At 63.2% G+C, this 55,749-nt stretch carries 52 protein-coding genes and 1 pseudogene (1 of these 53 running past the window's edge); 13 read left to right on the forward strand and 40 right to left on the reverse strand.

Translation table 11 applies throughout. The features are described from left to right. Positions 1-1,029, reverse strand: the 5' portion of a protein-coding gene (locus ACJ8HN_RS19000; RefSeq protein ID WP_058201253.1) for an MFS transporter. It extends 423 nt beyond the left edge of the window; only the first 1,029 of its 1,452 coding nucleotides appear in the window; the start codon lies at positions 1,027-1,029; its stop codon lies off the left edge, out of view. A 98-nt stretch (positions 1,030-1,127) separates the two neighbouring features. On the opposite strand from ACJ8HN_RS19000, the gene ACJ8HN_RS19005 reads away from it, so the two are divergent. Continuing rightward, positions 1,128-1,931, forward strand: coding sequence for a helix-turn-helix transcriptional regulator (locus ACJ8HN_RS19005; protein ID WP_058201254.1), 804 nt, complete (start codon positions 1,128-1,130; stop codon positions 1,929-1,931). Between the two features lie 77 nt (positions 1,932-2,008). On the opposite strand, the gene ACJ8HN_RS19010 is transcribed toward ACJ8HN_RS19005, so the two are convergent. Further along, entirely contained in the window at positions 2,009-3,370 is a 1,362-nt protein-coding gene (locus ACJ8HN_RS19010) for a pyridoxal phosphate-dependent decarboxylase family protein (RefSeq protein ID WP_058201255.1), read from the reverse strand. Between the two features lie 22 nt (positions 3,371-3,392). Continuing rightward, entirely contained in the window at positions 3,393-4,631 is a 1,239-nt protein-coding gene (locus tag ACJ8HN_RS19015; protein WP_058201256.1) for an MFS transporter, read from the reverse strand. Between the two features lie 111 nt (positions 4,632-4,742). Between ACJ8HN_RS19015 and ACJ8HN_RS19020 the strand changes: the two genes are divergently transcribed. Further along, positions 4,743-5,189: a winged helix-turn-helix transcriptional regulator gene (locus ACJ8HN_RS19020; protein WP_058201257.1), complete on the forward strand. Its 447-nt coding sequence runs from the start codon at positions 4,743-4,745 to the stop codon at positions 5,187-5,189. Between the two features lie 114 nt (positions 5,190-5,303). On the opposite strand, the pseudogene ACJ8HN_RS19025 reads toward ACJ8HN_RS19020, so the two are convergent. The 6 genes and pseudogenes from ACJ8HN_RS19025 to ACJ8HN_RS19050 form a co-directional block, all read right to left on the reverse strand. Beyond that, positions 5,304-5,471: pseudogene (locus ACJ8HN_RS19025) on the reverse strand (LysR family transcriptional regulator); the annotation flags it as partial. Positions 5,472-5,490: 19 nt separating this feature from the next. Further along, positions 5,491-5,946: an NIPSNAP family protein gene (locus tag ACJ8HN_RS19030; protein ID WP_267694381.1), complete on the reverse strand. Its 456-nt coding sequence runs from the start codon at positions 5,944-5,946 to the stop codon at positions 5,491-5,493. Between the two features lie 57 nt (positions 5,947-6,003). Further along, positions 6,004-6,882, reverse strand: coding sequence for an SMP-30/gluconolactonase/LRE family protein (locus ACJ8HN_RS19035; protein ID WP_442523820.1), 879 nt, complete (start codon positions 6,880-6,882; stop codon positions 6,004-6,006). Beyond that, positions 6,875-7,747 (reverse strand): SDR family NAD(P)-dependent oxidoreductase, encoded by an 873-nt coding sequence (locus ACJ8HN_RS19040; RefSeq protein WP_058201259.1) that lies wholly within the window; start codon positions 7,745-7,747, stop codon positions 6,875-6,877. The genes ACJ8HN_RS19035 and ACJ8HN_RS19040 overlap by 8 nt, the downstream gene beginning before the upstream one ends. Positions 7,748-7,831: 84 nt before the next feature. Then, complete coding sequence (locus ACJ8HN_RS19045; protein WP_058201260.1) at positions 7,832-8,755, reverse strand: LysR family transcriptional regulator; 924 nt, start codon at positions 8,753-8,755, stop codon at positions 7,832-7,834. Positions 8,756-8,805: 50 nt separating this feature from the next. Beyond that, positions 8,806-9,129: a DUF3363 domain-containing protein gene (locus ACJ8HN_RS19050; protein ID WP_442523847.1), complete on the reverse strand. Its 324-nt coding sequence runs from the start codon at positions 9,127-9,129 to the stop codon at positions 8,806-8,808. Between the two features lie 628 nt (positions 9,130-9,757). Here ACJ8HN_RS19050 and ACJ8HN_RS19055 point away from each other — a divergent pair. After that, the gene (locus ACJ8HN_RS19055) at positions 9,758-10,630 is read left to right on the forward strand and encodes a DMT family transporter (protein WP_058201262.1); all 873 of its coding nucleotides are present in this window, start codon (positions 9,758-9,760) and stop codon (positions 10,628-10,630) included. A gap of 101 nt (positions 10,631-10,731) precedes the next feature. On the opposite strand, the gene ACJ8HN_RS19060 is transcribed toward ACJ8HN_RS19055, so the two are convergent. From ACJ8HN_RS19060 to ACJ8HN_RS19100, 9 genes are all read right to left on the reverse strand, one after another. Beyond that, positions 10,732-12,735, reverse strand: a complete 2,004-nt coding sequence (locus ACJ8HN_RS19060) for a relaxase/mobilization nuclease and DUF3363 domain-containing protein (protein ID WP_267694380.1) — start codon at positions 12,733-12,735, stop codon at positions 10,732-10,734. 448 nt (positions 12,736-13,183) lie between these two features. Next, the gene (locus ACJ8HN_RS19065; RefSeq protein WP_058201264.1) at positions 13,184-13,771 is read right to left on the reverse strand and encodes a S26 family signal peptidase; all 588 of its coding nucleotides are present in this window, start codon (positions 13,769-13,771) and stop codon (positions 13,184-13,186) included. Further along, a complete protein-coding gene (locus ACJ8HN_RS19070) occupies positions 13,768-14,325 on the reverse strand; it encodes a DUF2840 domain-containing protein (protein ID WP_058201265.1) in 558 nt (185 codons plus the stop codon). Before ACJ8HN_RS19070 ends, ACJ8HN_RS19065 begins: the two co-directional genes overlap by 4 nt. Beyond that, positions 14,322-14,585: a hypothetical protein gene (locus ACJ8HN_RS19075; protein WP_023094609.1), complete on the reverse strand. Its 264-nt coding sequence runs from the start codon at positions 14,583-14,585 to the stop codon at positions 14,322-14,324. Before ACJ8HN_RS19075 ends, ACJ8HN_RS19070 begins: the two co-directional genes overlap by 4 nt. After that, positions 14,582-15,220 carry a ParA family partition ATPase gene (gene parA / locus ACJ8HN_RS19080; RefSeq protein ID WP_042933700.1) on the reverse strand — a complete coding sequence of 213 codons (639 nt, stop codon included), beginning with the start codon at positions 15,218-15,220 and terminating at the stop codon, positions 14,582-14,584. The genes ACJ8HN_RS19075 and parA overlap by 4 nt, the downstream gene beginning before the upstream one ends. A gap of 265 nt (positions 15,221-15,485) precedes the next feature. Continuing rightward, positions 15,486-16,319: a replication initiator protein A gene (locus tag ACJ8HN_RS19085; RefSeq protein WP_033938358.1), complete on the reverse strand. Its 834-nt coding sequence runs from the start codon at positions 16,317-16,319 to the stop codon at positions 15,486-15,488. A gap of 26 nt (positions 16,320-16,345) precedes the next feature. Continuing rightward, on the reverse strand, positions 16,346-16,630 hold the full coding sequence (locus ACJ8HN_RS19090; RefSeq protein WP_033938359.1) for a helix-turn-helix transcriptional regulator: 285 nt from the start codon (positions 16,628-16,630) through the stop codon (positions 16,346-16,348). Between the two features lie 83 nt (positions 16,631-16,713). Beyond that, the gene (locus ACJ8HN_RS19095) at positions 16,714-17,511 is read right to left on the reverse strand and encodes a DUF2285 domain-containing protein (RefSeq protein WP_033938360.1); all 798 of its coding nucleotides are present in this window, start codon (positions 17,509-17,511) and stop codon (positions 16,714-16,716) included. Positions 17,512-17,848: 337 nt separating this feature from the next. Further along, positions 17,849-18,199 (reverse strand): DUF2958 domain-containing protein, encoded by a 351-nt coding sequence (locus ACJ8HN_RS19100; RefSeq protein ID WP_033938361.1) that lies wholly within the window; start codon positions 18,197-18,199, stop codon positions 17,849-17,851. Positions 18,200-18,503: 304 nt separating this feature from the next. Here ACJ8HN_RS19100 and ACJ8HN_RS19105 point away from each other — a divergent pair, with 304 nt between their 5' ends. Genes ACJ8HN_RS19105 through ACJ8HN_RS19115 form a run of 3 tightly spaced genes read left to right on the forward strand, consistent with a single transcriptional unit; the run spans position 18,504 to position 19,994 of the window. Continuing rightward, positions 18,504-18,797, forward strand: a complete 294-nt coding sequence (locus tag ACJ8HN_RS19105) for a helix-turn-helix domain-containing protein (protein ID WP_071556405.1) — start codon at positions 18,504-18,506, stop codon at positions 18,795-18,797. A gap of 13 nt (positions 18,798-18,810) precedes the next feature. Continuing rightward, positions 18,811-19,098 (forward strand): hypothetical protein, encoded by a 288-nt coding sequence (locus ACJ8HN_RS19110; protein ID WP_033938362.1) that lies wholly within the window; start codon positions 18,811-18,813, stop codon positions 19,096-19,098. Next, a complete protein-coding gene (locus ACJ8HN_RS19115; protein ID WP_033938363.1) occupies positions 19,098-19,994 on the forward strand; it encodes a TIR domain-containing protein in 897 nt (298 codons plus the stop codon). Before ACJ8HN_RS19110 ends, ACJ8HN_RS19115 begins: the two co-directional genes overlap by 1 nt. Positions 19,995-20,036: 42 nt before the next feature. Here the strand turns inward: ACJ8HN_RS19115 and ACJ8HN_RS19120 are convergent, their stop codons facing one another. Continuing rightward, the gene (locus ACJ8HN_RS19120) at positions 20,037-20,351 is read right to left on the reverse strand and encodes a DUF736 domain-containing protein (protein ID WP_033938364.1); all 315 of its coding nucleotides are present in this window, start codon (positions 20,349-20,351) and stop codon (positions 20,037-20,039) included. 1,150 nt (positions 20,352-21,501) lie between these two features. On the opposite strand from ACJ8HN_RS19120, the gene ACJ8HN_RS19125 reads away from it, so the two are divergent. The 3 genes from ACJ8HN_RS19125 to ACJ8HN_RS19135 all read left to right on the forward strand — a co-directional run bounded on the left by ACJ8HN_RS19125 (position 21,502) and on the right by ACJ8HN_RS19135 (position 24,306). Continuing rightward, on the forward strand, positions 21,502-22,122 hold the full coding sequence (locus tag ACJ8HN_RS19125; RefSeq protein WP_014819627.1) for a LysE family translocator: 621 nt from the start codon (positions 21,502-21,504) through the stop codon (positions 22,120-22,122). A gap of 50 nt (positions 22,123-22,172) precedes the next feature. Continuing rightward, on the forward strand, positions 22,173-23,462 hold the full coding sequence (locus ACJ8HN_RS19130) for an ISL3-like element ISPst9 family transposase (RefSeq protein WP_033939138.1): 1,290 nt from the start codon (positions 22,173-22,175) through the stop codon (positions 23,460-23,462). A gap of 127 nt (positions 23,463-23,589) precedes the next feature. Further along, entirely contained in the window at positions 23,590-24,306 is a 717-nt protein-coding gene (locus tag ACJ8HN_RS19135; RefSeq protein ID WP_079388463.1) for a hypothetical protein, read from the forward strand. 171 nt (positions 24,307-24,477) lie between these two features. Here the strand turns inward: ACJ8HN_RS19135 and ACJ8HN_RS19140 are convergent, their stop codons facing one another. Both ACJ8HN_RS19140 and ACJ8HN_RS19145 read right to left on the reverse strand, forming a co-directional pair. After that, on the reverse strand, positions 24,478-26,520 hold the full coding sequence (locus ACJ8HN_RS19140) for a ParB/RepB/Spo0J family partition protein (protein WP_042933701.1): 2,043 nt from the start codon (positions 26,518-26,520) through the stop codon (positions 24,478-24,480). A gap of 85 nt (positions 26,521-26,605) precedes the next feature. Then, positions 26,606-27,433 carry a DUF932 domain-containing protein gene (locus ACJ8HN_RS19145; RefSeq protein WP_042933702.1) on the reverse strand — a complete coding sequence of 276 codons (828 nt, stop codon included), beginning with the start codon at positions 27,431-27,433 and terminating at the stop codon, positions 26,606-26,608. 592 nt (positions 27,434-28,025) lie between these two features. Here ACJ8HN_RS19145 and ACJ8HN_RS19150 point away from each other — a divergent pair. Continuing rightward, entirely contained in the window at positions 28,026-28,886 is an 861-nt protein-coding gene (locus tag ACJ8HN_RS19150) for an AraC family transcriptional regulator (RefSeq protein WP_230201525.1), read from the forward strand. Positions 28,887-28,974: 88 nt separating this feature from the next. Beyond that, on the forward strand, positions 28,975-29,610 hold the full coding sequence (locus ACJ8HN_RS19155) for a LysE family translocator (RefSeq protein ID WP_042933703.1): 636 nt from the start codon (positions 28,975-28,977) through the stop codon (positions 29,608-29,610). A 107-nt stretch (positions 29,611-29,717) separates the two neighbouring features. Here ACJ8HN_RS19155 and ACJ8HN_RS19160 read toward each other — a convergent pair whose 3' ends face one another. Then, positions 29,718-30,335 (reverse strand): LysE family translocator, encoded by a 618-nt coding sequence (locus ACJ8HN_RS19160; protein ID WP_033939129.1) that lies wholly within the window; start codon positions 30,333-30,335, stop codon positions 29,718-29,720. 66 nt (positions 30,336-30,401) lie between these two features. Between ACJ8HN_RS19160 and ACJ8HN_RS19165 the strand changes: the two genes are divergently transcribed. Next, positions 30,402-31,325, forward strand: coding sequence for a LysR family transcriptional regulator (locus tag ACJ8HN_RS19165; RefSeq protein ID WP_042933704.1), 924 nt, complete (start codon positions 30,402-30,404; stop codon positions 31,323-31,325). A 40-nt stretch (positions 31,326-31,365) separates the two neighbouring features. On the opposite strand, the gene radC is transcribed toward ACJ8HN_RS19165, so the two are convergent. The 4 genes from radC to glyA all read right to left on the reverse strand — a co-directional run bounded on the left by radC (position 31,366) and on the right by glyA (position 36,014). Beyond that, positions 31,366-31,875, reverse strand: coding sequence for a RadC family protein (gene radC / locus ACJ8HN_RS19170; RefSeq protein ID WP_033939127.1), 510 nt, complete (start codon positions 31,873-31,875; stop codon positions 31,366-31,368). A 325-nt stretch (positions 31,876-32,200) separates the two neighbouring features. After that, on the reverse strand, positions 32,201-33,346 hold the full coding sequence (locus ACJ8HN_RS19175; protein ID WP_042933705.1) for a PDDEXK nuclease domain-containing protein: 1,146 nt from the start codon (positions 33,344-33,346) through the stop codon (positions 32,201-32,203). Further along, complete coding sequence (locus ACJ8HN_RS19180; protein ID WP_042933706.1) at positions 33,343-34,542, reverse strand: tyrosine-type recombinase/integrase; 1,200 nt, start codon at positions 34,540-34,542, stop codon at positions 33,343-33,345. Before ACJ8HN_RS19180 ends, ACJ8HN_RS19175 begins: the two co-directional genes overlap by 4 nt. Before the next feature lie 218 nt (positions 34,543-34,760). Further along, complete coding sequence (gene glyA, locus ACJ8HN_RS19185) at positions 34,761-36,014, reverse strand: serine hydroxymethyltransferase (protein WP_004941389.1); 1,254 nt, start codon at positions 36,012-36,014, stop codon at positions 34,761-34,763. A gap of 357 nt (positions 36,015-36,371) precedes the next feature. On the opposite strand from glyA, the gene hmpA reads away from it, so the two are divergent. Continuing rightward, positions 36,372-37,562, forward strand: coding sequence for an NO-inducible flavohemoprotein (gene hmpA / locus ACJ8HN_RS19190; RefSeq protein WP_049194931.1), 1,191 nt, complete (start codon positions 36,372-36,374; stop codon positions 37,560-37,562). A gap of 37 nt (positions 37,563-37,599) precedes the next feature. Here hmpA and ACJ8HN_RS19195 read toward each other — a convergent pair whose 3' ends face one another. The 14 genes from ACJ8HN_RS19195 to ACJ8HN_RS19260 form a co-directional block, all read right to left on the reverse strand. Then, the gene (locus tag ACJ8HN_RS19195; protein ID WP_442523821.1) at positions 37,600-38,784 is read right to left on the reverse strand and encodes a c-type cytochrome; all 1,185 of its coding nucleotides are present in this window, start codon (positions 38,782-38,784) and stop codon (positions 37,600-37,602) included. Further along, the gene (locus ACJ8HN_RS19200) at positions 38,781-40,691 is read right to left on the reverse strand and encodes an NAD(P)/FAD-dependent oxidoreductase (protein WP_033654291.1); all 1,911 of its coding nucleotides are present in this window, start codon (positions 40,689-40,691) and stop codon (positions 38,781-38,783) included. Before ACJ8HN_RS19200 ends, ACJ8HN_RS19195 begins: the two co-directional genes overlap by 4 nt. Before the next feature lie 85 nt (positions 40,692-40,776). Continuing rightward, entirely contained in the window at positions 40,777-42,201 is a 1,425-nt protein-coding gene (patD, locus tag ACJ8HN_RS19205; RefSeq protein WP_334282934.1) for an aminobutyraldehyde dehydrogenase, read from the reverse strand. 35 nt (positions 42,202-42,236) lie between these two features. Next, on the reverse strand, positions 42,237-43,043 hold the full coding sequence (locus tag ACJ8HN_RS19210) for an ABC transporter permease (RefSeq protein ID WP_033648928.1): 807 nt from the start codon (positions 43,041-43,043) through the stop codon (positions 42,237-42,239). Next, entirely contained in the window at positions 43,033-43,977 is a 945-nt protein-coding gene (locus tag ACJ8HN_RS19215; protein WP_442523822.1) for an ABC transporter permease, read from the reverse strand. Before ACJ8HN_RS19215 ends, ACJ8HN_RS19210 begins: the two co-directional genes overlap by 11 nt. Position 43,978: 1 nt before the next feature. After that, a complete protein-coding gene (locus tag ACJ8HN_RS19220; RefSeq protein WP_033635610.1) occupies positions 43,979-45,007 on the reverse strand; it encodes an ABC transporter ATP-binding protein in 1,029 nt (342 codons plus the stop codon). A gap of 53 nt (positions 45,008-45,060) precedes the next feature. Continuing rightward, entirely contained in the window at positions 45,061-46,215 is a 1,155-nt protein-coding gene (gene ydcS / locus ACJ8HN_RS19225) for a putative ABC transporter substrate-binding protein YdcS (protein ID WP_033648931.1), read from the reverse strand. Positions 46,216-46,288: 73 nt separating this feature from the next. Next, positions 46,289-47,752 (reverse strand): gamma-aminobutyraldehyde dehydrogenase, encoded by a 1,464-nt coding sequence (locus tag ACJ8HN_RS19230; protein WP_442523823.1) that lies wholly within the window; start codon positions 47,750-47,752, stop codon positions 46,289-46,291. A 115-nt stretch (positions 47,753-47,867) separates the two neighbouring features. Then, complete coding sequence (locus ACJ8HN_RS19235; protein WP_004941365.1) at positions 47,868-48,791, reverse strand: LysR substrate-binding domain-containing protein; 924 nt, start codon at positions 48,789-48,791, stop codon at positions 47,868-47,870. 401 nt (positions 48,792-49,192) lie between these two features. Next, positions 49,193-49,531, reverse strand: a complete 339-nt coding sequence (gene glnB / locus ACJ8HN_RS19240) for a nitrogen regulatory protein P-II (protein WP_004847623.1) — start codon at positions 49,529-49,531, stop codon at positions 49,193-49,195. Positions 49,532-49,542: 11 nt separating this feature from the next. Then, positions 49,543-51,165 carry an NAD+ synthase gene (locus ACJ8HN_RS19245; RefSeq protein ID WP_025303930.1) on the reverse strand — a complete coding sequence of 541 codons (1,623 nt, stop codon included), beginning with the start codon at positions 51,163-51,165 and terminating at the stop codon, positions 49,543-49,545. A gap of 129 nt (positions 51,166-51,294) precedes the next feature. After that, the gene (glrR, locus tag ACJ8HN_RS19250) at positions 51,295-52,635 is read right to left on the reverse strand and encodes a two-component system response regulator GlrR (RefSeq protein WP_033635613.1); all 1,341 of its coding nucleotides are present in this window, start codon (positions 52,633-52,635) and stop codon (positions 51,295-51,297) included. After that, positions 52,632-53,504, reverse strand: a complete 873-nt coding sequence (gene qseG, locus ACJ8HN_RS19255; RefSeq protein ID WP_319877514.1) for a two-component system QseEF-associated lipoprotein QseG — start codon at positions 53,502-53,504, stop codon at positions 52,632-52,634. Before qseG ends, glrR begins: the two co-directional genes overlap by 4 nt. 3 nt (positions 53,505-53,507) lie before the next feature. Further along, positions 53,508-54,944: a sensor histidine kinase gene (locus ACJ8HN_RS19260; RefSeq protein WP_033635614.1), complete on the reverse strand. Its 1,437-nt coding sequence runs from the start codon at positions 54,942-54,944 to the stop codon at positions 53,508-53,510. Positions 54,945-55,749 lie beyond the last annotated feature (805 nt).

Consider the following 55,749-nt stretch of genomic DNA (forward strand, 5'->3'; position numbering starts at 1 on the left):
TCCCCAGCGCGCCACCAGCCGCGGCGCAGCCAGCGATGCCAGGACGAAGCCCACGCTGCATGGCGCGAAGATGCTGCCCGCGACGAAGGGGTCGAGGCCCAGTCCGGTCTGCACCAGCAAGGCGAAGCACAGGAAGAACGAGCTGGACGTGGAATAGACCAGCAGCACCAGCAACGCGCCCAGCGCGAAACGGCGCTGGGCCAGCAAGCGCATGTCCACCAGGGGCAATCCGCCAGCCATGCGCCGCTGCTCTTGCTGACGATGGAACATCGCAAGCAATACCACCGCCGCGCCCAGTGACCAGAGGCTCCAGGCCGGCCAGCCTTGCCCCGGCCCCTCGATCAGCGGCACCAGCAGCAGCGCCAGCCCGGCGCTGACCAGCGCCACGCCCGTCCAGTCCAGGGCCGGGCGCTGCGGTGCGCTAGATTCGGGGATGTGGCGTGCCGCCGCGATGGCGAGCAGGCCGATAGGGACGTTGATGAGAAAGATGCTGCGCCAGCCCAGCCCGAACAGGTCGGCATGCACCAGCCATCCGCCCAGCACCTGCCCGGCGATGGCGGCCAGGCCCAGCGTCATCCCCAGCAGGCCGAAGGCGCGGCGGCCGTCGTCGCCGCCGAAGTTGACACGGATGGAGGCATAGACCTGCGGGAACAGCAAGGCGGCCGCCAGCCCCTGCAACACCCGCGCACCGATCAGGAAGCCAGCGCTGGGCGCCAGCCCGCACAAGGCCGAAGCCACAGTGAAGCCCGCCATGCCGACGACGAACAGGCGGCGGCGCCCGAACAGGTCGCCCAGCCGCCCGCCGGTAATCAGCAGCACGCCGAAGGCCAGCTCGTAGCCGGCCACGATAAAGCCGATCTGCGCGAAGCTCGCACCCAGCCCGGCCTGCATGCTGGGGATGGCGACATTCACCACGAACAGGTCGAAGATCGTGACGAAACCGGCCAGCAGCAACACGGACAAGCCGAGCCAGCGCGGGCCGCTGACGGCGCGCGCAGGCGGCATCGAAAGGCAGGAATTTGAGGTCATCTTGCGTATCCAGGGTAAAGACGCGATCATTCTCAAGTCCTTTTTAAGCAATTACAATTTAACTATTTATGCTATTACTCAAAGCAACGAGATAAGCGATGCGAACCCTGGAACGAACCCGCTCCGATCTGGCGGCCTTCCTGCTGGCACGCCGTGAACGGTTGACGCCTGCCGATGTGGGCTTGCCCAGCGGTGGCCGGCGCCGCACGCCGGGGCTTCGGCGCGAGGAGGTCGCCGCACTCGCCGGCGTCGGCCTGACCTGGTACACATGGCTGGAACAGGGGCGGGAGATAGGCGTGTCGGCCGCCTTTCTGGACAATCTGGCGCGGGTGCTGAAACTGGATGCTGCCGAGCGCCGCCACCTGTTCCTGCTGGCCCACGAACGGCCGCCCGCCGAGCCGGGCAAGACCTGGTGCGTGCTGCCGCCGCTGGTGCGGCGCCTGATGCACGACCTGCCGCATCCGGCCTTCGTGCTCAACCTGCGCTGGGACGTGCTGGGCTTCAATGCGGCGTCCGACCAGATGTTCGGCTTCGGGACGCATACGCCCGAGCGGCGCAACCTGCTCTGGCTGCTGTTCACCGATCCCGCCCTGCATGCCCGTTTCCACGAATGGGAAGAACAAGCCCCGCTGATGCTGTCGAGCTTCCGCCGCGACTTCGCCCGCGCTACGCAGGAAGCCGACATTCATCAACTGGTGGACGAACTGGAACGGGTGTCGCCGGAGTTCAAGTCGTGGTGGCGCAAGCACGACGTTCAAGCGCCCTGCAATGGCGTGCGCAAGCTGATGATCGACGGCCAACCGGAGCCGTTCGAGCACACTTCGCTGACCGTTGATGAAGATCGGCACCTGCGGCTGGTGGTGTATGCGCGGCAGCAGGATGGCGCCGCATCTGGTCAGTGATGGGAGGCGCGCCGACTGTGCCACGGGTATGTGCAGTCGCTCCGCTGCTTGGACGAAGTGCGATACCAGGGCAGCGGTCATGTCGCAGCCTTTTCTGGCGCGGGGCCTATCTTCACCAGCAAGGCCAGCAGCGCCTCAACATCCGCGTCCTGTGTGCGCCAGGACGACACGCTGATTCGCATCGCAGGTCGTTCCTGCCACACCGTGCCACCGAACCACGCTCGGCCGGATGCCTGTACCGCCGCGCGCACTGCCAACGTCTGCGCATCGGTCGTGCAACGGAACAGCACCTGATTGAGCGTTACCTCGTTGAGCACCTCGAAACCGGCCCGAGCCAAGCCATCGCCGATGTGGCGCGCTTGCGCACAATGCCGCTCCACCAGTTCGGCGATGCCCTCGCGCCCCAAGCTGCGCAGCGCCGCCCACACCGGTATGCCGCGCGGCCGGCGTGAGAATTCCAGTGTGAGGTTCTTCTGCGCGTTCACGCTGGCACTGGAATAGGCGGCATCGCTGTTCATGGCCTCGGCCAGCGCCCGCGCATCGCGGCAGATGGTCATGGCGCAGTCGTAGGGCGTGTTCAACCACTTGTGCGCGTCGGTCGTCCAGCTATCGGCCCGTTCGATGCCTTGGGTCAGGTGTGTCAGCGACGAAGCCCGCGCCCACAGGCCGAAAGCGCCATCCACATGCACCCATGCGCCGACCTTGCTGGCGTACGGAATGATCTGCTCGAAAGGATCGAATGCCCCGGTATTTACCTCGCCCGCTTGCAGGCAGAGGATGGTGCGTTCATCCAACGGCGGCAGTCGGGCGGCATCGACCCGGCCTTGCGCATCGACCGGGGCATGAATGATCGTGTTCATGCCGAAGCCCAGCACGCGCAATGCCTTCTTGACCGTGATGTGCGCCAGTTCGGAGATCACCACCCGGATTTCCGGCGCGCCGTTCAACCCTTGGCCGTCGAAGTCCCAACCAAGGCGTGCCAGCAGCTCGCGCCGTGCTGCTGCCAAGGCGGTCAGCGTGCAGGCGGTGGCACTGGTGCCGAAACCCACCGCGCTGTCTCGCGGAAGATCCAGCGCGTCGAGCACCCAGCGAGCGGCCACACGCTCCAGCGTGGCCGACACCGGCGAATTGTCGAAGGTCGAGGCGCATTGATCCCACGCCAGCATCAACCGCTCCGCCGCCGCTGCGGCGGGCAATGCCGCGCCGATCACGAAACCGAAGTAGCGTGGACCGTTGGACGCGGTGGTCGCGGGCGAGCCCACCTCGTCCAGCAACGCCAGTGTCTCTTCGGCGGGCGAATCGCGTTCGGGCAAGGGCTCGTCAAAGGCCGCCAAAGCGGCAATGGCTGCGTCCGATGGGAACACGCGGCGATGACCAGTGGTTTCGGTATAGCGGCGGCCGAGCGCATCGGCATGGGCCAGCAATTCCAGTTCGTCCATCGAGAATCCCTCCATTCCTGTTTCATGCCTGAGCCGGCGCCTGCAGTGCGGCACGCCGAGTCATCCACCAGAACAACAGCGCCAGCAGACTGACCGCCGCACCCAGCAGGCATACGCCCTGCCAGCCGGCGTGGGCATAAGTAACGGTGGTGCTGATCGCACCAAGCCCGCTTCCGACCGCGTAGAACAGCATGTAGAGGCCGACCAGCCGGCTATGCGCCTCGGGCCGGGTGCGGAAGATCAGGCTTTGATTGGTGACGTGCAGCGCCTGCCCGCCCAGGTCGAGTAGCACGATGCCGATCACCAATGCCCACAGCGACCATGCCATCAGCGACAGCGGCCACCAGGCCAGCAGCAGTACCGTGAGCGCGGCAACGCTGGTGCGCTGTGCATAGCCCCGATCCGCCCATTGCCCGGCACGCGCAGCGGCCAAGGCGCCCACCACGCCGACCAGGCCGAACGCACCGATGACGGTGTGCGAGAAGTTGTAGGGCGGCGCGCTCAAGGGCAGCACCAGCGCGCTCCAGAAGATGTTGAACGCGGCAAACATCAACAGCGCCAGCATGCCGCGTACTTGCAACACCTTTTCCTGGCGCAGCAGCATCAGCATGGAGGCGATCAAGCGCGGATAAGGCATTGGATTCGGTGGCGCAGGCAAAGCGGGTAGCCGCAGCCACAGCGGCAGTGCAATCGCCAGCATCAGTACGGCAGCACAGCAGTACACGCCGCGCCAACCCGCCAGGTCGCTGACGCCGCCCGCGAACACCCGCGCCAGCAGCAGGCCGATGAATACGCCGCTCTGCGCCGTGCCGACAACCCGCCCTTGTTCGTAAGACGCTGCCGCACTGGCTGCGTAGGCAATCAGCCCCTGCGCCATCGCCGTGCCCAGCAGGCCCACGGCGACCATGCCCACCAGCAGCACTGGCGCGGACTGCGCCATGCCAACCGTCGCCAGTGCCGCCACCAAGACCAGCAATTGCACTGCCATCAAGCGGCGACGATCTACACGATCGCCCAGCGGTACCAGCAACAACAGGGCCAAGGCGCACCCGGCCTGCGTGGCCGTCACCACGCCGCCCACCGCCGCATGGCTGATGCCGAAGTCGCTGGCCAGAGCGTCCAGCAACGGCTGCGCGTAGTACACGTTCGCCACACTCAATCCACTGGCAGCGGCAAAAAGCAACACCAGGCTGCGCGGCATGTCCGTAGGCCGGGCCAGGGCGCGGCCTTGGCCCGGCGGTGACGCAAGAGAAGCCTTCATGATCCTCAGTCCATCCAATCTAGTTTCAAAACAAAACCGATTGAATGCTAGACCTATTGGTTTTAAAATGCAACTAGACTGCCTGCCGCTGTCATCCTGCCAGGAGACTTCATGCCAACTCGCAAACCCATGAACGACGAACTTTGTCCCGTTGCGCGCTCTGTCGAGCTGATCGGGGACCGCTGGTCGTTGCTCATCGTGCGCGATGCCTTCGATGGCATGCGCCGCTTTGGCGATTTCCAGCGCAGTCTGGGTATGGCGCGCAACATCCTGTCCGACCGCCTGCGCAAGCTGGTCGATGCGGGCATTCTTGAAATGCAGGATGCCTCGGACGGCACGGCCTATCAGGAGTATGTGCTGACGGCCAAAGGGGAGAGCCTGTTCCCCATCGTGGTGGCATTGCGGCAATGGGGCGAACAGCATTTGTTCAAGCGCGGGGAGCGCCATTCGGTGCTGATCGACAAGCGCACCGGCAAGCCGATTCCGCGTATGGCGCCGCAAGCCAAGGATGGTTCCGCGCTGCCGCCCGCCGCCACTGAAGTGCGGAAAGTGATGTAAGGCGATGCGCGGCTGGCCATGAAAGCCATTGACCGCTGCTTTCATACTCTCCCGGTCCTGTTGCAAAGGGGCAAAGACGCGCGGCACATGCTCAAAGAACAGCTTGCCCGCACGGGTCAGCCGCATGCTGCGTGTGGTGCGTGCGAACAGCGCCCCGCCCAGGTCTTCTTCCAGTTCCTTGATAGCGCACGACAGCGGCGATTGCTCGATATGCAACTTCTCCGCTGCGCGGGCGAGTTCTTCGGCTACGGCAAGGAAACAGCGCAAGTGACGCAATTCCACTTCTTAATTGCCGTATTGTTTAACGCCCGTATTCGATTGGGTTGGAATAGGACGTCAGCAGCATCACCCTCTCTTCGATGTGACCGACCATTTTCCCGTGCTCCTGAGCGCTTTCCTTCTTAATGCGATCCCATTCTTGATCACTCATGAACTGGCTCCACTGCCGCTTCATGGTTGCTTCATCCGGCCATCTGATGACGTATACAAATTCGGGACGTCCCTGGGACTTGGCCTCCCACATCGCAACGATATGGAAGTCATACCGTTTCATGATCCGTGCGGCGTGGTCGCGGAACCTGGCATGAAAGGCATCCTTGTTCCTCTCGAAAATCTCGTAGATCCGCATCTGGTAGATTTCCTTGCTTGAAACAAAATGCGAACTTTGTTCCCCCTGTAAAACTTGAGCATGTGCGGACGTCATGATCTGCATCCCCAGCAATCCAATAATTAAGAAAAGAATTCGTTTCCTGAACATATATGCTCCAATCTCATTCAAGCCGATTCGACGCGACCTTGATCTAGCGACTCGGCGTCACTCTTTGAACAAGTGCCGTGGACTACCAGCGACCTCGGGGCGAATGGCATACAAGTCCCCAGCGTCCGGGTAGTCGGCCAGTTCCGAGGGCGTCATGGCAAAGCGTGCTGTGGTGATGAACAACGTGTCCAAACCATCCCCGCCGAAGCAGCAACTGGTGGGACGCGGCACAGGCATGGCGACACGATCGCTCAAGCGCCCGTTGCGGTCGTAGCGCAGCAGGCATCCGCCGTTGAACTGACAGACCCATAACCCTCCAGCCCGATCCAGGGCGATGCCATCGGGACGCCCCAGTTCGGCCGGCGTCTCGACGAACAGCGTCACAGCCCCAAGTACGCCATCGGCCGAATACGCAGCCAGAAAGATCGAGCGCGCCACGGAATTGACGAAGAACAGCGTGCGCCCATCTTCCGACCAGGCCAGGCCGTTGGGCAGAGCCAGGCCCCGATGGATCACTTGGGCATTCAGCGCGCTGTCGTAGCGGTAAAGCGCACCGGTCTTGCGGCTCGGCCCCTCGTCCATGAGGCCGGTGACAAAGCGTCCCAGCGGATCGCAGGCGCCATCGTTGAAGCGATAGCTCGCCCCGTCATGGGCGGCGGCAGTGTGCCTGCACACCTCGCCAGTCTTCACATCAAGCATGGCAACGCAGGCGTCTTCAGTGAAGATCAGATTGCCTTTATCGGTCAGTTCCAAGGCACCGATGCGCGCCGCCGATTTATGGACGGTTTCCACCTGTCCTTGCGGGCGCAGCACGTTGATCTTGCCCCCGGAGATATCGACGAAGTACAAAAGCCCCTCGCGCGCATCCCACACTGGACTTTCGCCAAGATCGGCGCGAACGTGGGCGATCTTGCGCAGGCCGTGATCGTCACGCATCGCCGAACTCCTTGATGCGATGCCAGTTCCGGGCGATGTCTTCCAAGCTGGCACATTCGACCCGCGCCAGGTTCGTGGGGTAAACGACGCCAGGGTTCTCGCAAAAGCGTGTCGCGGTGAACTGGCCGTTGCTGGCGCGCAGGATGACACCCGTGTCCTGGCACAGCGGGCTGGCCAGGTACAGCACCCCGGGGGTCACCCACTCCGGCTTGAGGTTTTCGGGTGCCTGTGTGATCCCCCACATGCGGGTCTTGGCAACAGGAGAGACCGCATTGACCAGAATGCCGTGCGGTTCGCCTTCCATGCTCAAGGCATTCATGATGCCCACCTGAGCCATCTTCCCGGCGGCATAGGCCGCCAGGCCCGGCTGCGCGTACCGCTGGTACATGGCGCGGTCGGACGTATTCAGCACGACCCGCGCCGACGAAGACTGCTTGAGGTGCGCCCAGGCGTGCTTGCTCAACCAGACTGGCGCACGCACGTTGATGCCAATGGCGTGCTCAAGGAAATCTTCTTCCTGCTCCTCAATGGACTGATAACCGACCCAGCCAGCGTTGTGGATCAGAATATCCAGCGCGCCGAATTGCGCGATGGTCAGCTCCACGAGTTGCTTGCAGCCGGCCTCGTGATCCAGCCGCCCGCTGTGCGCGATCAATTGCCCGTCGTCGGCCAGCAAGGTGCGCGCCGCCTCGGCTATCAAGTCCTCATTGGCTCCCTCACCAGCCCGATCCGTGCCCAGGTCACTAGCGACTACACGCGCGCCACGGTCAAGCAGCGCCTGCGCGTAGGCCCGTCCAAGTCCCTGAGCGGCGCCGGTGACGATAGCGACCTTGCCCTTAAAAATCTCGCCTGCTTGATGTTCCATCGTGCATCTCCGTGAACCTAAATGTCACGATGATGGAACGTCCGCCGTCGTCCGTAAAATATATTATTTGTACCGAAACAAGATTCAAATCGTCTCAATTGTCGACGCTGATGCCATTGCGTCGCGCACCTCGTCGATCAGCCTGTCCCGAATCACGCAGGGTGCATGTTCGCTCCATGCCATCAGCAATTCCACATGCCGCAATGCGTCCGGCGCATCCACTTTAATTGGCCGGAACGCCACGTCTTTGCGTCCGTCCTGTACCAGTGAGGCCGGCAGCAGCGCAACGCCGAAGCCGCCGGCCACGAGGGCCACCAGCGTTTGGAGTTGCCGTGCCTGCTGGGCAATGCGCGGCACGAAACCCGCTGCCTCGCAAAGCTGGACGAGTTGGTCATGAAAGCCCTGGCCCAAATGCCGGGGTGACGAGACGAAGGCGTCATCCTGAAGTGCGGCCAGCGAGATGGTCTTGCTGCCTGCAAGTCGGTGCCTGGCAGGCAGGGCCACCACGATGGGCTCGCGCAGAATGGACGCGAATCGTAAGCCCGGCGCCGTCCTCCCCGGCGGTCTCATGAAGCCGAGGTCGGCGCGACCATGTTCCAAGGCTTCGACCTGTTCTTGAGTCGTGGCCTCCTGCATCGTGAAGGAAACCGCCGGGAATGCGGAGCGGAAGCGCCGCAGCGCACGCAGCAATGCACTATAAGGCGCGATGTTGATGAAGGTCAGGGTGAGATGGCCTTCAATGCCTTGCGCCACACGCCGGGTCTGCCCGACACTTTCGTCAAGCAGGCGCAACACCTTTCTGGCCGACTCCAGAAAGGCCGCGCCAGCAGGCGTGAGCGACACGCTGCGATTGGTGCGCTCGAATAGCGGCGCGCCGATCTCCTGCTCCAGCCGGCGAATCGCTTGGCTCAACGGTGGCTGCGCCATGTGAAGCCGTTCCGCAGCGCGGTTGAAGTGCAATTCCTCTGCGACGGCGATGAACTGGTGAAGAAGTCGAGTTTCGATCATGAGACCTAGTAAATATCATTGTTCATCCGTTGATACTAACAAAATATCACTTATAGAGCATATACAGTCGGCACGGCGCACCGGCCGGCATACTCCCTAAGCGATGACGCAACGAAAATCATGAAATAGACGCCCCCCCGCTGTCGCCCAAGCTCCCACGAAACACCGCCGCCGCGCACAGTCGCGGCGATCTGCTGCCCCAGCCGCTGTTCGATCACCGACCGCCACGGCACCAGGCTGAATCCCATGCCGTCATCGAGCATCGCGTAGCGCCCACTGGCGAGCATGACCGAGCGTCGGTAGATGCCAGCCACGTGTTGCCCGTCGGCTACCGGCTGATGCTCCAGTCCGGTGTTGGCGGCTTCGTGGCGGATCGCCTACGATCAGAACTTGGGCGGATTCTCCGGGGCCGCATAGGGCGCCTTGCCGTCACCATAGAACCGCTTGCGCGTGGCTTCGGTCACAAGCCCAACACGACAGAATATCCTCGCGTCGGCCAGACCTCACGGCCGCTGGCGAGCGTTGCAGGTTTCGGCACCGAGCAGTCGCTGGCGTTGCAGCGTAGGTTCGTTGAAGCACTCGATCTGCACCCGCTCATCGTTGTCGGCTCCGCGCAAGTTCTGCTGCGCTCAAGTTGGCGAACGCCTATATCCAGAGCACCCGAATCCAGGTGCGTCATGCGCGACGCGGTGCTATATTCCAGATTGACCGTCTGCTTTGAGCTTAGAGTTCCTTCGCATGATTTCGTTTGCACGCCATTCCAAGTCTGCCTGGGTCACAAACAATGTGGCTTGCGGCGTGCGCGCAACGAATCCTCCTCCTGTCTCATCTGTCGCGCCTCCGGCGGACATCGCAGTGGCTGGCGTGCATCCGCCACGCGCGATCGTCCTGGGCTGATCCAGCCCGCCTCGCGGCCCCTCCTGAAACCGATTGGGTTCCACTGACGCAGTTGCGTCCCGTGGATGGCCGGGGCCTGTTCTTCATTCGACAGGTGAGTACAAAATGACTTCCAAGTCCTCCACATGGACGGCCTTCGCCGCCATGTCCACATTCGTGCTGCTCTGGGGCAGCGCGGCTATCTTCACCCGTTGGGGGCTCGATCACGGCTCGGTGTTCGCGCTGCTGATCCTGCGCTTCGCCCTGGCACTGGGTGCGTTGCTGCTGATCGGCCTACCTGGCAGGCGTTGGCTACCCAGACCCGGCACGCGCTGGCAGGTCGCCGCAACGGGTTTGCTGCTGATCGGCAGCTATTCGGTCTGCTACTTCCAGGCGATGGCCCACGGCATCACACCGGGGCTGCTGGCGACACTGCTCGGCGTACAACCGATCCTGACCCTGCTGCTGACCGAACGGCGTTCCTCCGCATGGCGCTTGTGCGGCCTGCTGCTGGCACTGTCCGGCTTGACGCTGGTGGTCTACCAGAGCCTGGTGCTGACGAAGCTGTCCGGGCTGGGCACGGGCTTTGCGCTGGGCGCGCTGCTGTGCATGACGTTCGGCGCCATGTTGCAAAAGCGCATCCAGCAGGCACCCGCCGAGGTGCTGCCATTGCAGTATGCCGTTACGCTGCTGCTGTGCCTGGCCTTCGTGCCGTTCCAGCCGTTCCATTTCGAGCCGAACCTGGGGTTCCTGATCCCCTTGCTGTGGCTGGGCCTGGTGATCTCGGTCGGGGCGCAACTGCTACTGTACCGGTTGATCCGCAGCGGCAATCTGGTCAACGTCACCAGCCTGTTCTACCTGGTGCCGGTGGTCACGGTGATCCTCGACTACCTGATCCTGGGTAATGCCATGCCCGCGCTGGCTGTGGCGGGCATGGCGGCGATCCTGGTCGGGTTGGCGCTGGTGTTCAGGGCGCCGGCATCGCCATCCGGTCGCTGACCAAGCGGGGCATTGTCTCGATAGCGGCTGGCAGGTGATAGAGAAACGGAATGCCGGCTCGCGCGCGCCACCAGTCAGCGGATTTGACTGGTGACGCGCTTTCAAACCGAAGGCCCACGTTGCCGGCCGATCTCCCACGACACCCCACCGCCGCGCACCGTGGCGGCGAGCTGTTGCCCCAACCGCTGTTCGATCACCGGCCGCCACGGCACCAGGCTGAATCCCATGCCGTCATCGAGCATCGCGTAGCGCCCGCTGGCGAGCATGACCGAGCGCCGGTAGATGCCAGTCACGCGCTGGCCATTGGCCACAGGCCGATGCTCCAGACTCGTTTCGTTGGCAATGTCTTTCGCGGCCTGCGTCAGTTCCCGATTGCGCAGCGTCCCCAGCAGGTTCCGGGCGAGGATCACGCGCTGCCCGCGCCGCTCAGCTAGCCCCTGTTCGGCCAGGAAGTCGGCGCGCTGTTGCAGTGTGTTCTTGACCTCGCCACCAAAACCCAGGTCGCCCAGCCCTTTGCCTCCACCGATCAGTTGCTGGTCGAGCCAGGTCGCGCCGATCACCCGCGCCTGCCGCTCGATCGGCAGGTGCGATTTCAGTTCTACCGCCACACCGCCCAGGCGCTGTGCGTCGTACTGGCGGCCACGCTCGGCCAGGTCGTCCGGCACCTTCCATAGTCCATCCGCCACACGTTCCACGATGCCGGCCCGGCGCAGGGCTTCCAGTCGGCGGACGTGGGCCGCGACGACTTCCTGCGGGTCGCGCCCAGCCTTGGCCCGGCCTTGTTCGATCGCCAAGTGATGATCTGTGCGGTACAGGCCACCGCTCGCCAGCCCAGCGACGTTCTTGTCGGCCGCCCGCACCTCGGCGGAGCCGCGTACCTCCACCACGGCTCCGGTGGGATAGTTCGCCAACTCGTCGCGGGCGTTGAGCGCAACGTAGTGGGCCTTGCCGTCCACGCCGTCGATGACCAGATAACCCCGGTCGTGCAGCTCGTCGGCCAGCCCCTTGGCAGCCACGCGACCGACGATGCTGCGGCAGCTTCCATCTGCATTTTGGCCCGGCTCGAACACCGCCAGCTCGCGCGGCCGGCCGCTCATGGCCCGCTGCATGGTGCGGATGATGTCGCCACGCTCGCCCAGGGCGCGCAAGGTCTTCTCCGCGTCCGCATGGACGGCCCAGGTGCCGGGCTGGGTCTCGTCGGCCAGGCCCAGGAGCTGCAAGCGTTGCAGGCGGCCGATCAGCAGCAGGCGCTGGCGTTGCAGCTTCGGTTCGTTGAAGCGTTCGATCTGCACCCGGCCATCCTCGCCGGCCTCTCGTTGCAGGGTGCGGTCGAGGCTCGTCCACCGCTCTTGCTCCACCTCGCGCTGCAAGGTCTGCTGGATCTCCAGTTCGGTGCGTGGCCCCAGCCATTCCGTCGCCAGTTCGGCGGCGCGATGGCGAAAGCCGTGGGCGATGTAGTCGCCCGCGATGATGAGATCTTTGCCGGTGTCGTCGCGCCCGCGCACGATGAGGTGCGTATGCGGGTTGTCGGTGTTCCAGTGATCGACCGCCACCCAATCCAGCCGCGTCCCCAAGTCGGCTTCCATCCGGTTCACCAGATGCCGGGTATAGGTGCGCAGGTCGTCCAGCTCGGCGCCGTCTTCCGGTGAGACGATGAAGCGGAAATGATGCCGGTCGTCGGCGGCCCTCTCCTTGAAAGCGTCAAGGTCGGCTTCGTCGGTCTGGGGCCCGTAGGCCCGCCCAGGTTCGCCATCGCGGCCGGCGCCGTCGCGCTTGATGTAGCGCAGATGCTTGGCGAGCGATTGCGGGCTGGCATTGCGTTGATTGACCAGCAGGGTCTTGATCGTCACGCGCCGAGACATGGGCGTCAGCTTCGCCCCGGCGAAGCGCGCCGCCGTATGGCCGCGCCCCAGGCGCGAGCCGGGACGCTGGCCAGCGCGTGCGCCGCTGCCACCGGCTACGGAATGGCGTATCGAGGACTTGCCGCCGCTAGCCTTGCCAGCCTGCTTGAGCACCTTGGAAACGAAGCTCTGGCCCTGGCCTTTGCCCCGGTTCTTCGGGGCGCTGGGGCGCACCCGGAAATCGTCGTCGCGGCGGTCGGTCATGACTGCGCTCCCCGCAAGCTCTGGCGTGTCCTGTCGTGCGAAGCACGCGGGCATGCCTGCATTGGCGCGGGCCTCGCGCCCCACGCGGCACGACGGCGAAGCCGCTCCGTGCCGCGCCACCCCCATGTGCAGACTGGCTTTGCGGGCGGCAGAGTGCCGAACCCTTTTGTCTTGCCTTCCGCCTTTGCCCCTCGCTCTCGCTCCGGGCGTCGGCGGCCCGGCGGCGCTGTGCTGCTTGCAGCCAGCCCGCCGGCGAACGCGCCAATGGCCGCAGGCCAGGCGCGTTCGAGGCAAGACGCCTGCACGTTGGACGGCTGCGCCGGAGACGCCGCGAAGTGCGGTGCGAATGCACACGCACTGCACGCGCGACGACATGGTGGCAGCAGCCGGAACGGCATGCCCGATGGCACGATGAGATGCACGGCACCATGCAGCGAATCGGCAGCCATCATGGGCGTGTCTCCAGCCAGACCGGATGCGCGACGCCGATCACAGAAGATGCGCTGACCGGGCCGAAGTAGCGGCTGTCGAACGACGCCGGATTGGTCACGCTCAACAGGAGCAGTTCGCCAGGCGCAAGGCGGCGGCATTGCGGCCAGGATGGCAACGGCCGGCCCAGCCGGTCGGCAGGCAGCACGGCGGCCGAAGGCACGCCGTCGATGCGAACCTGACCGGCGACGATGCAGACGTGTTGCGGCGCGACCGCGCCCACACGTTTGAGCAGCGGAACGTGAGCAGGCAGGTAGCCGCGCTGCGCAGCGAGCGCGGCAGCGTTGGCAGGCAATCGGGTCAGGACGATGCTGCCGACCGGCAGCGAGGCGGCCCGATGGTCAAGCGGCTGCACGTGATACCAGCCGACCGGAACGCTGTCGGACGGGTTGTAGATCAGGCGCGGCAGCGGTTGCACGAACGCGGCCCAGGCCAGCGCAGCGAGGCCGACGGCGGCGAAGCCCGCCAGCCCGATGCGAGCGCGCAGGCGCGAGCGAGGATGCGGCGCGGCTTCGGGCGTGCATGCGGTGGTGGAATCAGCGGTCATGGCAGCGCCCTCCCGGCCAGCCAAGCGGCGTGCCGCTCGGCGGTGTATTCGGGCAGTGGCAGGCGGGCCGCCAGACGGTTGCCCAGCGTGCGCCAGTACGCGGGGGACACGTCGATGGCGGCGATGCCTTGCGCCTCGATGCCGTCGATGCGTTCCAGCACGGCACGCACCGCGTTCTCGCCTTCTGCGTGCAGCAGCAGGCGTGCGCCGGGCCGCACGCCGGGGATGCGCTGCACGGTATCGAGCGGCGTGGCGGCTTGCATCACCATGAGCTGCCAGCGGATCGTGCCGTAGTCGTTGGCCTGCCAGCGGATGCGACACAGAACCGCGTTTGGCAAGAACACCGCGCAGCGCCGCCAGCGGTCGAGCTGGAGCGTGCGCGCCGGTTCGCCGAAGCGCAGGTAGAGCTTGAAGCGCGGCTCGATGTAGGCGAGCGATACGCGAGTCAGGGGCACGCTGCCAGCTTGGCCAGCGAGCGTCGAAAGCGAAGGCGGCGGCACGGTAGCCGGTGCAGCCGTCGCCGCATGAGCGGCAGGCAAGGCGGATGCGTTCATGGCAGGTTCTCCGGGCGCTTGTCGGGAAACTCCCGCTCCAGCAGGCCGCGCAGCAGTTCGGCCACGGTCACGCCCTGGCCGAAGGCGGCGATCTTGATGCGCGCGCGCAGCGCAGGCGTCACGTCGAGGGTCAGGCGTGCGGTGTAGAGGTCGCCTTTGTTGAGCGCATCGGCATCGCCCTGGCGAATCCACGCCTCGGCGTGCGGATTCGCGGGCGGACGTGCGCCGATGCCGACGCGCTTGCTGCGCGGGCTGCTCATGTCGGCCACCGCAGCAGTTCATCGACCAGCGCAGCGATCTCGCGTGTGGCGGCGCTGTCAGGCGCCGTTTCGCGGGCGAGTCGGCCAGCGGCCACGCTGTCGGCGAAGACGATGCGCTGACGTACTTCGCTGCGCAGCGCCGGCAGCGGCTGTTCGGCCAGCGATTGCCGTGCTTCCCTGCCGATGATGGTGGTACTGACGCGCCGGTTGATGACGAAGGCCGCGCGCAGCGCAGGCCGGAACACCTGTGCCTCGCGGATCAGCGCCACCATCTCGGCGCTGGCCCAAAGGTCATACGGGCTGGGCTGCACGGGAATCAGCACGCGCTCGGCCGCCAGCAGCGCGGAGCGCGCCAGGGCGGCGATGCGCGGCGGGCCGTCGATGATGACGTGATCTGCGCGGCGGGCGAGTTCTGGCGCTTCCTGGTGCAGCGTTTCGCGGGCCAAGCCCACGGCGCTGAACAACCGTGGCAAGCCCTGCTGGCTTCTGCGCTGTGTCCAGTCCAGCGAGGAACCCTGCGGGTCGGCATCCAGCAGGATGACGTGCTGGCCGCGCATCGCCAGTTCGCCGGCGATGTGCGTGGCGAGCGTGGTCTTGCCGACGCCGCCTTTCTGGTTGAGCAAGGCGACGATCATTGCATGGCCCTCCACGCTGGAAAGCCAGGCTTTGCCTGCCGTGCGAAACGCTGTTCGCCGTGCCGTTCGGTGGTTGTCCACTGAATCGGCGCGCTTCTACCAAAAGTTAGAGATTTATAGTTAGGTAAGTTAGAGGGGACGCAAACCCGCGCCGTTATTGGCTTTCCGGCGTTTTCGTACTCCTGATAGCACGATAGGCGTACTCCTGATAGCACGATACCCGGTACTCCTGATAGCACGAGGCCGTCCACAGGCTTTACCGCAGTTATCCCCGTGCCGTATGCAGCACGGGCCGGAAGGTCAGCAGTTCCAATCCTTCGTCCGGCATCGCCTCGATGCCGAGAACGTAGCCGGGCAACGACTGCCGCGCCACCAGGACGCGCAGGTCGTAGGCGAAGTCCGAGAAGCGTGCCGCGCTGCCCGACTTGCGGTGCAGGTGCCGGAAGTCGAACTGCCAGCCGTCCGGCTGCTTGCCGCCGTGCTTGCGCACGAGGCGGTACAGCCAGCGTTCGATGCCGCCTTTGAGGCGGAAGTACGCGGGGTCGATGGTCAGCACCAGGGCGGCGTCCACCACGCCCGCGTAGAACCAGTCCGGCAGGATCAATTCGAGGCCCAGCGGCACGCCGCTGGCGTCGGCCAGTTCCTTCCACTCGTTGATCCACGAGAAGCGATGCAAGCGCCTTCCCGTGGTTTCGCGGATGGACGTGGCCACGCTGGTCGATTGCAGGCGATCCAGCGCGGCCTTCAGGCGCAGGTAGTCGTTGAGGGATGTTCCTCGTCCAATGAAGCGCAAAATCTCGTAAGGCGTGGCGCGTATCCAGCGCGACGGGCGTATGCCCGCGTCGCGCGCTTCCACGATCTGCGAGGCCGCCCATATCAACACGTCGGCATCCCATATCGTGGCGATGCCGTGCTCGGCCGTGCCTTCCACGCGGATGGTGATGTTCCCGCTGCGAAAGTCGATCGGCGCCGTGCGCCGCGACTTCGCCAGCGAGAAGAACGGAAAGGCCATCAAGTCCTGGCTGTCGCGCGGTGCTATGTCGCCGGGCAAGGCACGGAACAGATCGAGCTGTTCGCGCTCCTGCCGTGGGCTGGACATGACGGCAGCCACCGGCAAGCCAACGATCAGCGGCCATCACGGTAGTCGCCCGCGTGGCGTTCGGCGTATTCCGGGTCGGACGTGGCCTCGTAGCTGCGCTGGTCGGCCCAGGCATCGAGGTCGGCCACCGCGTACATGACACGGCGGCCGAACTTGCGGAACTTCGGGCCGCCGCCGATCACGCGCTGCTTTTCGAGCGTGCGCGGCGACAGGCGCAGATACTCGGCGGCTTCGTCGTTGGTCAGGTAGCGTTGGGGCTGCGCGGGCGCAGCGACAGCAGCGGCGGCAGGCCGCAAGGGTGCGGGTCGCATGGTGTGAACCTCCATCGGTCGGCAAAGCCCGGCCACACAACGCGGCCGGATGGAGGCAGTCTCAAGAAAGCAAGGCTTCCTGCTCAGGGACGTTTTGCAGGGGATGCAGCGCGTCCCTGTGCAACGGACGGAAGCTGTGCCAGGCGGCGATAGCCGCCGCGCATCAGCGCATCGCCCCGGCGCACCAGCCGGCGAACGCGGGCGCGCAAGGCGCTGTCCGCGTGCCAGTCGTTCGCGACCGCATCGGCGCCGAACAGCCCTTCGGCCACGTCGCGCAGGGATGCGCCCGCAAGGGTGCCATCGAGCGCCTGGAGCGTGTTCAACTCCAGCAGCGCAGCGGGTGTCGGCCGCGACCGTGCCGTTCCCGCCGGCGCTGCATCGCCGGCGGCGGCCAGCTTGTCCAGTTCGGCCGCCAGCGCCTGATAGCGTCCGCAGGATGCGGCGCAGGCGCGAATGGCATAGGCGTAAGCCATGCCGTCGGCCAGGGCGGGAGCGATCACCAGCCGCAGGCAGCACCCCGGCCAGCGTGCCAGCACCACCAGGCGCTTGCCATCGTGGATCAGATGCTTCTGGCCGGGAATGCGCCAGAACTCGAAGGCCAACGCATCGGGTGGCGGGTCGGCATCCGGGTAGAGCTGAACCACTGTGTCGGCATCGGGGAACCAGATCGGATGCGCGTCGCGCGCATCCAGGGCGGGATCTTCCAGCAGGCGCAATCCCCAGCGCGCGGCGGCCTCTGGCCGACGGCGACGGCGCAGCCAGTCGCTGCGGTAGTCGGGGTGGCGGCGCAGGTATTCCCACGCCAGCGCGGGGCCGTCGAGGTGCAGCGTGTAGAGATACGCGGCGGTCGGATACCAGTATTCGGCGCTCGGGTCAGCCATGACGCAACCTCCTGTCGTTTAGCAGGAACGTCGCCACGGATTCCGGCGTGCAAGAGCTATCGAGTCGCCATCAAGTCGTCATCAAGATCGGGGTAAGCTGTAACTGCTGGTGTCAAGACTGATTCGCTCCAGGGCATTGCGGAAATCGTCTGAATGCGACGGCTGCACCTCCGCAAAAATGGTGCGCAGCATGGAGCACCGTGCAGCAGCCCGCGCCAAAGATCATGACTGTTTCCAGCAGAAGCGCACCGCTTCGGTGCAAGAGTGTGGATTCAGACCTTCCGGGTCTTGAGTAAGACTGAAATAGTCAGAATGCGCTGTTGTTGACTGGGGTTGGTCAGTCAGTGATCGAGCCGTTTTCCTCGGCCAGCCGCAGGTACTCCGACAGCAGCCGCACCGGCTGGAAGTGGCGATCGCGCATCACCGGCTGCTTGCGCGGCCCGACGATGGACGCCAGATCGGACAGCTTCACATGGCCCAGGCCGGGCATGCCTATTCCCAGGTCGAACAGACCCCATGCCGTATCGCCATCGGCCGGGTCGAGCGCGGCCAGCAGCCAAGTGGCGTGCGCGTCAGGAGTGAACAGCCGTACCGTCGGCATCGGGTCGATGCTCCGACCAGCGGCGCGTGCCTCGCCGACGGCGAGCAGTTGCGCCCGCTGTTCAGCGGTGACGAGCGGCTGGGTCATGGCTCGAATCCCCACGCACCCGAGCATGCACGGATACGATTTTCCACCGAAGCGCGGAACCGCTGAAGCGGATGCGTGCTTTGGCGGAAAAGCACGAAGGCGCAAGCCATCGAATCCGTACATGCACAGAAACGACGAAGCGGAATTGCGCAGGCCAGGAAAGACACGGAGGCGGTTCCCCGCTTTTGAAGAAAGCCGCCGATGCGGATTTCAGTAAAGACACAAAAACACGAAATGAACACTATAGATTGTAGCCCTATAGGATGCAACAGGTTGTCATTCTGGATTTTGGGGAAAGTTCAGAATGACAGCGTTTAAGCCATCGTTGCCCGATGCACTGCGGCGGATCAGAAAGGCGCGTGGTCTGAGCCAGGAGGCGTTCTCGGATGTGTCCAGCCGAACTTACCTCAGCTCTCTGGAGCGAGGGCTGAAAAGCCCAACATTGAATAAGATTGAAGATGTTTGTGCCGTGCTGGATGTTCACCCACTCACGCTGCTGGTCCTTGCGTATGCAGGTAGTGATCCAAAAAGCGTCCACGAACTGATGGATCACATTGCTCGGGAAGTTTCATTATTTTCCGAGCCTCCGAATAAATAACAGGAGGTGAGTCGTGTTCAAAATTACCGGACTGGATAAGCTTCAGAAAAACCTGAAAGATGCGCAGCGCGCCTTGAGTGAGTTAGACGGCGAACTGGGGGTCGTAAACTTTGATCCACATGATCCCGCCAGCATTGAGGGCGCAATTCAATCGGTCAATCGAATGATCGACGAGCGCTTAGGGGAATATTCTTCGAACCCTATCGTTGGCCCTCTCGCAGAACAAATGAAGGAAAAGTATCGGGAGAGTATTCTTGAAAAATCGGCAGAAGCTAGATTAAAGTCGGATGAGGATGAGTGATGGCTAAAGACTTATTCTCGGAAATAAACAATGCAGTTCTAGACTTGCAGTCCTCACAGCTTCAAACCTACGAAAGACCGCTCAAAAAATTGGCTCAACTGCTACGGCATCCCGACCTTGAGCCATACAACGCCGAGCTCACGGAAGGTCTCGACGTTGAGGCGTTCATCGCTGAAAGTGAAAAGACCGGGGGCAGCATGGTTGGAAGCGCCCAGCTTGCTTGGCCAGATGAGCCCAATCAGGTGCTGGGGTTGACGTTGCTTTTAATCGAGAAGCTGGCGGCAGACCCCGGCTACGCTACCAACTTCGGACACCATTTTTTCTATTCCGGAAAAAAGATCATTGCTGGAATCCACGCACTTACTGGCCAGCTAATCATTCCCTTTGTGCGAGATTACAAGAGTTATATCCAGGCCAAGGGGAGCACGGATGTCATGTTAAAAGCTCAATTTTCGCGCAAGGTCTTTATTGTTCACGGTCACGATGATGGTGCTCGTGAAACAGTGGCACGATTTCTTGAGCGAATCGGACTTGAAGCCATCATCTTGCACGAACAGGCTAACCAAGGACGAACGATTATCGAAAAAGTGGTCGCACACAGTGATGTTGGTTTCGCAGTAGTTCTGCTTACGCCAGATGATGAGGGCTGCGTAAAAGGAGGAACGCCTGAGCCCAGAGCCCGTCAGAATGTGCTTTTGGAGTTGGGGTACTTTATTGGTCGCCTGGGCAGAGACAAGGTATGTGCTCTCAAACGCGGGGCGGTGGAAATTCCAAGCGATTTCGCCGGTGTCGTTTGGGAGACGATGGATAGCAGCGGGGGCTGGAAACAGGCACTTGCGCGTGAGCTTGAAGCTGCCGGTCATAGCATCGACTGGAATAAGGTCATGCGTGCATAGAGTTGTGCCCCGCCGCAATGGGCGGGGCGCGGTGGGCGGCCGTCAGGCCGCCTTGGGCTTGCTGCGCGACCAGATCAGGTCGTGCGTGCTGTCCTCGTTCTCGATCAGGCGGGCATAGACCGTCGCCGGGAACGAAGGATCGTCGAGGGATACGGACACGTAGGGCCGCCCGGCTTCGCTGGTCTTCTTCCACGCCGCGCCGATGTCGTGGCCGGCCGCCTGAAGGCGGAAGTCGGGGGCGTTCTCGGTGTCGCCCTTGTCGTTGGGAATCAGCTTGACCTTGACGTTGAGGGCCAGGGTGCGGAGCTGGCCGGTGAAGCCGTCTTTCTCTGCGGTGAAGGTGCCGATGTTAGCCATGATGTTTCTCCTTTCGGGTTGAACAAGGTCGCGCCAGTGCGTCCTTGTTGTGATCCGGCCGGCGGGGGATGGGCTGGCCGCACCGCGCAGCGGTCGCAACACCGTGGAGAACCTGGAAGCGAAAAGAATTTGTCCCGCGAGGAAGCCGCGCAGCGGCGGGGAAATTGTTTTCGCTGGAAGGTTGCGGCCATGAAGCCCAAGGCGTAGCCATTCCCTCGCCAGGATTCACGACAAGCCAAGGACGCACGGGCCGCCCGCTCCCGAATGGAGATATGGCCGACTCGGTATCCCCGCGTGTCGGCTTCACCGGCTTGCGCCCTGACGCGGGCAAGGCCAACCCCCCAACGACAAGCGAGAACGCCTCTTGCCGCAGATTGCGGCGACGGGCTTGATGCGTGGCGTGGATGCTCCATAGCGAGGCCGGGTGGCGTGTCGGTGAACCGTCCTTCGTGACGTACAGGCGACGAACTGCCAGGGTCGAGGACGGCACGCTTTCGTGCAACCTGCGGCAGCAAGCCGGGGCGTAGGCCCACAAGCCCCGATCATTGCGGCGGGGCGCTGCCTTCACCGCAAGCGCAGCGCGCAGCGCCGCAGGCGCGAAGGCGCGAGGGATTGAAGCCGAATGGCCGTGACGGCAAAGACGGCACGGGGCGCAGCCCGAAAGCCCGGCGGGCATTGCGCCGACACGCTCATAATTTTGGGTATGCGGATTTAATGGTTGATATGTGAAGTAGAAAGCGGAAGGGAAAACTAAATCCACAACGGACTAAATGGTTGATAGCTAACCGTGCCGGTCTTTCCAGATCCCCTTCCCTATAGCCATATGTAGGGAACACTTGAAAACTAGGCATATCTGTCTTGACAATAGCCCCGGTACAAGAAGCGGGTGTCGTTGTGCTCAGCCAGCCTTTCTTCGCCAAAAGCAATATTGCCACGAAGAGTGGTAGCCTACGGGCTCAGTACCTCCCCAGTTGGGTCATCGCCCGGCTAGAAGGTATTGAGGCGGCTCGGGGTGCATTGCACCATGTCGCGCCGGTCGGCAAGATGGAAGACTACATTGAGCGGATGTTGCGTAATGTCACGCCCTACTTGAACGAGGTGCACTGACCATGCATATCCAACCTACTCCCTTGAGGTCACAACAAAGCTAATGATCGATCTACTTGTTTTCCTCCCGGCATGTTTCGCACTGAACCTGGCGTTCGGCCCCAATAACCTCGTTGCGATGACACACGGTGCGCAAAAGGGCGTAGGGTTTTCCTTTATGGCAAGCACAGCACGGCTTGCCGTCTTCGTGCCCATGATTGCTGCTAGCGCGCTTGGTTTAGGGATGCTTTTGTCTGCTTCGGCGTTGGTCTTCAACGTGATCAAGATCGTTGGTGCCGCCTATCTGGTCTGGATGGGCATCAAGCTCCTCAGAACAACATCTGGCTCGACTAACCTAAACGCAGATGCAATGAAACCTTCGCTTCGTAAGGCATTCCGTAGTGAGGCGCTGATCGCCATCAGTAACCCCAAAGCAATCCTCATTTTCGCGGCATTCTTCCCGCAATTCGTGGATATAACGAATTACTGGCTGAGCTATGCAACTCTTGGGACGGTTTTTATCGCGCTAGAGGCCGTTGCAATAGCGATATATGCGTCAGCAGGGCGTTTTGCAGCAGCTTTCGCAGCAAACAAGCTGCACTGGTTTCAACGCGCCTCAGGTGGAGGAATGATTGCTTTCGGCATCCTGCTTCTTCTTAGTCGCCAACCTTCGCGTGTTGCCTAGGTTCTTAAGAACGCTTTAGCCAGTTGCTAGTCGTCTTAAGAGAATAACGTATGACCGAAATGCCCGACAACATCCTGCACCTGCCCTCATACCAGGTGCTGGGCTGCAAAGCCACCGACGATGAAATGCACTTCCAGGTAGACGCGCCCGATCCCATTGCTTGCGAGGAATGCGGGGTGCAGGGTGAGTTCGTGCGTTTCGGCAAGCGTGATGTTCCCTATCATGATCTGCCCATCCACGGCAAGCGGGTCACCCTCTGGGTGCTCCGCCGCCGGTACATCTGTCGGGCCTGCGAGGCTACCTTCAGGCCCCAGCTACCGGAGGTGGTGGACGGCTTCCGCATGACACTGCGGCTACATGAATACGTAGAGAAGGAGTCCTTTAACCACCCCTACACTTTCGTGGCGCAGCAAACCGGATTGGACGAGAAGACGGTACGGGACATCTTCAACGCCCGCGCCGCGTTCTTAGGCCGCTGGCACCGCTTCGAAACGCCTCGCATTCTGGGCATCGACGAGCTGTACCTGAACAAGCGCTACCGCTGCATCCTGACCAACATTGAGGAGAAGACCCTGCTCGATCTGCTGGCCACTCGCCGTCAGGACGTCGTGACTAACTACCTGATGAAGCTGAAAGACCGGCAGAAGATCGATATCGTCAGCATGGACATGTGGAATCCATATCGAACGGCGGTCAGGGCGGTGCTGCCACAGGCCCGCATCGTGGTCGATAAATTCCATGTGGTGCGCATGGCCAACGATGCTCTGGAGAAGGTGCGCAAGGGGCTCCGGAAAGAGCTGAAACCAGCCCAGATCCGAACCCTCAAGGGAGACCGGAAAATCCTGCTGAAGCGCGCTCACGAAGTCTCAGACCGGGAGCGGCTGATCATGGAAACCTGGACAGGCGCATTCCCGCAACTGCTGGCTGCCTACGAGCACAAGGAGCGCTTCTACAGCATCTGGGACGCCACCACACGACCCCAGGCAGAAGCCGCCCTGGACGAGTGGATATCCACCATCCCGAAGGGCCAGAAAGAAGTCTGGAGCGATCTGTTTAGGGCGGTGGGCAACTGGCGCGAGGAGATCATGACCTACTTCGAGACGGACATACCTGTCACCAACGCTTTCACGGAGTCCATCAACCGACTGGCCAAGGACAAGAACCGTGAAGGACGAGGTTATTCCTTTGAGGTGATGCGGGCGCGAATGCTCTACACCACGAAGCACAAGAAGAAGGCCCCGACTGCGAAGGTCTCTCCGTTCTACAAGAAAACCATCGGTTACGGACTGCCAGACCTCGCAGAGGAGCTCAACTACGGGGTCGATCTATCAACCATCTGAGGGTAGCATCAGGTTGGTGAGGGGAAGGTGCCCCATCAACCATTAAATCCGCATACCCATAATTTTTAGTGGGTCACGCTAAACTGCCACGAAGCGATACGCCACCGGATAATTTATGGGAGATCTTATGGAAGGCATGCCCTCTTGGGTTAATACTGTTATTGCCGTTGGCGGTGTCCTAGGAACGATAGTTACCGCTGTCGCAACTTTTTTTCTATGGCGCGTAACCAAGACTCTTGCGCATGAAACGACAAGGATGGCTGAAGCCGCAGCTCAACCACATGTCGTCGTGACACTCACTCCCAATCGGTGGTCAATGCGGCATTTTGATATTCACATCGACAACACCGGAAATGCGACAGCATATGACATTTCTATCGCCTTCGATCCTCCACTAGAAAATGGGGAGGCACGCGGAGACCGGGTCGAAATCCCATTCCAGAAAATAAGTGTCCTCAAACCCGGTCAAGGCATGGTGAGTTATTTGTCTGAATTCGGAAAACTGAAGGGCAAGACCTACGAAGTTGACATTAGCTGGAAGCGTGATGCGTCCAGCCAACAGCGTCAGAAAAATTCATATACCTTAAGTATGCTCGACCATGAGGGAGTCAGTCGTCTCGGAGATGAGCCATTGGTTGAGATCGCCAAACACATCAAGAAAATTGAGGAAAACTGGAGTCCGGTTGCCAAAGGGAAAAAACGCACAAAGGTAGATGTGTTTAGCGGTTTTGATAGGCTGCATGAGCGTCGAGAAGCGAATCGGATGCGTCGTCAGTGGCAAAGAGAACAAGAGGCTCATTCTTCAAAGAATGCGCAATCTGACACTCCGAATTCTCAGCAATAACTCGTTTTAAATCCGGGCGCGGACACCGACGCGCCCGGATTTGCTTTTCACAGCGCCCAGGACGGAACGGCCTGGGCGCTGTGCTTGCTGACCGCGTTATTCCTGCGCCTTGATGAATCGCACAAAGCGAAGCGCCCCGGTTGTGGCCGAGGCGCTTACCTTCCGCAAAGTTCAAGCGGCCAGCGCCTGCGTGAGTTCATCCGCCATTGCTTCGGCATCCGCCGGGGCGTTGTCTTGCTCCTGCATGGTTTCCGACGTTTCAGCCTTGAAGATAGCAGGCATCCAGCTCGTACCGTTCGCCAGCCGTTCGGCTTCGCTGGCAATGTCGCCTTTCTTCAACTTCGCCAGCCGGGTGATGTGTGCCGGGGCGTACTGCTCAACGGCTTCCAGAATCGCGGCCTTCGGTACATGCTGGAAGTAGCCGTCTGCGGTCGGCTTCCACCATGCCGCCATGTCCAGCCTCACGGCCTGCGCCAGTTCCGCGCCCGGCTGCTGTGCTATAGCGCGGGGCGTCACCACGTCCACCGTGGACGCCACGCACACGGCCAACAGGCGCACCAGTTCATCCTGCGGCTTCGCCAGCAGCGCGGCGAACAGTTCGGCGCTGTCCTCCGGCAAGGCTTCACCCGCCACCTGTTGCAGTTCACGCAGCGCCACGGCGGCGGGCGATTCCGGCCAGTCCGGGGCCATGCCTTCCAGCCGGTCTTGCACTTTCATGCTCACGCCTAGCGGCAGGTCGTGGCCGTAGTGGCTGTCCTGCAAGACGGTCTGCACCATGCCATGCACCAGCGCGGCCAGCGCGACTTGCGGATGCCGGGCGACTTCGATTTGCAGCGCGGCGGTGCGGTGCGCGCTCAACCGCTGCGCCAGCCGGTCGGACAGGCTCGCGGCCTTGGGCGGCTCGGCGTCCTCGCCTTCGTCGTCGTTCCCGGCTTCGCCTTCCGCGCTGCCGAAACCCTGCCGCAAGCGTTCCAGCGTGCGCAGCGCCTTGGCTTCGGCTTCGCGCAGCAGCCCGCGATGAATCACGGCTTCTCCCTCACGGTCGAGCGTGACGATGGCACCGGCCACGGCGCGCACGTCCGGGGCGTAGCCCTGCAAGGCTTCCTCCACGGCTTGCAGTTCCCCGGCGACCTGTTCGCGGCGCGGTTCCAACGCCTCGGTCTTGTCCTCGTCCTCGGCGTCGTAGGCTTCTTCCAGTTCGGCGTCGATCTTGTCGAGGCGGCTTTGCAGCGAGGCAATGCGGCGGGCTTCGCGGGCGGTCGGTTCGCGGCGCTGGCGCGGCGCGTTCTGGAATGCCTGCCGCTCGGCGTAGCTCATGTGCGGCACGGCTTCCACCCACGCCCAACCCTCGGCGCGCACGTTCCCGGCCAGCGCATCCAGCTTGCCGCGCACCAGCGTTTCCAGCAGCGCGGGGTCGGTCAGGTAGGTTCCGGCATCGCCTTCCGCGAACAGGTCGCGGCGGATGCCGCCGCCCGCCGCCGTGTAGGCGTCCAGCCCGGCGAAGCGCACCAGCGGATGCGTGGCGTCGATTTCGCGCTCGGTCAGGCGTTCGCGCAGCGCGGACGCGCCACGCTGCCATTCGGGCGCACCGTAGAACGCGGCTTCCTGCGCGGCGTGGTCGTCGGTGATGCTCAGGGCCATCAACTGTTCCAGCGTGACGGCTGCGGCCCGGTAGTCGGTCAGCAGGCGCGGCGAGACGTTGGCCAGCTTCAAGCGGCGCTGCACCACCAGCGGGGACACGCCGAAGTCGGCGGCAATGTCCTCGATGGGCCGGCCTTCCTTGACCAGCGCGGCGAAAGCCTCGAACTGATCGGCCGGGTGCATCTGCTCGCGCAGCAGGTTTTCCGCGAGGCTGACGGTACGGGCCGAAGCGTCGGGCACCAGCAGGCAAGGCACCTCAAAGTCGGCGGCGATGCGCTTCTTTTTCGCCAGCAGCTTCAACGCGGTCAGTCGGCGGTCGCCGGCCACCACTTCGTATTGCTCGCCATCGGCGGTAAGAATGACGACGAGATTTTGCAGCAGGCCAATGCGGGCGATGCTCGCGGCCAGTTCGGGAATGGACAGGCGCGGGGTCTTGCGTGCGTTGCGCTTGGAGCGGCGCGGCAGCAACTGCGAGAGCGGAACCAAAATCAGGTTCTTGGTCGGGTCGGCCACTTCCAGCGGCGCGGCGGCAGTTTCGATGGCGCGGGTTTCGGTTTGAGTAACGGCTTTCATGGTGATAACTCCTAGCGATTGGGATGCAGCAGCGAGAGCAGCGAGAGAAGCGGCAAGGGCTGCTGCCTGCCCCTGCCGCGTGGGGTCAGGCTTTCAACTGGCGCATGCCATCGGCCAGCAGCCAGAGCGCACGGTTGAGGCGGATGTTTTGGTCGATGCCCTGCACCGGGCGGGTTTGCTGGCGGCGTCCGTTGGCGCTGCGCCCGCGCAGGCCGCCTTGGGTCAAGTTCTCTTGCGTGCGGTTGAACACACTCCACAAGTCCGGGCGGCGGTCGTCGTGGCGGCGCGGCATCAGGATTTGCGATTCCGTGATGGGCGCGGGCTTGTCGGGGTCGTCGTACTTGAGGGCCAGCGCAGCGCGGGCAAACACTTCGGATTCGCCATCGTTCAAGGTGATGGCGCGCATGGAATCGCGGGATTCCTCCACGCGGTCGAAGCCGCTCAAGACTTCGTAAGCGCCTTCGATGACCAGTCCGGCCACGTCGCCTTTGTGGGGTACGCGCACATCGGCCACGGTGTCGCCGCAGACAAGACCGTTGCTGCACACGAACCGAAACATGCCCGCGAGCATTTGGTAAGAACTCGTGCCGTCGTGGGAATTGAGCAGCACGATTTCATTGGCTTCCGCGCCGTTGATTTGGCTTGCATGGCGCAGGCGCAGCATGTGTTTGGTGTGTTCGCGCTTGCCTTCGTCGCGCACGCGGGTCTGGCACGCCATGAAGGGCTGGAACCCTTCTTTGCGAAGCTCCGCCAGCACGGCGGCGGTCGGGATATAGGCGTACCGCTCGGAACGGCTTTCGTGCGGCGCGTCCGCGAAGATGGACGGCGCGACCCTGCGGATTTGATCGTCGGACAGCGGGTAATCGCTGCGCAGCGAGGGGGAACGGGAAGCGAATCGGGATGCGAGTTGCATGGCATTTCTCCTGACGAAAAGGGTTTGCTGTTCAAACCGCACACCGGATTCCTAGATTCGGAGCCCAGCCTTTCGGCTGTTCGGTGCGGTCGGCACGAGGAACCCGGTTGGCCCTGTTGCCACCGTCTTTCCTGAGTTCATCGCCCGCGACGGTCAGGAGCGCGCGGACGGGGGCCGTCAAGGAAACAAGCGCAGGGTTGGTGCGGCCCGCAGGCGCAGCCGAGGACACGGCCCTGCGCGCCTTGACGGCACACGGCCGCGGGCTACAGTCGCGGACAAGGTGATGAAGTCAGGGGAGACGGCTGGACAAGGCAACGGCCGCCTTGATGTGCAGACCGCACGCAAGCGAAGCGCGCAGGCCCGGAGCTGGAAGCCGGGCCGTAGGCGTCAGGGATGGAAGCCCGTCAGGGGCGAGACTCGTGCAGCGAGGCTCGATGCAACGCACGACAGCGCGACCCGCGCCATGCTTCTTGGCCGGGGACGCTAATGAATGGATGCCTGTTCCAGGCCCGGAAGCTAAAATTGCCAGCGACCCAGGGGTGTCTGTTTCCGAGACACCGCACCTTTCAGAACAACAATGTGCGAAGACTGCATGGACGCCGATCTCGAAACGATGACTAGCCGTCCGGACTGTGCAGGCCAATGCAGCGATACCCAGGCATTCTGGCGCGATCCGGCCTTGCCCTTCGTCGAGAGCCGCCGCGCCTGCCAGAGCCGGGCCTGCTACAAGCCCCACCATCACCCGACCTTTTCCATTGGTGCCGTCGATGGCGGCACCAGCGTTTTCACCGGTGCCGCCGATGGCCCGGTTCTCCTGTCCCCTGGCACGCTCGTCTTCGTGCCCGCATCACGTGTCCATGCGTGCAACCCGGCTCCGGACACCGCCTGGAGCTACCAGATGCTGCACCTGGACGCCGCGTGGCTCCAGGCTGTTCGGCGGGAGTACGCCCGAACCGACGCGATGGACGACGAGCCGGTGCGCATCGTGACCGATCCGGCGGTCTATGCGCACTTCTGCCGACTCAACGTGCTGCTGTTCAAGGAAGGCGACCCGATCGAGAAGGAGGCCGCGCTGATCGAGTTCGTCGGGGACTACGACACCGAACAGGGGCTCTCCATCAAAGGGCCGACCGTGCCGTCGAACCTGGCGGAGCGGATTCGGCCCGCCCTGGACTGTCTGTGTGCTTCGCCCACCGCCACTACCACCCTGGAGAAGTTGGCAGACCTGGCAGGCATGAGCCGCTATCAGGTGATCCGGGCATTCCGCGCCGTCACCGGCATGACGCCGCACGCCTGGCAACTCAACCAGCGCGTCAACCTCGCCAGGGAGTGGATTCGCAGCGGTGACAGCCTTGCAGACGTGGCCCAGCATCTCGGCTTCGCCGATCAGGCCCATTTCCAGCGGGTGTTCAAGGCGCATGCCGGTGTGACGCCCGGCCGTTTCCGGGCCTGACGCCGCAAGCGGCGCGGCTGCAATTTCCTTCAATACGGAAGGCGCTGCGGCCGGCACACTGCGTAGAAAAACTACGAGTGCGTCCTGAATGCAGCCGTTCCTGATGATTGCCGCAGCGCATTTCCTGGCGCTGCTTTCTCCCGGCCCCGACTTTTTCCTGATCGCCCGAACCTCGCTGTCCGCCGGCTGGCGGGTCGCCAGCGGCGCCTGCCTGGGGATCGCCGTCGCCAATGGCGTTTTCATCGTTGCCGCCTTCGCCGGCATGGCGGCACTGCGCCCGGACAGCCTCCCGTTCGTCGTATTGCAACTGGCCGGCTGCGCTTACCTGCTCTATCTTGGCGTGCTGTTCATCCGCCACGCGGGCCGCAGCGACCTGGATGTCTCGAATGGCGGGCGTTCCACGGCACCCGCGCATCCTTTCATCGCGTGGCGACGCGCAACCGGCATGGGCTTCCTGTCCGGCATCCTGAATCCGAAGAACGCGCTGTTCTACGCGAGCCTGGCCGCGATGCTGACCGGCGCGCATGCCAGCGCGGGCTGGAAGACGATCTATGGCGTCTGGATGTTCAGCATCGTGCTGCTGTGGGACGTGCTGGTCGCAGTCCTCATCGGCAACCAGGCCGTGCTGCGCCGCTTCGCGCGGGCGCTGCCGTGGCTGGAACGCATCTCCGGTGCCATGCTGATCCTGCTGGCGGTGGCTGTCCTCGTCCTCCTGGCACGTTGAGAAGCACACGATAGGGAATGGATTTCCGAAACGCTGTCTCGGATTTCCGAGGCAGCGTTTCCCCCCCAGGGTCGAGACGCCGCAGGGCGGCGCGATGCCCCGCGCAGTCAGCGCGCCCCGCGCGCCACCGCCAGCAGGACACCGAATCCGACCAGCAGCCCGCCGAAGGCGCGGTCGATCCAGTGGCGCACGGCCAGCAGCCGGTCGCGCACGGCCCCGGCCGAGAAGCAAAGCGCCACGAGGCCGAACCAGGCCATGTGCGCAACCGAGATGAATGCGCCGTAGCCGATCTGCACCGCCAGCGGCGTGTCGGGCCGCACCACCTGCATGAACAGGCTGACGATGAACACCGTGGTCTTCGGGTTCAGCGCATTGGTCAGGAAGCCGGTACGCAAAGCCGCCATATCCGACAGCGGCGCCACGGTACTGTCGGCCAGCGCGCCGCTGGGCTTGGCGCGCAGCATCTTCACGCCGAGATAGATCAGATAGACGGCACCGACCAACTTGATGGCGTTGAACAGCCAGAGCGACTGCTGGATCAACAGGCCCACGCCGACGAGCGTATAGGTGACGTGGACGAGCACGCCCAAGCCGATGCCCAGGGCCGTCAGCATGCCGGCACGGCGCGACAGCATCAGACTGTTGCGCGTGACCATCGCAAAGTCCGGCCCAGGGCTGATGACGGCCAGCAAGGTGATTGTGATGACAGCTATCAATTCGGTCATGGCGTATCCTGTCGAAGAACAACGAATTAGCGAGATGCTACCGACAACATCTCCCGGTGGATAACGATGTTTTCTGACAAGAATGGTGAGCTGGAATCACCATCGAGCGATTCGCGCCTGCCTTCGCTGCTGGCCCTGCGCTGCTTCGAGACGGCGGCCCGGCTGGAGAATTTCAGCCGGGCGGCGGCCGAGTTGCACCTGACCCACGGCGCGGTCAGCCGCGCCGTGCGCCTGCTCGAAGACGAACTGGGCGTGGCGCTATTCGAGCGCCGCAGCCGGCGCGTGTTCCTGACCGATGCCGGCCGCACGCTGGCGCGGGCCGTGGGCAATGGGCTGGATCTGATGCGGCAGGCCGTCGGCGAGTTGCGCGCCAGCGCCCGCCAGGGGCGGCGCTGGGTGCTGTCGTGCGAGCCGACGCTGCTGATGCGCTGGCTGATCCCGCGCTGGCCGGACTTCCAGGCCCGGCATCCGGGGATCGACGTACACCTGGTCGCCGGGGGCGGGCCGTTCTCCTTCGCCAACGGCATCGACCTGGCGATCCGCCGCGACGACTTCCCCTGGCCCGAGGGCTACCACGCCGAACCCTTGTTCGCGGAAAAGGTCGGCCCGGTCTGCCGTCCCGACAAGGTGGCGGCCTGGTTCACCACGAAGAAGGCCGGCGCCGCGCTCAAGGCCGGCGCACCGCGCCTGCACACGCGCACGCGGCCGGGCGCGTGGCCGGAATGGGCGGCGGCCGCAGACCAGCCCGCACCTGATGCGCCGGGACAAACCTTCGATCATTTCTATTTCAGCTTGCAGGCGGCCGTGGCCGGCCTGGGTGTGGCGGTCGGCCCGTGGCATCTGGCACGCGACGATCTGGACAGCGGCGTGCTGGCCGCGCCGCTGGGTTTCGTGGAGGACGGCTCGCGCTATTGCCTGTTGTCGCCGCGGCCCTTGCAGCCCGATAGCCCGCAGGCCGATTTGCTGGCATGGCTGCGGGCCTTGGCATAGCCGCAATCGGGCGCAGCAAAAAGGGGCCGAAGCCCCTTGGTCAGATCAGGCCGCGTTCTGCGAACGACGCCGTGGTGCTGCCAGCGACGATGACGTGATCGAGCACGCGCACGTCCACCAGCCCCAGCGCATCCTTGAGCCGCCGGGTCAGCGCCCGGTCTGCCGCGCTCGGCTCCGGGTTGCCACTTGGGTGGTTGTGCGAGATGACCAGAGCCGCCGCGTTGAGCCGAAGCGCCTCCTTGACCACTTCGCGCGGATGCACTTCGGCCGAGTCGATTGTGCCGTGGAACATTTCCCTGTATTCGATCAGCCGATGCTGCGTGTCGAGGAACAACACCGAGAACACCTCATGCTCGAAGCCGGCCAGCTTGGCAAGCAGGTATTCCTTGACCGCCGCCGGTGAAGTGAAAGACGTACCCCGCTGCATCTTCTGGTCGATGACCAGGCGCGCGGCCTCCAGAATCTGATCGGCCGATGCCAGCGCATAGTGCCCGTGAGAGTCACGCACCAGCAAAGCGTCATCGAACGAGGAAAAGGACAGTTGCGACATGATCGTGCTCCGGTTGCTCGGGCGGAATTGCCCGGAACCGTGTTCAGCACGGCGCAGCGCAAGCAGTCACAAGGTCGAAGACGGCCGCCAGGACGCCAGCGCGCATGGCGCGCGCCGCCTTTGACGGCGAGAACGCCGTGGTACGGTGAAGGGAACAGCAAGACCGCCTAAACCCCGCCCACTGCACACACCCGCCTTTGAGCAAGCGCAGCGCGCAGGCCCGCGAGGGCCGAAGGCGTCAGGGGTCAAAGCTGGATGGCCGCGATTCGGCACGAAGCGCGGGGCGCAGCCCGCGAACCCGACGGCGGCACGCCGGGACGCCCGGTTATCGCTTGCGCTTCTTGGGGACGATCGTTCCGCGCGATTCGATCAGCCGCCGCGTGTTCTCCAGTTCCTCTTGCAGCACTTCGGCATCCGGCAGCACCATCTTGTAGTTCGCCGCCATCACCTTGGACGGCAAGCCCTCCAGCGCATACCGCGCCAAGGCATGGCCCTTGTCGGCGCAGAGGATCAGACCCACGGGCGGGTTCTCGTCGGCAAACGTCCAGTGCTCCTTCGCATAGTTGCAATAGAGGTGCATCTGGCCCACGTCGGCATGGGTCAGCGCGCCGAGCTTCAAGTCGATGATGACCAGGCAACGCAAGCGACGATGGAAGAACAGCAGATCGACCCGATACCAGGTCTGGTCGATGCGCAATCGGCGCTGCCGCCCGACGAAGGCGAAACCGTCGCCCAGTTCGAGCAGGAAATCCTCCAGCCGCCGGATCAGGGCTTGCTCAAGATCGGATTCCGAATACTCATCCTTGAGGTCAAGGAACTCCAGCACATACGGGTCTTTGATCGCGTCGTCGGGAGTGACGGCATCCCCGGGGTTGGGCACGGCGCCCTTGACCAGCATCGCCGCCTTGTTCTTCGACAGCGCCGTGCGCTCGTAGAACTGGCTGTTGATCTGCCGGTCGAGCTGGCGCACGCTCCATCCGCCGCGCAGGGCTTCGGCCTCGTAGAAGCGGCGGGCGTGTTCGTCCTTGACCGACAGCAGCCGGACGTAGGCCGACCACGGCAGCGTGAAGACCTGGGCCAGTTCATCGAGGCGCCAGGGACGCGCCCGCGCCACTGGCGCCGGGGAAGATTCGCTAGACACTGTCTGGCGAATTGGCCAGGTCAGGAAGAACGACCGCATTTGCTGCAAGTTCGGGCGGCTGAACCCGCGCCCGAACTGCGCGGTCAAGTCAGCCGACAGCCGTTCGATCAACTGTTCGCCGTACCCGGCACGCCGCTTGCCCCGTTGCTCGGCCTCCACGATCCGGCGGCCAATCTCCCAATAGCTGGCGGTCATCAGCGCATTGACGCTGCGTGCCGCCGCATGGCGGGCGGCATCGAGCACTTCCACGATACCGCCGTGGATGCCGGCATAACCGGCTGGCGGGGCGGCGGGGGTGTCCCCCGCCACCGAAAGCGTCTTCTTGCTCATGCCGTCGCCTCCGCAAGGCGCCGCACGCCCGTGATGGCCTGCCGCCGGCTCGCCACCAGTTCGGCCGCTTCCCGCACCGGCTTGTCCTCGGTGTGGACGTAGTGCATGAACATCGCTACGGTCTTGTGGCCCGTCAGCTTCATGCCCACCTTGGTTGGCACGCCCGAATTGGCAATGTCGGTGGTGGCCCGGTGGCGGATACCGTGCGTGCCAACATGTGGCACGCCGGCGGCCTTGAGCACGCGCTTCCAACCGCCATAGTGCTCGCCGTGGGTCAAGTGTTTGGTCGCGTCGTTGGGCGACGGCAGGACATAGGGGCAACCTTCCAGGCGCGGCGCCGTCGAAAGCAGCCGATAGGCTTCCTCGCTCATGGGCTTGGAGATGCCGCCGGTCTTGCTGTCGGGCCAGACCACCCGGCGCTTCTCCAGATCAACCCAGTCCCATTCGAGCGGGCAGATTTCGGAGCGGCGGGCGGCAAACTCGAATTGCAGGCGGATCGCCAGCGGAATGACGTAGTTCTCCAGTCCCTCTGCCTCCAGCGTCTCCAACTGGCGGAAGATCCGCACCAGTTCATCGTCCACGATGAGCCGGGTTTCCTTGCCGGGCGGGTACATGGGAACGTGGCGGCACGGATTGGTGCCGTCCGGGCGAAGGCCCCACACTTCGGCTAGGTTGAACATCTTGCGCAGCACGCCGAAGGTGCGGTTCGCCTCGGCCGGCTTGTGGGCCAGCTTCTTCATCAGCGCGGCCACGTCCGGGCGCTTCACGTCCTGCACCTTCATCCGGCCCATGATGGGAATGATGTTGCGGTCGATGACCCCCTGATAGCCGCGCTGCGTGCTGGGCTTGTTGCGCTGCTTGGAGTAGTCCTCCATGAAGGTGTGGCAAAACTCCTTCATGGTCGGCGCCTTGCGGGCGGCATTCTTGGCCGCGCTGGGGTCGCCGCCCCGGCGCACCTCGGCCAGCCACTCCTGCGCCATAACACGGGCTTGCTCGACGGTCAGTTCCCCGTACTGGCCCAGGGCGGGCTTGCGGCGCTCGCCGGCGTTCGTGCGGTACTGGAGCATGAACACCTTACGACCCGCTGGGGTGATCTTGCACAGGAAGCCGGGCACCACGGTGTCCCGGAGTTCGACGGCCTGCGCCTGGGGCTTTGCCGCATCGATGGCGGACTTGGTGAGTTTGATTTTTGCCATGATGACTCCTCGGAAACCTCGGTTTCCAAGAGCCACATGGGAGCCACGCGACCGGAAGCCGGGTCAAGTTTCGGAAAGCACCGGCATATGATGGACGCGCCTAAGTTATTGATAAACCTGCTGTAGCGGGCTTAGGCGCAGTCCAGCGAAGTGCCGGGCTGGAGTCATCGTCAAACAAAAAAACCCGCCGCAGCGGGTTTTATAGGGCGAAAGCGGGATTACGCGTAAACCGGCAGGCGGGCGCAGATATCCAGCACTTTCTTCTTGGTGCGTTCGATGGTGGCTTCATCGTTGATGTTGTCCAGCACATCACAGATCCAACCGGCCAGTTCGCGCACGTCGGCTTCTTTGAAGCCGCGACGGGTGACGGCCGGGGTGCCGATACGCACGCCGGAGGTGACGAACGGGCTTTTCGGATCGTTCGGCACGCTGTTTTTGTTGACGGTGATGTTGGCGCGGCCCAGGGCGGCGTCCGCTTCTTTACCGGTCAGGTTTTTGTCGACCAGATCCAGCAGGAACAGGTGGTTATGGGTGCCGCCGGAGACCACTTTGTAGCCGCGCTGCAGGAACACTTCCACCATCGCCTTGGCGTTGACCGCCACTTGCTGCTGGTAAACCTTGAACTCAGGCTCCATCGCTTCTTTCAGCGCCACCGCCTTGCCGGCGATCACGTGCATCAGCGGGCCGCCCTGGCCGCCAGGGAACACGGCGGAGTTCAGCTTTTTGTACAGCTCTTCGTCGCCGCCCTTCGCCAGGATCAGGCCGCCGCGCGGGCCCGCCAGGGTTTTGTGGGTGGTGGTGGTGACGATGTGCGCGTGCGGTACCGGGTTCGGGTAGACGCCGGCGGCGATCAGGCCCGCCACGTGCGCCATGTCGACGAACAGGTAAGCGCCGATGCTGTCGGCGATTTCGCGCATTTTGGCCCAGTCAACCACGCCGGAGTAAGCGGAGAAGCCGCCGATGATCATTTTCGGCTTGTGGGTTTGCGCCTGCTTGGCCAGATCGTCATAGTCGATTTGGCCTTTGTCGTCGATGCCGTAAGGCACCACGTTATACAGTTTGCCGGACAGGTTGACCGGGGAACCGTGGGTCAGGTGGCCGCCGTGCGCCAGGTTCATGCCCAGAATGGTGTCGCCCGGCTGCAGCAGCGCGGTGTACACGGCGAAGTTAGCCTGGGAGCCGGAGTGCGGCTGCACGTTGGCGTAATCGGCGCCGAACAATTCTTTGGCGCGATCGATAGCCAGCTGCTCAACGATATCCACGTATTCGCAGCCGCCGTAGTAACGCTTGCCCGGATAGCCTTCAGCGTATTTGTTGGTCAGCTGGGAACCCTGAGCCTGCATCACGCGCGGGCTGGTGTAGTTCTCAGACGCGATCAGCTCGATGTGCTCTTCCTGACGCACCACTTCCTGCTCCATGGCACGCCACAGTTCCGCATCGTAATCGGCAATGTTCATTTCACGCTTTAACATCCGGCATCTCCTGACTTAAATCAGCTAACTAAAAAATCACCAAATAACTACCCGTTTGGGTTCTGGGCCACAGTGTAAACCGTTTCGCCCCACCGAAGATAGGTCTTGACAGAGGTTTTTACGCAAACGATTGGCATAAGGTGGCGCAAGGCTTTGATCCGCTAAACGCCGCCGTTTATCAACGAACATTTCCTCATGCGAACGATGCGCTTTTTTCATGTTCTGTGAGCGCGATCGACGCCCGAAGAACACCGCAACGAAAACAAGGGTATTTACAAGCGACGCGGAACCCAATAAGATGCATTTAAAATGCATCATTACAATTATCGTCAAGATCCCAACCCAAGGAGCGCTTCCATGCTGGATAGCCAAACCATCGCCACCGTGAAATCCACCCTTCCCCTGCTGGCTGCGACCGGGCCGAAGCTGACCGCCCACTTTTACGATCGCATGTTCGCGCACAACCCGGAATTGAAAGACATTTTCAACATGAGCAACCAGCGCAACGGCGATCAGCGTCAGGCGCTGTTCGACGCCATCTGCGCCTATGCCGCCAACATCGAGAACCTGGCGGCGCTGCTGCCGGCGGTGGAGCGCATCGCGCAGAAGCACACCAGCTTCAATATCCAGCCGGAGCAGTACAACATCGTCGGCGGTCACCTGCTGGCGACCCTGGACGAAATGTTCAGCCCGGGTCAGGAAGTCCTGGACGCCTGGGGCAAGGCCTACGGCGTGCTGGCCAACGTATTTATCCAGCGTGAAGAACAGATTTATCAGCAGAGTGAAACCGACAACGGCGGCTGGCGCGATCTGCGCGCGTTCCGCATCCTGAAGAAACAGCCGCAGAGCGACGTGATCTGCAGTTTCGTGCTGGCGCCGGTGGACGGCGGCCGGGTGGCGGACTTCAAACCGGGGCAGTATCTGGCGGTCTACATCAAGCACGACAGCCTGGAACATCAGGAAATTCGCCAGTACTCGCTGACCACCTCGCCGAACGGCGAGTTCTACCGCATCGCGGTGAAGCGCGAAGATCAGGGGAAAGTGTCCAACTACCTGCACCAGCAGGCGCAGGAAGGCGACGTGATCTACATCGCCCCACCGCACGGCGACTTCTTCCTCGACGTGGCGCCGACCACGCCGGTGGCGCTGATCTCCGCCGGCGTCGGCCAAACCCCGATGCTCGGCATGCTCAACACCCTGCACGACAACCAGCATCAGGCGCAGGTCCACTGGCTGCACGCGGCGGAAAACGGCGGCGTGCACGCCTTTGCCGATGAAGTGGCGGATATTGCCGGGCGCATGCCGAATCTGAGCCGCCATGTGTGGTACCGCGAGCCGGGCGCCGATGACGTGGAAGGCCGCGACTACCACAGCCGCGGATTGATGGATTTGAGCGCGCTGCAAGGCAGCCTGGCCGATCCGCAGATGCACTATTACTTCTGCGGCCCGGTGGCCTTCATGCAGTTCGTGGGCAAACAGCTGCTGGAAATGGGCGTAGAGGCCGAACGCATCCACTACGAATGCTTCGGCCCGCATAAGGTGCTGTAATGCTTGCGGAGCGCGGCCGTCAGACCGCGCTCCCTCTTCATTTCGCCTGTAGTTGGCGCGCGTCCTGCACCTGCTGCACCGTCACCGGCGCCGCCTGGTTGCCCCAGCTGCCCCGCAGATAGCTCATCAGATCCGCCGCCTGCCGATCGTTCAATGCCCAGCCGTAAGCCGGCATGTCGAACGCCATCGCCTGCTGCGTGATCGGCGTATGCGCCCCCTCCAGCACCACCCGCAGCGCGGTCAGCGGATTGTCCGCCGTTACCGTGGCATTGCCCGCCAGCGCCGGAATGGCAAAATCGGTGCCCTCCCCCCTGTTGCCGTGGCAGGTCGAGCAGTACATCGCGTAGGTCGCCTTGCCGCCCGGGTTATCCGCCTGCGCGGCAGGCGCAGCGGCTTTGGCGGCGGTGTCCGGCGCCAGGCTGCGCAGGTACACCGCGATGGCGTTCAGATCGCCGTCGCTGAGGTACTGCGTGCTGTGGGTCACCACCTCGCTCATCGGCCCGGCGACCGCCGCATGGCGGCTGCGGCCGGTTTTCAGCAGTGCCGTCACCTCTTCCGGCGGCAGGCCGCGCAGATTGGAGGCGTACCAGCCGTCCAGCTCGGCGCCGCTCAGGAACACCGGCTCCTTGCCGTCCAGCCCCTTCTCCTGCATCGCCCAGCCGCGCGGCGTGTGGCAGCTGCCGCAATGGCCCGCACCCTGCACCAGGTAGGCGCCGCGGTTCCACTCGGCGCTTTGCTGCGGATCCGCCTGATACGGCCGGTCGTCGTGGAACAGCTGGTTCCACACCGCCAGCGGCCAGCGCATCGACAGCGGCCAGCTGATGTCGCTGGCGCGGTTGGCCACGTTCTGCGCCGGCACCTCATTCATCAGATAGTCATACAGCGCGCGCATGTCTTCCGCGCTCATTTTGGCGTACGAGGTGTACGGCATCGCCGGGTAGAGCCGGTGGCCGTCTTTGGCTACCCCCTGGCGCATGGCGCGATCGAACTCTTCGAACGAATAGGCGCCGATGCCGTGCAGCTTGTCCGGCGTGATGTTGGTGGCGTAGATAGCCCCGAGCGGCGTCGGGAACTTCATGCCACCCGCCAATTCGGCGCCGCCCGGCGCGGTGTGGCAGGCGGTGCAGTCACCGGCTTTGGCGACGTATTCCCCGGCCGACATCGCCTGGGCCGAGCCGCCTGCCGCCAGCAGGCTCAACAGGTACAGCGAACGCAGACTCATGCTCCCTCCTTGGCGGCAACCTTGCCGTAGGCCAGTTCATTCACCGCGCGCCACGCCTGATCGATCGCCGAGTTGGCGTACGGGCTCCAGTCGGCATCGGAGTTGGCGATAACGATCTTGCCGATCGGCTGCCGCGCCGTTTCGATGATTTTCGTGGCCTCGTCTTCGTCGTCAAACAGCCCGTTGAGGAAGTAGGAGTAACCGTGCGACCAGCGGTTGACGGTGATCGCCTGAATGTCGCGCTGATGGTCGAAACCGGCCTCGCCCAGCATGCCCTGCAGCTGTTCGCGGATCATCTGCTCGTGCACCTCGAACGGCGTGCCCAGCAGCAGCGCGCGCCCTTTGCGCGACTGCTCGCGCGGGCTGAGGCCGCTGCCCGGCAGCGTCGGCACGTACACCATATGCAGGCCGATCGGCCGATCCGGATCGCGCGGGTGCTGATACCCGCCCATGCTCACCGGGTAATCCAGCTTCACGCGGCTGTACGGCGCGGCCGGCGAATAGATCTCGTGCACGCCCAGCTTGATGAACGGTTGCCAGTTGCGGATCACCACCTTGCTGTACACCAGCGGCGACTTGACGTTCTGCTTCAGCGCCTCCTGCTGCTCGTGCGACATCTCCGGCACCAGGTATGGGATCATCATGTTGTAGCCGGCCATCACCACCTGCCCGGCGCGCACCTTGGTCATCTTCTCGCCGGTCATGTAGGTGACTTCCACCTTGTCGCCGACGTTGGCCGCATGCAGCCCGGTGCTGTTCAAACGCAGCTTCACCGGCGATTCCGGCCGATCGAGCTGGCCGTAGTCGAATTTGGCCAGCACCACGTCGTTCATGTCGTTGCCGGCCGGCGCCACCGCCGGGATCAATTTGCGCACCATCAGGCGCGCCAGCGTGGCGTTGCCGTCCGGGAAGTGGAACACGTAAGGATCGTCGAGATCCGCCTGCGACTCCTCGTCCAGCGGTGGCAGATTCATGCCGTCAAGGCCCGGCAGATCGCAGATGCGCGCATCGCTGCACGACGTGCCGTCGATGCCCACCGCCTGGAAATCGTTGGTGGTCTGCTGGAAATAACGGATCGCCAGCTCACTCAGACCCACCTTCTCGCGCAGGAACTGGGTGTAGCTGTGGGTATCGAGCCACTCGACCTTCTGCTCCAGCGTCATCTCCGGCAGATAATCTTTCTTCACCGTATGCAGCGCGATTAACGCCTGGCGATCGCTTTCCGGCAGTGGGAAATCGCCGATGAACGCTTCATAAGAACGGCCGTTGAGGCGATCGCGCGGAATGTCGTCCGCCACCGTGCGGCCCGGATCGCCGCTCACCACCTTGTCGACGCCGAAGTTTTTGCGATCGAAGTAAACCCCGCGGCTCAGGTTCAGATCCGGGTAAAAGGTGGTGTCAAACGCCTGCTCCAGCCGATCGATATCGACGCCGAGATTGCGCAGCAGCCCCATCGCCACCGGGCTGAAGTTGGAGCGCGGCGACTGCAGCGATTCACTGCCGCCGTAGCCGAGCAGCATGCCGTCGTCGGTGTTGAATTCGTTGCGCTTGGCGTGGCCGCCGAAGTCGTCATGGTTGTCGATCAGCAAAATGCGCTGCTGCTCACCTTTCAGCTGCTGCCAGAAGCAGGCGGCCGCCAACCCGCTGATGCCGGCGCCGACCACCACCAGATCGAACTCTTCAACGGCGGGCACGCTGCCGAAATCAAAGGTTTTGCCGTCGCGCCCCAACTGGTGCGCATGCTCGAACGAGCCCGGATGGTTACCCCGCAGCCCGGTCAGCGCCGGCGGGTAGTACAGGGTTTGATTGGCGGTTTGCGGCGACGCGCGCAAGATTTGCAGCGGCGTCAACCCGGCGGCGATGGTGATCGCCACCCCGTTGAGAAAATCGCGTCGGGTGATACCCATATAGGCTTCCTTTCAATTTTTATTATCATCGGCCGGCCGGGGCCGGCCCGAAGGCCGCGCTATTGTGCGGATAATTATTGTAAAATCAATGTTTGAACATCACATGACGAATGGCGGTGTAATCCTCCAGCCCGTACATCGACATATCCTTGCCGTAGCCGGACAGTTTCTGGCCGCCGTGCGGCATTTCGCTCACCAGCATGAAGTGGGTGTTCACCCAGGTGCAGCCGTATTGCAGGCGGGCGCTTAAGCGATGCGCGCGGCCCACGTCGCGAGTCCACACGGACGACGCCAGCCCGTAGTTGGATTCGTTCGCCCAGGCCAGCACCTGTTCTTCGTCGTCAAACGGCGTCACCGTCACTACCGGGCCGAACACCTCGCGCTGCACGATCTCATCCTCCTGGCGCGCGCCGGCCAGCAGCGTCGGCTGGAAGTAGTAACCCGGCCCCTTCACCTTCTCGCCGCCGGTCACCACCTGCACGTGCGGCAAGGCTTTGGCTCGCTCGACAAAACCGGCGACCCGCTCCAGATGCTGGGCGGTAATCAATGGCCCCAGCTCGGTGCTCTCGTCGTCCGGCGCGCCGATCTTCAGGCTGGCCACCGCCTCGCCCAGCCGCTTCACCAGCTCGGGATAAATGCTTTTCTGCGCGTAGATGCGGCAGGCGGCGGTGCAATCCTGCCCGGCGTTGTAGAAACCGAAGCCGCGAATGCCGTCCACCACCTGCTGCAGATCGGCGTCGTCGAACACCAGCACCGGCGCCTTGCCGCCCAGCTCCATATGGGTGCGCTTAATGCCGGCGGCGGTGTGGGCGATGATGTGCTCGCCGGTGGCGATCGAGCCGGTCAGCGACACCATGCGCACCTTGTCATGCCCGGTCAACCGATCGCCGACGCTTGCGCCGCGGCCGAACAGCACGTTGAGCACGCCCGGCGGGAACAGCCCGGCGGCCAGTTCGGCCAGTTTGAAAGTGGTCAGCGGCGTCTGCTCGGAAGGCTTGATCACCACGCAGTTGCCCGCCGCCAGCGCCGGCGCCAGTTTCCAGGCCGCCATCATCAGCGGGTAGTTCCACGGCGCGATCGAGGCCACCACGCCCAGCGGATCGCGGCGGATCATCGAGGTATGCCCGGCCAGATACTCGCCGGCCGCCATGCCGGTCAGGCAGCGGCTGGCCCCGGCGAAGAAGCGAAACACGTCGGCCACCGCCGGCAGTTCATCGTTCAACACGCAGTGATAAGGCTTGCCGCAGTTGAGCGACTCCAGCCTGGCGAAAGTCTCGGCATGCGCATCGATCAGATCCGCCAGCTTGAGCAGATGCTCGGCGCGCTCCTTCGGCGTGGTTTGCCCCCAGGCGGCGAACGCGGCGTCCGCCGCCAGCACCGCGCGATCGACCTGCTCCGGGCTGGCCTCCGCCACCTGCGCAATCACTTCGCCGGTCGCCGGGTTATACACCGGCTGGGTCGTGCCCTGGCCGTTCACCAGGTGGCCGTCAATCAACAGTTGGCTTTGCATAGGGTTATCCTTTTATCAGAGGTCGGGTAAGGAAATTATTTGCCGCTGCCGGCGACGCTTTCTCCACCTTTGGTCAGGTAGTAAGCGCCGAGGATCGGCAGCATGGTCAACAGCATCACCGACAGCGCCACCACGTTGGTGATCGGCACATCGCGCGGGCGACCGAGCTGGTTCAGCAGCCACAGCGGCAGCGTGCGCTCGTGGCCGGCGGTAAAGGTGGTCACGATGATTTCATCGAACGACAGCGCGAACGCCAGCATGCCCCCGGCCAGCAGCGCCGAGCCGAGGTTCGGCAAGATCACGTAACGGAAGGTTTGCCAGCCGTCGGCGCCGAGATCCATCGACGCTTCGATCAGGCTGTACGAGGTGCGACGGAACCGGGCGATGACGTTGTTGAACACGATCACCACGCAGAACGTCGCATGGCCGACGACGATAGTCAGGATGCCCGGCTCGATGTTCAGCGCCTTGAACGCCGCCAGCAGCGCCAGACCGGTGACGATCCCCGGCAGCGCGATCGGCAGCAGCAACAGCAGCGAAATGCTGTCCTTGCCGAAGAAATCGCGCCGATACAGCGCCGCCGCCGCCAAGGTGCCGAGCACCAGCGCGATGGCGGTCGCCAGGCAGGCGATCTGCGCCGACAGCAGCACCGCATCGAGGATATCCTGCCGCCCGGCGGCAACGTTGAACCAGTGCAGCGTAAACCCCTTCGGCGGGAAGCTGAAAGCGGCATCCTCGGTGTTGAAGGCGTAGATGGCGATGATCGCCAACGGGAAATGCAGGAAGATTAGTCCGCCCCAGGCGGCCAGCTTCAGCCCTAAGGGCGCGCGTTCAGAGTGCATCGAAAGCCCCCAGACGTTTGACGATGGAAAGGTAGATGGCGATCAGGACGATCGGCACCAGCGTAAAGGCCGCGGCCATCGGCATATTGCCGATCGCGCCCTGCTGGGCGTACACCATGCTGCCGATGAAATAGCCCGGCGGCCCCACCAGCTGCGGCACGATAAAGTCGCCCAGCGTCAGCGAGAAGGTGAAGATCGACCCGGCGGCGATGCCCGGCACCGCCAGCGGCAAAATGACGTGGCGGAAGGTCTGCGCCGGCCGGGCGCCCAGATCCGCCGAGGCGTGCAGCAGCGAAGGCGGCAGGCGCTCCAGTGCCGCCTGGATCGGCAGGATCATGAACGGCAGCCAGATATAGACGAACACCAGAAAACGCCCCAGCCCTGAGGTCGACAGCGTGTTGCCGCCGACGCCGGGCACCGTCAGCAGCGAAGCCAACAGTGGCTCCAGCCCCAGGTGCTGCAGGAACCACTGCGCCACGCCGTCTTTCGCCAGCAGCAGGGTCCAGGCGTAGGCTTTAACGATATAGCTGGCCCACATCGGCATCATCACCGCGATGTAAAAGAACGCCTTGACGCGGCCGCTGGTGTAGCCCGCCATGTAATAGGCGATCGGGAACGCCAGCACCGCGCTGGCCAGCGACACCAGCACCGCCATGGTCAGCGTGCGCAGGATGATGTCGTAGTTGGCCGGGTTGAACAGCGCCGCCAGGTTGGCGAAGGTCAGATCCGGCGTCACCGCCATGGTGAAATCGTCGAAGGTGTAAAACCCTTGCCACAGCAGCGTCAGCAGCGAACCGAGGTACACCGCGCCGAACCACAGCAGCGGCGGCACCAGCAGCAAAAGCAGATACAGCGTCGGCCGGCGATAGAGCCAGGTCGACAGCGCGCGCACGGTGCCGCCGCGCGCCGAGGGGGAATCGATGCTCATGTCCATCTCACCTCTCCTCCAGCAGCGGCACCATCGCCGCGCGCGGCCAGCAGGCGACGATCGGCTGGCCGATCTGCCGCTGTTGCCCTTCGGCGAGCCACTGCGGATTGGCCTGGCTGACCAGCAGCTTTTCGCCGCCGTTCAGCGCGATTTCATACCGCGTGGCCGCGCCCTGGTAATGGATTTCCTGCAGCGTGCCCTGCACCTGGATCTCGTCCTGCGCCGCGCCGCCCTGCTCCAGCAGGCGGATATGCTCCGGCCGGATCGAGAAGGTTCGGCTTTCGCCGAGCAGGCGCTGCGCCAGCTCGCTGCGCACCACGTTGGAGGTGCCGACGAATTCGGCGACGAACGGCGTCTTAGGCCGCATGTAAAGCTCGCGCGGCGTATCCACCTGTTCGATGCGGCCGTTATTGAACACCGCCACCCGATCGGACATCGACAGCGCTTCGCTTTGATCGTGGGTGACGAAGATAAAGGTGATGCCCAGCTGGCGCTGCAGCTTCTTCAGCTCGCCCTGCATCTGCTCGCGCAGCTTGAGATCCAGCGCGCCGAGCGGTTCGTCCAGCAGCAGCACCCGCGGCCGATTGACCAGCGCGCGCGCCAACGCCACGCGCTGCCGCTGGCCGCCCGACAGGTGCGCCGGTTTGCGTTCGGCAACGAAACCGAGCGCCACGCTCTCCAGCGCCTCTTGCGCCCGCGCCAGCCGCTCGCGTTTGGCGACGCCCTTCACCATCAGGCCGTAGGCGACGTTTTCCAGCACCGACATGTGCGGGAACAGCGCGTAATCCTGAAACACCGTATTCACGTCGCGCTGGTACGGCGGCAGGTTGGCGGCTTCCTGGCCGTGGATGCGAATCGAGCCGGAAGTGAGCTGTTCAAAGCCGGCGATCAGGCGCAGGCAGGTGGTTTTGCCCGAGCCGGACGGCCCGAGCATGGAGAAGAATTCCCCGTCCTGAATGTCGATGGATACCCGATCCACGGCGCGAACATCGCCGAAAGTCCGCGAAACATCGATGAATTGCACGGCAATGGTCATTTTCTGTGCTCCATACTGATGTAGTTCGGGCGCAGCGGGCTGCGCCCCGCGGCTTAGCGGCCGCCCATGATGGCGATGTAATCCTGGGTCCAGCGGCTGTACGGCACGAACTTGCCGCCCTGCGCCTGCGGCGTTTTCCAGAAGGCGATTTTGTCGAACTGGTTGAAGCCGTTGGTTTCGCAGCCCTTCTCACCCAGCAGCGCGCTGGCCTTGCAGCCCGCCGGCGAAGCCGGCACCGACCCGAACCAGGCCGCCACGTCGCCCTGCACCTTCGGCTCCAGCGACCAGTTCATCCACTGGTAGGCGCAGCTCGGGTGCTTGGCGTCGGCATGCAGCATGGTGGTGTCCGCCCAGCCGGTCACGCCCTCTTTCGGGAACACGGTGGCGATCGGCTGCCCCTCGCCCTTCAGGGCGTTGGCCTGATACGGCCAGGCGCTGGAGGCCACCACGCCTTCGTTTTTAAAGTCGCTCATCTGCACCGAGGTGTCGTGCCAGTAGCGGTGGATCAGCGCGTGCTGGCTGCGCAGCAGCTTCAGCGCCGCCTGATACTGCTCTTCGTTGAGCTGGTATGGATCGCTGATGCCGAGCTGCGGCTGGGTGGCCTTCAGGAACAGCGCCGCGTCGGCGATGTAGATCGGGCCGTCGTAAGCCTGCACCCGGCCCTGGTTGCTCTTGCCGTCCGGCAGGTTCTGCTGCTGGAAGATCACCGCCCAGCTATCCGGCGGCGTCGGGAAGGTTTTGGTGTTGTACATCAGCAGGTTCGGCCCCCACTGGTACGGCGTGCCGTAGGTTTTGCCGTCCACGGTGTACCAGGCGCCGTTCAGCAAGCGCGGATCGATGTTCTTCCAGTTAGGGATCAGCGCGGTGTTGATCGGCTGCACCCGCTTGCCGAAGATCAGGCGCAGCGAGGCGTCGCCGGAGGCGGTCACCAGATCGTAGCCCCCCTTGGCCATCAGGCTGACCATTTCATCAGAGGTGGCGGCGGTCTTCACGTTCACCGCACAGCCGGTTTGCTTCTCAAACTGGGTGACCCAGTCGTAGTTTTTGTCGGACTGGCCGCGTTCGATGTAGCCGGGCCAGGCGATGATATCCAGCCGGCCTTCGCCTTTGCCCAGCGTCTGCGGCAGATCGGCCGCCTGGGCCAGGCCGCACAGCACGGTAAGACAGAGCGCGGAGACGGTGGTGGTGACTGCGGTAGTTTTTCCCATCGTAATTACCCCTGTGTTGCTTATCGGTATGCGGCAGGGAACGGCTGCCGCCTGATTTTTCTTGATATAACCGTTAGAAGCCGGCTTTGAACTTCGCCATTACGTGCCTGACAACGCTGTAATCCTGCAGCGAATCGCTGGACAGATCCTTGCCGTAGCCGGAGCGTTTCAGGCCGCCGTGCGGCATCTCGCTCGCCAAGGTGAAATGGGTGTTGATCCAGGTGCTGCCGTACTGCAGATGGGCGGCAATGTGCAGCGCCCGATCGATATTTTGCGTCCACACCGACGAAGCCAGCCCGTATTCCGAGTCGTTGGCCCACTCGACCGCCTGCTCCAGGTGTTCGAAGCGCGTGACGCTGACCACCGGGCCAAACACCTCGCGCTGCACGATTTCGTCGCTTTGCAGGCAGCCCGCCAGCAGGGTCGGCTGGTAATAGAACCCCGGCCCAGAGTGGGCCGCGGCGCCGGTGATCAATTCGATATGCGGTTGGCTGAGCGCCCGCTCGACGAAGCTGGCGACGCGATCGCGCTGGCGGGCACTGATTAACGGGCCGATCTCATTGTCCTGATCGCGCTTGCGGGCGAAGCGCAGGCTGGCAACCGCCTCGCCCAGCGCGTCCACCAGCTTGGGATAGATGCCCGCCTGCGCGTAGATGCGGCAGGCGGCGGTGCAGTCCTGGCCGGCGTTGTAATAGCCGTAGGTGCGAATGCCGTTGACCACTTCGTCGAGATCGGCGTCGTCGCAGACGATCACCGGCGCTTTGCCCCCCAGTTCCAGGTGGGTGCGCTTGACGCTTTTGGCCGCCGCCTGAAGAATTTTTTGCCCGGTGACGATATCGCCGGTGACCGATACCAGCCGCACCTGCGGGTGCCCCACCAGCTGGCTGCCAACCCCTTCGCCGCCGCCGTAGACGATATTCAGCACGCCCGGCGGCAGGATCTCCTGCAGCGCCGGCACCAGCGCCAGAATGGTCAGCGGCGTATGCTCGGAGGGTTTAAACACCACGGTATTGCCCGCCGCCAGCGCCGGCGCGATCTTCCACGCCGCCATCATCAGCGGATAGTTCCAGGGGGCGATCGAGGCCACCACGCCGATCGGATCGCGGCGGATCATCGAGGTGTGGCCCGGCACATACTCGCCGGCCAGCTGCCCTTGCTGCGTGCGCACCGCGCCGGCGAAGAAGCGGAACACGTCGACCGCCGCCGGCAGATCGTCATTGAGCGCCTGATGCAGCGGTTTGCCGCAGTTGAGGGCTTCCAGCTGCGCCAGCTGCGGCGCCTGCCGCTCAATGGCGTCGGCAATGCGCAGCAACAGGGCGGCGCGCTGGGCCGGCGTGGTGCGCGACCAGTGACCAAACGCCTGCTGCGCGGCTTTCACCGCGCTGCCGACCTGCGCCGAAGAGGCTTCGGTCAGGGCGATCAGCGTCTCGCCGTTGGCCGGATTGACGATGCACTCCTGCTGGCCTTCGCCGTCGACCATCTGACCGTTAATGAACTGCTGACAGGACAAACCTGAGAGAACCTGCACATCTGCCATCGCCTGACGCCCCTAAGTGACAAAAACGTTAACTAAATGTGAATAAGTTAGTTTTAATCAGCCTAAGCGAGCCTCTGGCGGGCAACAAATTCTAAATACTGAACGCCGCGTTCGATTAAATCGAATGCTTAAGCCCGGCGGCGTGTTTGCTGCCGTTCTCGCGCGCGATGGTAAGGAACGGCGTCACCAGCTCCGGCCGCGCGCTGCCGCGCCGCCACGCCAACCCGATGTCCAGCGGCTCCAGCAGATCGTCCAGCTTGCGCGCCTCGATCATGTTGCCTTCCAGCGACCAGGCGCGGTACGCCATGTCCGGCTGGATGGAGACCCCCATCCCTGCCGCCACCAGGCTGCGCACCGCCTCGGTCGAGGCGGTCTTCATAGCGATCTCCGGCTTCAGCCCGGCGCGCGCCCAGATGCGCCGCGCGTGCACGTCCATTTCATCGGCGTTGAGCTGGATCAGCGGCTGTTTGGCCACGTCCGCCAGGCTGATGCTCTCGTGCTCCAGCAGCGGGTGCAGCGGCGGCAACCACAGGCGATACGGCGAGTGCATCAGCACCTCGGTCTGCAGCGCGTCGCGGTCTTCGATGTTCGACAGGATCAGCACGCCGATGTCGATCTCGCCGCTGACCAACAGATGCTCGATATACGGGCGCTCGTCTTCAACCACCTGCACGGTGACGTTGGGATAGGCCGATTTAAAGCGCGTGAGCAGCTCCACCAGGAAGTAGCCGGCCACCAGGCTGGTGACGCCGACGGTCAGCTTGCCGGTCAGGCTTTCGGTGCCGATCTGCAGGCTGCGCTTGGCGTTGTCCACCGTCGCCAGGATCAGATACGACTGGCGCAGAAACTGGTGCCCCTGATGGGTCAGCGTCATGCCCTTGGCGTGGCGATCGAACAGCCGCACGCCGATCTCGGTTTCCAACTGCTGGATCGCCAGCGTCAGCGAAGACTGGGAGACAAACACCGCCTGGGCGCCGGCGGAGATCGACCCGGTTTCCGCCACCGCGATAAAGTGGCGGATTTGGCGTAACGTCATCATCCCCATCGCCTTTCAAGCCGCTGCGTTGTTGTCTGCGTGCGCTTACCCCAGTCACTTACTTGAGTAAGCTCCTGGGGATGCACGCCCTTGCCGCCTAGCCGCAACTTGAAATTCATTGGGGATCACCTCAATCAAGATTGTTAGATTGATTGTAGATCCCGCAAAAAAAAGCGATCGGGCAAAGTATCAAAAACGCGATAGCGTTCGCTTTTTTAGAATGCTAATGGTGAAAATAACCAGAATTGTGGAGAGGTCGGGAGATGTTCACTGAGGCGTGGGGCGTAGCGAGCGCCGGCCAGATTGGGCACGGCCAGCGCGCAGGGCCCGGAGCGTACACGCAGTACGTGAGGAGACCGAGCACTGCCCAGGCTCAAGCTGGCGGTGCTCGGTAGACGATCACATTAAATCGCTTCTTCGTCCTGCTCGCCGGTACGGATGCGCACCACGCGCGCCACGTCGAAGACGAAGATTTTGCCGTCGCCGATCTTGCCGGTCTGCGCGGTCTGCATGATGGTTTCCACGCAGGTGTCGACGATGTCGTCGGCAACCACGATCTCGATCTTCACCTTGGGCAGAAAGTCGACCATGTACTCGGCGCCGCGGTACAGCTCGGTATGGCCCTTCTGGCGGCCGAAGCCTTTCACTTCGGTGACCGTCATGCCGGTGATGCCCACTTCGGCCAGCGCTTCGCGGACGTCATCCAGTTTGAACGGCTTGATAATCGCGTCGATCTTTTTCATCTTCTTTCCTTTTACCAATTTTTGCGGCCAAAACCGGATGTGATGGGGTAGCGGCGGTCTTTGCCGAAGTTACGGGCGGTGATACGCGGCCCGACGGCGGCCTGACGCCGCTTGTATTCGTTGATGTCCACCAGGCGGATCACCTTGCGCACGATCGCTTCGTCGAACCCTTCGGCCACCAGATCGGCAACCGATTTGTCGCGCTCAACGTAGCCTTCCAGGATCGCGTCCAGGATATCGTATGGCGGCAGGCTGTCCTGATCGACCTGATCCGGTGCCAGCTCGGCGGACGGCGGACGATCGATCACCCGCTGCGGGATCACGTAGGAGACGGTGTTGCGGTATTCGGACAGCTTGAACACCAGCGTTTTCGGCACGTCCTTCAGCACGTCAAAACCGCCGGCCATATCGCCGTACAGCGTGGCGTATCCCACCGCCATTTCGCTCTTGTTGCCGGTGGTCAGCACGATGCTGCGGCGTTTGTTGGACAGCGCCATCAGCACCACCCCGCGGCAACGCGCCTGCAGGTTTTCTTCGGTGGTGTCGCGCTCGGTGCCGGCGAACATCGGCGACAGCTGGCCCATAAAGGCGTCGAACATCGGTTCGATGGAGACGATATCGAACTCCACGCCGAGGATTTCCGCCTCTTCCTTGGCGTCGGCGATGCTGATGTCCGCGGTATAGCGGAACGGCATCATCAGCGCCTGCACCTTGTCTTTGCCCAGCGCATCCACGGCGATCGCCAGCGTCAGCGCCGAGTCGATGCCGCCGGACAGGCCCAGCACCGCGCCTTTAAAGCCGTTTTTGGTCACGTAGTCGCGCACCGCCAACACCAGCGCCTGGTACACCTGCGCCAGCTGCGGCAGCTCGGCGGCCGGATCGGCCATCGGCACCACGGCCAGCTCGTTGAATTCCAGGCGGGTCACCTGCTCGTCGAAGGCCGCCAGACGGTGGGTCATGGTGCCGGCGGCGTCGAAGACCTTGGAACAGCCGTCGAAAATTAGCTCATCCTGGCCGCCGACCTGGTTGAGGTACACCAGCGGCAGCTGGGTGCGCTGGCAGTGGCCGGCCATCAGCGTTTTGCGGATATACGGCTTTTCGCGGTTATACGGCGAGGCGTTGATCGACAGGATAATTTCCGCGCCGGCCGCCTTGGCGGCGTCAATCGGCTCAGGGAACCACAGATCTTCGCAAATCAGCAGCCCCAGACGGTAGCCTTTCAGTTCCACCACGCAGGTGTCGTTGCCGGCGTGGAAATAGCGCTTCTCATCGAACACGCCGTAGTTCGGCAGCTGCTGCTTGAAGTAGCGGGTCAGCAGGCGGCCTTCGGCAAACAGCGACAGCGCGTTATACAGCTTGTCGCCTTCGCGCCACGGGTGGCCGACCAGGATCGCGGTCTCGGCGGAGGCCTGCTGCAGGCGCAGCAGCTGCGCGTCGCAGCGCTGATAGAAGTCATTGCGATACAGCAGATCTTCCGGCGGGTAGCCGGACAGCGCCAGTTCGCTGAACATGACCAGATCGGCTCCCGCCTTCTGCTGCTCCTGCACGATTTGCAACATGCGTTCGGTGTTGCCTTCAATGTCGCCGACCAGCAGGTTCAGCTGGGCCAGGGCGATGGAAAGTGATCTGCTCATTTGTGTACGATCCCGCTTAATACGTTCCATGGTGCTCTACGCCGGGCGCGCCGCGGCAAAGAGAACGGAGTGTAAATCATTCCGCCGGATTTGTTGAGAACCTGCGTGGCAGGCACCGGCGGCAAACTGTCATTCTTTAAAATCGTTGGCGTCCAGCTCGTGGCGCGACAGCAATTTGTAAAACTCGGTGCGGTTGCGGCCCGCCATGCGCGCGGCCTGGGTCACGTTGCCCTTGGTGATCTGCAACAGCTTGCGCAGGTAGTGCAATTCGAACTGGTTGCGCGCTTCGGCGAAGGTCGGCAGCGCGGTGTTTTCCCCTTCCAGCGCCTGCTCCACCAGCGCTTCGCCGATCACCGGCGCCGAGGTCAGCGCCACGCACTGCTCGATGACGTTGACCAGCTGGCGCACGTTGCCCGGCCAGCTGGCGGTCATCAGCCGCTTCATGGCGTCGGTCGAGAAGCTGCGCACGAACGGCTTGTGCCGCTGGGCCGCTTCGCGCAACAGGTGGTTGGCCAGCAGCGGGATATCTTCGGCGCGTTCGTTCAGCGCCGGGATCTTCAGGTTCACCACGTTGAGGCGATAGTAGAGATCTTCGCGGAACTCGTTCTTCGCCATCGCCTTTTGCAGATCGCGGTGGGTGGCGGAGATGATGCGCACGTCAATGTCCAGATCGCGGTTGCTGCCCAGCGGCCGCACCTTGCGCTCCTGCAGCACGCGCAGCAACTTCACCTGCAGCGACAGCGGCATATCGCCGATCTCGTCGAGGAACAGCGTGCCGCCCGCCGCCGCCTGGAACAGCCCTTCGCGGCTGCTGACCGCGCCGGTAAAGGCGCCCTTGGCGTGGCCGAACAGTTCGGACTCCAGCAGCTGCTCCGGCAGCGCGCCGCAGTTGATGGCGATGAACGCCTTGCCGGCGCGCGGGCTGGCGGCGTGGATCGCCTGCGCCACCACCTCTTTGCCGGTGCCGCTCTGGCCGTTGATCAAGACGCTGACGTCGGACTGCGCCACCATTTTCACCTGCTCCAGCAGGCGCAGCATCAGCGGGCTGCGGGTGACGATATCTTCGCGCCAGGCGTCGTCGCCGGCCGGGGTGGCCGACAGCGCGAGCGCTTCGTCGATCGCCTTGTACAGCGCATCGCGATCCACCGGTTTGGTCAGGAAGCTGAACACCCCCTGCTGGGTGGCGGCCACCGCATCGGGAATCGAACCGTGCGCGGTGAGAATGATCACCGGCATGCCCGGCTGATGCTTTTGGATCTCGGCGAACAGCGCCATGCCGTCCATCTCGTCCATACGCAGATCGCTGATCACCAGATCGATCTGTTCGCGCGCCAGCAGGCGCAGCGCTTCCTGGCCGCTTTCGGCGGTGGTGACGTGAAAACCTTCGCTAGTCAGACGCATGCCCAGCAGCTTCAGCAGGCTGGGATCGTCGTCAACCAAGAGCAGGTTGGCCGGTTTGCGTGCGGTCATTGCGCGTGAGACTCCTTATTGGCAGGGGGCGGCGTATAGGTGTCTTCCGGTTCAACCGGCAGCGCGGTGCCCTTTTCCGGTTCGTCCTGCGGCTCCGCCCCTTTGGCGGCCGCGCCGTTTTTACCGGCGGCTTCGCCCTTTTGCGAGCCTGTGCTGTTTTCCGGGATTTCCCCTTGCAGCTGCTTGCGCGAAGAGAGCTGGCGCTCGATGTCGGTCAGGTTTTCCAGCTTGCGCGAGGTGTCCTGCAGCTGCGATTGCAAACGCGCCTGGCTCTGGCGCAGCGAATCGATCTGGCTGTCACTGCTCTCCTGCAGATGCTGATAGCGCGCTTTTTCATCGAACAGCGTGATCTGCAGCATCTGCTGCTGGCGCCACAGCTGCGTCAGCGGCCGCAACGAGCCGGGGAACTCCATTCGGTAGCTGTTGATCCTGTCGATCATCTGGCGGCGCTCGCCGGAAGTCGGCTGCGCGCTGCCCAGCAGGATGCTCTGTTTGAAAACGCCGGACCAGCTGTCGCCAGGCACCGTTTTCGCCAGCGCGCGCGCCTGGGTCGACCCGATGCGATCGGCGCAGTCCATCGCGCGCAGCCAGTAGAGCGCGTTATCCAGCGCGTCCTTGTCGTCCAACCGCCACAGGGTATCGCAAGCCGCGGTGCGGTAATCGATCACCTTGGTATCCGGGATCGCCTCTTGCTGCTGAGCGTTCAGGCCGCCGCTGACGGCGCGATCGACGCAGCCCGCCAGCAACAGCGGCATAAAGAAGACGGCGCCCAACCAGCCGATCGGGCGTTTGCCGAGCGGCGTCCTGTGCGTGGCACGCGGTGAACCTTCGGTCTGTGAAAGACGAAGGCGCTTAGACCATGTGTACATTATTTATTCATTCTCGGCGGTTAACGGCAATTCAATGCGGAAGCAGACGTCTGCACCGGCGACCGTCGCCAGTTGCAGCTCACCGCGCATGCGACGGATACAGTCCTGAGCGATGCTCAACCCCAGTCCGCTTCCTTTTACCGCCCCTTTTCGCTGGTGACTACCCTGGAAAAAAGGCTCGAAAATCATGGCTCTTTCAGCCTCGGGGATCGGCGTGCCGGTATTGGCGACGTCGATTTGCACCCGTTGTCCAACCTGACGGCTGCGGATCCAAATGTTACCGGATTCCTTGCCGTAGTGCACCGCATTGGAATAGAGATTATCCAGCACGCGCATTAATAGCGTAGGCTCTGCCCAGCAGATTTCCGCCTCCAGCGCAATTTCGGTGGAAATCATCTTCGCCCGCGCCGGCAAACTGTGCGCGGCGACCACCAAATCGACCATTTCGCGCAGCTCGACGTTCTCATGTGCCGCCGGGCCATCGGCCAGTTTGCGGTTGTAATCCAGCAGCTGTTCAATCAGCTGCTGCAGATGGCGGCTGCTGTTGTCGAGGATCGTCACCACCTCTTTCTGATCGGAAGTCAGCGGCCCCGCCACCTCGTCGGCCAGCAGCTCGGTGCCTTCGCGCATGCTGGCCAGCGGCGTTTTCAGCTCGTGCGAGATATGGCGCAAGAACTCGTGGCGCTGCGATTCCAGCCACGCCAGCCGCTCGCTCAGCCAGATAATGCGCTGCGCCAGGGAACGCAGCTCGCGCGGCCCTTTGAACGACGCGGTGCTGCCCAGCGCGCGCCCTTCCCCCAGACGGTTGATCATCCGCTCCACGGCCTTGACCGGCCCGATGATCATGCGGGTAAACAGCACCACCAGCAGCACGCTGACCAGGAACAGCAGCAGCGCCTGCCAGCCGAAGAACTGGCCCCGTTCGGCGATGGCCTGTTGCAGCTGCTGACCGCGCGAGAACACCACCGCGCGCGTGGCCTGCACCATTTCGGCGTTGGAGCGCGAGAACGACTCGAGCAAGGCGGAAGCCTCTTGATCCGGCCCGCTGTTATGGCATTTGATCGCTGCCAGCTGGGTCAGCAGCTGGCGCAACGTTTGATAATAGCGCTCGTCCGGCAGAATCGGCGCATGGGCGTCCAGCATCTGCGAATACTGCTTGCGCTGGTTCTGATACAGCTTTTGCAGCGTGGGATCGACCAGCACGCAGTACTGACGATAGCTGCGCTCCATCTCCAGTGCCACGCTGGTCATCGCCTCGCTGCGCCGCGCGTCCACCAGCGTGGTGCGGTTGATGTCCGCCGCCTGCGCGCTGAGGTGATCCAGGCTCTGGTAGGCCTGATAGGCCAGCACCAGCAGCGGCAGCAGCACCAACAGGAAGGCCAGCAGCACCAATTGCCGCAGCGAACGGGGGAATAAACGCCATCTTTTCAACGAAATCATCTCATTCTCTCAGCTCTGTCACGATGCTAACTGACTCGCCGGAAAGAGAAAAGCCCGGCAAGGGAGAATCCTGAACGCGCAAGGAAAAAGCCGCGGGATCGGTGAACCGCGCCCATAGGCCTGGCCTGCCGACGGCATGCGGCCCCGGCAACATCAACCGGTGCGAAAACGAGAGTGTGGGGATAGCGTCTGCGTTCGAGGGCATAGGCAACGCAACAGGGATAAGCGCAGCGTTGAGAATTGACATCGGGGCAAGAAACTTGCCCCAACGCAAGGAAAGTGTGGATGCCCTTAAACCTCGTCCCCAGGGTGATGTAGCGCAGCGGCTGGCATCGAACAGGACGAATAGCATCCGTAAGTATCCAGGATTGATGAACCCTTCATCACAGTTGGATACAGGCGGTGCCTCACTCCACGTGTCGCCCGATGCTTGATAAAGCCGCTTGCACGGTCTGTTATCGGTTTGGTTGGACGATAGGCACCATTTCTTTGGCATCATTCGGAGGCTTATGAGGCGATTTGCCGTCTAATTACGGCGCCGTCATAAAAAGGTGAATGAGCAGCCGCCGAGAATAATGCACGTTACGTGCCAACTTTGCAATAAAAATAATAACCAGATGATTTTATTAAAAAATAAGATTATATCAGCAAATTTCTTTGTGCATCACGCCCCGATGAGCGATGAAAAAAACGCCGCGCTGTCGCCAAATGCAGACAACTAAAGCCAAACCCATTTACCATTAATAAAATCAAATAGTTAAATGTCTCCATTTAGCGACAGGGAAAATAGCGCCTGTCGCAAAAT

This window comes from Serratia sp. CY29653 (assembly GCF_052169255.1).
In the GTDB taxonomy this organism is placed as follows: Bacteria; Pseudomonadota; Gammaproteobacteria; order Enterobacterales; family Enterobacteriaceae; genus Serratia; species Serratia sarumanii.

What these genes read in the sequence shown, in the direction of transcription:
- ACJ8HN_RS19055 (WP_058201262.1), top strand. Translation starts at nt 9,758, where the DNA reads ATGACTTCCAAGTCCTCCACATGGACGGCCTTCGCCGCCATGTCCACA.
- ACJ8HN_RS19175 (WP_042933705.1), bottom strand. Translation starts at nt 33,346, where the DNA reads ATGAGCAAGAAGACGCTTTCGGTGGCGGGGGACACCCCCGCCGCCCCG.
- hmpA (WP_049194931.1), top strand. Translation starts at nt 36,372, where the DNA reads ATGCTGGATAGCCAAACCATCGCCACCGTGAAATCCACCCTTCCCCTG.
- ACJ8HN_RS19160 (WP_033939129.1), bottom strand. Translation starts at nt 30,335, where the DNA reads ATGACCGAATTGATAGCTGTCATCACAATCACCTTGCTGGCCGTCATC.
- ACJ8HN_RS19120 (WP_033938364.1), bottom strand. Translation starts at nt 20,351, where the DNA reads ATGGCTAACATCGGCACCTTCACCGCAGAGAAAGACGGCTTCACCGGC.
- ACJ8HN_RS19045 (WP_058201260.1), bottom strand. Translation starts at nt 8,755, where the DNA reads ATGATCGAAACTCGACTTCTTCACCAGTTCATCGCCGTCGCAGAGGAA.
- ACJ8HN_RS19020 (WP_058201257.1), top strand. Translation starts at nt 4,743, where the DNA reads ATGCCAACTCGCAAACCCATGAACGACGAACTTTGTCCCGTTGCGCGC.
- ACJ8HN_RS19245 (WP_025303930.1), bottom strand. Translation starts at nt 51,165, where the DNA reads ATGAGCAGATCACTTTCCATCGCCCTGGCCCAGCTGAACCTGCTGGTC.
- ACJ8HN_RS19005 (WP_058201254.1), top strand. Translation starts at nt 1,128, where the DNA reads ATGCGAACCCTGGAACGAACCCGCTCCGATCTGGCGGCCTTCCTGCTG.
- ACJ8HN_RS19145 (WP_042933702.1), bottom strand. Translation starts at nt 27,433, where the DNA reads ATGCAACTCGCATCCCGATTCGCTTCCCGTTCCCCCTCGCTGCGCAGC.
- ACJ8HN_RS19260 (WP_033635614.1), bottom strand. Translation starts at nt 54,944, where the DNA reads ATGATTTCGTTGAAAAGATGGCGTTTATTCCCCCGTTCGCTGCGGCAA.
- ACJ8HN_RS19165 (WP_042933704.1), top strand. Translation starts at nt 30,402, where the DNA reads ATGTTTTCTGACAAGAATGGTGAGCTGGAATCACCATCGAGCGATTCG.
- ACJ8HN_RS19230 (WP_442523823.1), bottom strand. Translation starts at nt 47,752, where the DNA reads ATGGCAGATGTGCAGGTTCTCTCAGGTTTGTCCTGTCAGCAGTTCATT.
- ACJ8HN_RS19235 (WP_004941365.1), bottom strand. Translation starts at nt 48,791, where the DNA reads ATGATGACGTTACGCCAAATCCGCCACTTTATCGCGGTGGCGGAAACC.
- ACJ8HN_RS19090 (WP_033938359.1), bottom strand. Translation starts at nt 16,630, where the DNA reads ATGCGACCCGCACCCTTGCGGCCTGCCGCCGCTGCTGTCGCTGCGCCC.
- radC (WP_033939127.1), bottom strand. Translation starts at nt 31,875, where the DNA reads ATGTCGCAACTGTCCTTTTCCTCGTTCGATGACGCTTTGCTGGTGCGT.
- ACJ8HN_RS19015 (WP_058201256.1), bottom strand. Translation starts at nt 4,631, where the DNA reads ATGAAGGCTTCTCTTGCGTCACCGCCGGGCCAAGGCCGCGCCCTGGCC.
- ACJ8HN_RS19140 (WP_042933701.1), bottom strand. Translation starts at nt 26,520, where the DNA reads ATGAAAGCCGTTACTCAAACCGAAACCCGCGCCATCGAAACTGCCGCC.
- ACJ8HN_RS19075 (WP_023094609.1), bottom strand. Translation starts at nt 14,585, where the DNA reads ATGAGCAGCCCGCGCAGCAAGCGCGTCGGCATCGGCGCACGTCCGCCC.
- ACJ8HN_RS19155 (WP_042933703.1), top strand. Translation starts at nt 28,975, where the DNA reads ATGCAGCCGTTCCTGATGATTGCCGCAGCGCATTTCCTGGCGCTGCTT.
- ACJ8HN_RS19060 (WP_267694380.1), bottom strand. Translation starts at nt 12,735, where the DNA reads ATGACCGACCGCCGCGACGACGATTTCCGGGTGCGCCCCAGCGCCCCG.
- ACJ8HN_RS19150 (WP_230201525.1), top strand. Translation starts at nt 28,026, where the DNA reads ATGGACGCCGATCTCGAAACGATGACTAGCCGTCCGGACTGTGCAGGC.
- ACJ8HN_RS19065 (WP_058201264.1), bottom strand. Translation starts at nt 13,771, where the DNA reads ATGACCGCTGATTCCACCACCGCATGCACGCCCGAAGCCGCGCCGCAT.
- ACJ8HN_RS19040 (WP_058201259.1), bottom strand. Translation starts at nt 7,747, where the DNA reads ATGGAACATCAAGCAGGCGAGATTTTTAAGGGCAAGGTCGCTATCGTC.
- glyA (WP_004941389.1), bottom strand. Translation starts at nt 36,014, where the DNA reads ATGTTAAAGCGTGAAATGAACATTGCCGATTACGATGCGGAACTGTGG.
- ACJ8HN_RS19085 (WP_033938358.1), bottom strand. Translation starts at nt 16,319, where the DNA reads ATGTCCAGCCCACGGCAGGAGCGCGAACAGCTCGATCTGTTCCGTGCC.
- ACJ8HN_RS19070 (WP_058201265.1), bottom strand. Translation starts at nt 14,325, where the DNA reads ATGAACGCATCCGCCTTGCCTGCCGCTCATGCGGCGACGGCTGCACCG.
- qseG (WP_319877514.1), bottom strand. Translation starts at nt 53,504, where the DNA reads ATGTACACATGGTCTAAGCGCCTTCGTCTTTCACAGACCGAAGGTTCA.
- ACJ8HN_RS19200 (WP_033654291.1), bottom strand. Translation starts at nt 40,691, where the DNA reads ATGGGTATCACCCGACGCGATTTTCTCAACGGGGTGGCGATCACCATC.
- ACJ8HN_RS19105 (WP_071556405.1), top strand. Translation starts at nt 18,504, where the DNA reads ATGACAGCGTTTAAGCCATCGTTGCCCGATGCACTGCGGCGGATCAGA.
- ACJ8HN_RS19220 (WP_033635610.1), bottom strand. Translation starts at nt 45,007, where the DNA reads ATGACCATTGCCGTGCAATTCATCGATGTTTCGCGGACTTTCGGCGAT.
- ACJ8HN_RS19115 (WP_033938363.1), top strand. Translation starts at nt 19,098, where the DNA reads ATGGCTAAAGACTTATTCTCGGAAATAAACAATGCAGTTCTAGACTTG.
- patD (WP_334282934.1), bottom strand. Translation starts at nt 42,201, where the DNA reads ATGCAAAGCCAACTGTTGATTGACGGCCACCTGGTGAACGGCCAGGGC.
- ACJ8HN_RS19125 (WP_014819627.1), top strand. Translation starts at nt 21,502, where the DNA reads ATGATCGATCTACTTGTTTTCCTCCCGGCATGTTTCGCACTGAACCTG.
- ACJ8HN_RS19130 (WP_033939138.1), top strand. Translation starts at nt 22,173, where the DNA reads ATGACCGAAATGCCCGACAACATCCTGCACCTGCCCTCATACCAGGTG.
- ACJ8HN_RS19195 (WP_442523821.1), bottom strand. Translation starts at nt 38,784, where the DNA reads ATGAGTCTGCGTTCGCTGTACCTGTTGAGCCTGCTGGCGGCAGGCGGC.
- parA (WP_042933700.1), bottom strand. Translation starts at nt 15,220, where the DNA reads ATGATCGTCGCCTTGCTCAACCAGAAAGGCGGCGTCGGCAAGACCACG.
- ACJ8HN_RS19035 (WP_442523820.1), bottom strand. Translation starts at nt 6,882, where the DNA reads ATGCGTGACGATCACGGCCTGCGCAAGATCGCCCACGTTCGCGCCGAT.
- ACJ8HN_RS19095 (WP_033938360.1), bottom strand. Translation starts at nt 17,511, where the DNA reads ATGGCTGACCCGAGCGCCGAATACTGGTATCCGACCGCCGCGTATCTC.
- ydcS (WP_033648931.1), bottom strand. Translation starts at nt 46,215, where the DNA reads ATGGGAAAAACTACCGCAGTCACCACCACCGTCTCCGCGCTCTGTCTT.
- glrR (WP_033635613.1), bottom strand. Translation starts at nt 52,635, where the DNA reads ATGACCGCACGCAAACCGGCCAACCTGCTCTTGGTTGACGACGATCCC.
- ACJ8HN_RS19210 (WP_033648928.1), bottom strand. Translation starts at nt 43,043, where the DNA reads ATGCACTCTGAACGCGCGCCCTTAGGGCTGAAGCTGGCCGCCTGGGGC.
- ACJ8HN_RS19180 (WP_042933706.1), bottom strand. Translation starts at nt 34,542, where the DNA reads ATGGCAAAAATCAAACTCACCAAGTCCGCCATCGATGCGGCAAAGCCC.
- ACJ8HN_RS19010 (WP_058201255.1), bottom strand. Translation starts at nt 3,370, where the DNA reads ATGGACGAACTGGAATTGCTGGCCCATGCCGATGCGCTCGGCCGCCGC.
- ACJ8HN_RS19030 (WP_267694381.1), bottom strand. Translation starts at nt 5,946, where the DNA reads ATGTTCAGGAAACGAATTCTTTTCTTAATTATTGGATTGCTGGGGATG.
- ACJ8HN_RS19215 (WP_442523822.1), bottom strand. Translation starts at nt 43,977, where the DNA reads ATGGACATGAGCATCGATTCCCCCTCGGCGCGCGGCGGCACCGTGCGC.
- ACJ8HN_RS19100 (WP_033938361.1), bottom strand. Translation starts at nt 18,199, where the DNA reads ATGACCCAGCCGCTCGTCACCGCTGAACAGCGGGCGCAACTGCTCGCC.
- glnB (WP_004847623.1), bottom strand. Translation starts at nt 49,531, where the DNA reads ATGAAAAAGATCGACGCGATTATCAAGCCGTTCAAACTGGATGACGTC.
- ACJ8HN_RS19135 (WP_079388463.1), top strand. Translation starts at nt 23,590, where the DNA reads ATGGAAGGCATGCCCTCTTGGGTTAATACTGTTATTGCCGTTGGCGGT.